At 68.3% G+C, this 40427-nt stretch carries 37 protein-coding genes and 1 rRNA gene (1 of these 38 only partly in view); 24 read left to right on the top strand and 14 right to left on the bottom strand.

The features are described 5' to 3' along the window. The 4 genes from gpmI to FBZ87_RS25065 form a co-directional block, all read left to right on the top strand. A protein-coding gene (gene gpmI, locus FBZ87_RS25050; protein ID WP_145613318.1) for a 2,3-bisphosphoglycerate-independent phosphoglycerate mutase crosses the window boundary here: on the top strand, nt 1-202 show its 3' portion. It extends 1376 nt beyond the left edge of the window; 202 of the gene's 1578 nt are visible here — the last part of the coding sequence; its start codon lies beyond the left edge, outside the window; the stop codon is at nt 200-202. 29 nt (nt 203-231) lie between these two features. Beyond that, nucleotides 232-1536 (top strand): murein hydrolase activator EnvC family protein, encoded by a 1305-nt coding sequence (locus FBZ87_RS25055; RefSeq protein WP_145613319.1) that lies wholly within the window; start codon nt 232-234, stop codon nt 1534-1536. 1 nt (nt 1537) lies between these two features. After that, complete coding sequence (locus FBZ87_RS25060) at nt 1538-3007, top strand: S41 family peptidase (RefSeq protein WP_145613320.1); 1470 nt, start codon at nt 1538-1540, stop codon at nt 3005-3007. Nucleotides 3008-3137: 130 nt separating this feature from the next. Then, entirely contained in the window at nt 3138-4454 is a 1317-nt protein-coding gene (locus FBZ87_RS25065; protein WP_145613321.1) for a divergent polysaccharide deacetylase family protein, read from the top strand. Here FBZ87_RS25065 and FBZ87_RS25070 read toward each other — a convergent pair. Both FBZ87_RS25070 and FBZ87_RS25075 read right to left on the bottom strand, forming a co-directional pair. Further along, entirely contained in the window at nt 4420-4758 is a 339-nt protein-coding gene (locus tag FBZ87_RS25070) for a type II toxin-antitoxin system RelE/ParE family toxin (protein ID WP_145613322.1), read from the bottom strand. The genes FBZ87_RS25065 and FBZ87_RS25070 overlap by 35 nt on opposite strands. Then, a complete protein-coding gene (locus tag FBZ87_RS25075) occupies nt 4755-5030 on the bottom strand; it encodes a ribbon-helix-helix domain-containing protein (protein ID WP_145613323.1) in 276 nt (91 codons plus the stop codon). Before FBZ87_RS25075 ends, FBZ87_RS25070 begins: the two co-directional genes overlap by 4 nt. A 216-nt stretch (nt 5031-5246) precedes the next feature. On the opposite strand from FBZ87_RS25075, the gene FBZ87_RS25080 reads away from it, so the two are divergent. Then, nucleotides 5247-5828: a DJ-1/PfpI family protein gene (locus tag FBZ87_RS25080; protein WP_145613324.1), complete on the top strand. Its 582-nt coding sequence runs from the start codon at nt 5247-5249 to the stop codon at nt 5826-5828. Between the two features lie 70 nt (nt 5829-5898). Here FBZ87_RS25080 and FBZ87_RS25085 read toward each other — a convergent pair whose 3' ends face one another. Together FBZ87_RS25085 and phaR are read right to left on the bottom strand one after the other, a co-directional pair. Continuing rightward, nucleotides 5899-6909, bottom strand: a complete 1011-nt coding sequence (locus tag FBZ87_RS25085) for an NADP-dependent oxidoreductase (RefSeq protein WP_145613325.1) — start codon at nt 6907-6909, stop codon at nt 5899-5901. A gap of 312 nt (nt 6910-7221) precedes the next feature. Beyond that, nucleotides 7222-7836 carry a polyhydroxyalkanoate synthesis repressor PhaR gene (gene phaR, locus FBZ87_RS25090; protein ID WP_145613326.1) on the bottom strand — a complete coding sequence of 205 codons (615 nt, stop codon included), beginning with the start codon at nt 7834-7836 and terminating at the stop codon, nt 7222-7224. A gap of 163 nt (nt 7837-7999) precedes the next feature. Here phaR and FBZ87_RS29905 point away from each other — a divergent pair, with 163 nt between their 5' ends. Then, on the top strand, nt 8000-8581 hold the full coding sequence (locus FBZ87_RS29905; protein ID WP_246134588.1) for a hypothetical protein: 582 nt from the start codon (nt 8000-8002) through the stop codon (nt 8579-8581). After that, nucleotides 8475-9611: an alpha/beta fold hydrolase gene (locus FBZ87_RS25095; RefSeq protein WP_246134589.1), complete on the top strand. Its 1137-nt coding sequence runs from the start codon at nt 8475-8477 to the stop codon at nt 9609-9611. Before FBZ87_RS29905 ends, FBZ87_RS25095 begins: the two co-directional genes overlap by 107 nt. Here FBZ87_RS25095 and FBZ87_RS25100 read toward each other — a convergent pair. Together FBZ87_RS25100 and FBZ87_RS25105 are read right to left on the bottom strand one after the other, a co-directional pair. Next, on the bottom strand, nt 9596-10231 hold the full coding sequence (locus tag FBZ87_RS25100; RefSeq protein WP_145613328.1) for a glutathione S-transferase family protein: 636 nt from the start codon (nt 10229-10231) through the stop codon (nt 9596-9598). The genes FBZ87_RS25095 and FBZ87_RS25100 overlap by 16 nt on opposite strands. A 48-nt stretch (nt 10232-10279) precedes the next feature. Beyond that, entirely contained in the window at nt 10280-10699 is a 420-nt protein-coding gene (locus tag FBZ87_RS25105; protein ID WP_145613329.1) for an HIT domain-containing protein, read from the bottom strand. A 405-nt stretch (nt 10700-11104) separates the two neighbouring features. Between FBZ87_RS25105 and FBZ87_RS25110 the strand changes: the two genes are divergently transcribed. From FBZ87_RS25110 to FBZ87_RS25120, 3 genes are all read left to right on the top strand, one after another. After that, entirely contained in the window at nt 11105-13693 is a 2589-nt protein-coding gene (locus FBZ87_RS25110; RefSeq protein WP_246134590.1) for a glycosyltransferase, read from the top strand. A gap of 195 nt (nt 13694-13888) precedes the next feature. Next, nucleotides 13889-14395 carry a nuclear transport factor 2 family protein gene (locus FBZ87_RS25115; RefSeq protein ID WP_145613331.1) on the top strand — a complete coding sequence of 169 codons (507 nt, stop codon included), beginning with the start codon at nt 13889-13891 and terminating at the stop codon, nt 14393-14395. Nucleotides 14396-14480: 85 nt separating this feature from the next. Further along, complete coding sequence (locus FBZ87_RS25120) at nt 14481-15851, top strand: glycoside hydrolase family 27 protein (protein ID WP_246134591.1); 1371 nt, start codon at nt 14481-14483, stop codon at nt 15849-15851. 126 nt (nt 15852-15977) lie between these two features. On the opposite strand, the gene FBZ87_RS25125 is transcribed toward FBZ87_RS25120, so the two are convergent. Next, the gene (locus tag FBZ87_RS25125) at nt 15978-16760 is read right to left on the bottom strand and encodes a protein tyrosine phosphatase family protein (protein WP_246134592.1); all 783 of its coding nucleotides are present in this window, start codon (nt 16758-16760) and stop codon (nt 15978-15980) included. A gap of 203 nt (nt 16761-16963) precedes the next feature. Next, nucleotides 16964-17452, bottom strand: a complete 489-nt coding sequence (locus FBZ87_RS25130) for a hypothetical protein (RefSeq protein WP_145613332.1) — start codon at nt 17450-17452, stop codon at nt 16964-16966. A gap of 268 nt (nt 17453-17720) precedes the next feature. Here FBZ87_RS25130 and FBZ87_RS25135 point away from each other — a divergent pair, with 268 nt between their 5' ends. Next, nucleotides 17721-19100 (top strand): hypothetical protein, encoded by a 1380-nt coding sequence (locus FBZ87_RS25135; RefSeq protein WP_145613333.1) that lies wholly within the window; start codon nt 17721-17723, stop codon nt 19098-19100. 96 nt (nt 19101-19196) lie between these two features. Here the strand turns inward: FBZ87_RS25135 and FBZ87_RS25140 are convergent, their stop codons facing one another. Next, nucleotides 19197-19895 carry a DUF1194 domain-containing protein gene (locus tag FBZ87_RS25140; RefSeq protein ID WP_186454967.1) on the bottom strand — a complete coding sequence of 233 codons (699 nt, stop codon included), beginning with the start codon at nt 19893-19895 and terminating at the stop codon, nt 19197-19199. 77 nt (nt 19896-19972) lie between these two features. Beyond that, nucleotides 19973-21070 (bottom strand): A/G-specific adenine glycosylase, encoded by a 1098-nt coding sequence (mutY, locus tag FBZ87_RS25145; RefSeq protein WP_145613335.1) that lies wholly within the window; start codon nt 21068-21070, stop codon nt 19973-19975. 118 nt (nt 21071-21188) lie between these two features. Between mutY and FBZ87_RS25150 the strand changes: the two genes are divergently transcribed. The 12 genes from FBZ87_RS25150 (at nt 21189) to FBZ87_RS25205 (ending at nt 36915) form a co-directional block, all read left to right on the top strand. Next, nucleotides 21189-21680 carry a DUF721 domain-containing protein gene (locus FBZ87_RS25150; protein ID WP_145613336.1) on the top strand — a complete coding sequence of 164 codons (492 nt, stop codon included), beginning with the start codon at nt 21189-21191 and terminating at the stop codon, nt 21678-21680. A 73-nt stretch (nt 21681-21753) separates the two neighbouring features. Beyond that, nucleotides 21754-22620, top strand: a complete 867-nt coding sequence (locus FBZ87_RS25155) for a thioredoxin domain-containing protein (protein WP_145613337.1) — start codon at nt 21754-21756, stop codon at nt 22618-22620. A gap of 128 nt (nt 22621-22748) precedes the next feature. Continuing rightward, nucleotides 22749-23435: a thioredoxin domain-containing protein gene (locus FBZ87_RS25160; protein ID WP_186454968.1), complete on the top strand. Its 687-nt coding sequence runs from the start codon at nt 22749-22751 to the stop codon at nt 23433-23435. 6 nt (nt 23436-23441) lie between these two features. Beyond that, a complete protein-coding gene (smc, locus tag FBZ87_RS25165) occupies nt 23442-26981 on the top strand; it encodes a chromosome segregation protein SMC (RefSeq protein ID WP_145613339.1) in 3540 nt (1179 codons plus the stop codon). A 199-nt stretch (nt 26982-27180) separates the two neighbouring features. Then, nucleotides 27181-27681, top strand: coding sequence for a hypothetical protein (locus tag FBZ87_RS25170; protein WP_145613340.1), 501 nt, complete (start codon nt 27181-27183; stop codon nt 27679-27681). A 359-nt stretch (nt 27682-28040) separates the two neighbouring features. Then, entirely contained in the window at nt 28041-28478 is a 438-nt protein-coding gene (locus FBZ87_RS25175; protein ID WP_145613341.1) for a CBS domain-containing protein, read from the top strand. A gap of 194 nt (nt 28479-28672) precedes the next feature. Next, the gene (locus FBZ87_RS25180; protein ID WP_145613342.1) at nt 28673-29380 is read left to right on the top strand and encodes a glutathione S-transferase N-terminal domain-containing protein; all 708 of its coding nucleotides are present in this window, start codon (nt 28673-28675) and stop codon (nt 29378-29380) included. 234 nt (nt 29381-29614) lie between these two features. Then, nucleotides 29615-30481, top strand: a complete 867-nt coding sequence (locus tag FBZ87_RS25185) for a DUF3034 family protein (RefSeq protein WP_211107178.1) — start codon at nt 29615-29617, stop codon at nt 30479-30481. Nucleotides 30482-30484: 3 nt separating this feature from the next. Further along, nucleotides 30485-31021, top strand: a complete 537-nt coding sequence (locus FBZ87_RS25190) for a group I truncated hemoglobin (RefSeq protein WP_145613344.1) — start codon at nt 30485-30487, stop codon at nt 31019-31021. 812 nt (nt 31022-31833) lie between these two features. Next, complete coding sequence (locus FBZ87_RS25195; RefSeq protein ID WP_145613345.1) at nt 31834-33780, top strand: PrkA family serine protein kinase; 1947 nt, start codon at nt 31834-31836, stop codon at nt 33778-33780. Nucleotides 33781-33991: 211 nt separating this feature from the next. Further along, nucleotides 33992-35317 (top strand): YeaH/YhbH family protein, encoded by a 1326-nt coding sequence (locus FBZ87_RS25200; protein ID WP_145613359.1) that lies wholly within the window; start codon nt 33992-33994, stop codon nt 35315-35317. A gap of 80 nt (nt 35318-35397) precedes the next feature. Beyond that, the gene (locus FBZ87_RS25205; RefSeq protein WP_088872438.1) at nt 35398-36915 is read left to right on the top strand and encodes a SpoVR family protein; all 1518 of its coding nucleotides are present in this window, start codon (nt 35398-35400) and stop codon (nt 36913-36915) included. Between the two features lie 24 nt (nt 36916-36939). On the opposite strand, the gene FBZ87_RS25210 is transcribed toward FBZ87_RS25205, so the two are convergent. Next, entirely contained in the window at nt 36940-37455 is a 516-nt protein-coding gene (locus tag FBZ87_RS25210) for a hypothetical protein (protein WP_145613346.1), read from the bottom strand. A 159-nt stretch (nt 37456-37614) separates the two neighbouring features. Here FBZ87_RS25210 and FBZ87_RS25215 point away from each other — a divergent pair, with 159 nt between their 5' ends. Continuing rightward, on the top strand, nt 37615-37809 hold the full coding sequence (locus FBZ87_RS25215; RefSeq protein WP_040842430.1) for a hypothetical protein: 195 nt from the start codon (nt 37615-37617) through the stop codon (nt 37807-37809). Between the two features lie 101 nt (nt 37810-37910). On the opposite strand, the gene FBZ87_RS25220 is transcribed toward FBZ87_RS25215, so the two are convergent. The 3 genes from FBZ87_RS25220 to FBZ87_RS25230 form a co-directional block, all read right to left on the bottom strand. Next, nucleotides 37911-39605, bottom strand: coding sequence for a tetratricopeptide repeat protein (locus FBZ87_RS25220; RefSeq protein ID WP_145613347.1), 1695 nt, complete (start codon nt 39603-39605; stop codon nt 37911-37913). A 58-nt stretch (nt 39606-39663) separates the two neighbouring features. After that, on the bottom strand, nt 39664-40101 hold the full coding sequence (locus FBZ87_RS25225) for a VOC family protein (RefSeq protein WP_145613348.1): 438 nt from the start codon (nt 40099-40101) through the stop codon (nt 39664-39666). Between the two features lie 227 nt (nt 40102-40328). Then, nucleotides 40329-40427, bottom strand: a 23S ribosomal RNA gene (locus FBZ87_RS25230); the annotation flags it as partial.

The raw sequence follows: 40427 nt of genomic DNA on the forward strand, positions 1-40427 counted from the left end.
GGGCGGCCCGCACACCGCCCATACCCTGGACCTGGTGCCCGCCATCCTGGTGAACGCCCCGGCGGACGTGGTGCGGCTGGAGCGGGGCAAGCTGGCCGACGTGGCCCCCACCCTGCTAGAGCTGATGGGCCTGCCCCAGCCGGAGGAGATGACGGGCCATTCCCTGCTGGTCCGCGACGCGGCGCGCGCGGCGGCCGAGTAAGCCCACACCCGAGTGAGCGCAGCCCCGGCGTGATCCCGCACAAGGCCCCGTTCCGACTGTTCCCCCTGGCGCTGGCCCTGCTGGCACCGGGATCGGTGTGGGCTGAGCACGCCCCGCCGGTGGTGCTGACGCCCGTCGCGCAGACGACGGCCTCGCAAGGCGTCCCCCGCGACGCCCAGCGCCAGCTGGACAAGGTGGAAAAGGACCTGAAGGCCGACCAGGCCCGCAAGGCCGAGTTGGACGCCAAGAACGACGCCCTGGAACGCGAGTTGGCCGACCTGCGCGCCAAGTCCGTGGCCGTGGCGGAGGACCAGCGCCGCCAGGACGACGCCCTGCGCGCGGTGGAGCAGTCGCTGGCCGGACTGGCGGCCAACGAGCAGGAGCAGGTGGCCCGCATCGACGCCGACCGCGCCGCCCTGGCCGAGCTGCTGGGCGCCCTGCAGCGCCTGTCCCGCCTGCCGCCGGAGGCCATGGTGGCCCGGCCGGAGGCACCGGGCGAGATGGTGAAGAGCGCCCTGCTGCTGCGCGAGGCCATTCCCCAGCTGAAGAAACGGGCCGACGCCCTGGCCGTGCAGTTGCGCGACCTGGCCGCCCTGCGCCAGAAGCTGGCGGACAAGCGCGCCCAGGCCCTGGCGGCGAAGAAGGACCTGGAAAAGCGCGAGGGGGAGTTGCGCGACCTGGTGTCGCGCCGCGAGGCCCTGTCGCAGGCCAACGACGCCGAGCTGCAGGACGTGGCCGGCCACATGGCGGTGTTGACTGCCCAGGCCGGCGACCTGCGCGACCTGGTGGAAAAGCTGGAGGCGGAGCGCAAGGCCGCCGCCGAACGCGCCCGCCAGGCGGAGGCGCAGAAGCGCCAGCTGGCCGAGGAGGCGCGGCAGAAAAAGGCGCAGGAGCGGCTGGCCGCCATGGGCCGCACGCCCAAGGACGTGCCGGGCGGTACGGCGCTGGGTGGCATGACCCTGCCGGTGGCGGGCCCCGTGGCCCAGCGCTATGGCGAGCAGGACGCCGTGGGTACCACCAGCCGCGGTGTCCGCATCAGCGCCCGCGCCGGGTCGCCGGTGGTGGCGCCGTATGAGGGGTCGGTGGTCTTCGCCGGACCCTTCAAGGGATATGGCCTTATCTTGATCGTCGAGCACCCCAATGGCTATCATAGCCTGATCGCGGGATTGGGTCGGATCGATACGCGGGTGGGACAACGTGTGTTGACCGGCGAGCCCATGGGCGCCATGGCCAGCGACGGAACCCCCACATTGTATTTCGAGTTGCGGCGGGGTGGTCAGCCGATCAATCCCCTGCGCGGCTTCGCGGGCACCGAGGGTAAAGGACAAGGGTGAGATGAAGAAACTGCTGACCTCCGTGGCCGTCGTGGCCCTGGTCTATCTGGCAAGCCCCCTGTCCCGGCCGCTGGACGCCAAGCCGCCGATCAAGGCGGAAACCTATAAGCAGCTGGAACTGTTCACCGAAGCGTTCGAGCGGGTGAAGTCCGACTATGTCGAGGAGGTGCCGGACGACCAGCTGGTCGAGGCCGCCATCAACGGCATGCTGGCCTCTCTCGACCCGCACTCGAACTTCATGAACAAGAAGAATTGGGAGGACATGCAGGTCCAGACCAAGGGCGAGTTCGGCGGCTTGGGCCTGGAGGTCACGGAAGAAAACGGCGTGGTCAAGGTGATCTCGCCCATCGACGACACCCCCGCCTCCCGCGCCGGCGTGCAGCCTGGCGACTACATCACCCACCTGAACGACGAAGCCATCGTGGGCCTGGGCCTGAACGAGGCGGTGGAGAAGATGCGCGGCGCCCCGGGCACCGACATCAAGGTGACCATCCACCGCAACAATGTGCCCCAGCCGCTGAACTTCACCCTGACCCGCGCGGTCATCAAGGTGCAGTCGGTGCGGTGGCGGGTGGAAGGCAATGTCGGCTACATCCGCCTGTCCGGCTTCACCGAGCAGACCCAGGTGGGCCTGGACAAGGCCCTGGCCGGCATCCAGAAGGAGCTGGGCGACAAGGTCGTGGGCTATGTGCTGGATCTGCGCAACAACCCCGGCGGCCTGCTGGACCAGGCCATCTCGGTCAGCGACACCTTCCTGGAGCGGGGCGAGATCGTCTCCACCCGCGGCCGCCGCCCGGACCAGGGCGAGCGCTACAACGCCAAGCCGGGCGACGCCATCCACGGCCTGCCCTTGGTGGTGCTGATCAACGGCGGCTCCGCCTCCGCCTCGGAAATCGTGGCCGGCGCGCTGCAGGACCACAAGCGCGCGATCCTCATGGGCACGCAGAGCTTCGGCAAGGGCTCGGTCCAGACCCTCATGCCCATGCCGGGCGGCAACGCCATGAAGCTGACCACGGCGCGCTACTACACGCCCTCCGGCCGGTCCATCCAGCAGCTGGGCATCACCCCGGACATCGAGGTCCAGCAGGCCAAGGTGGAAGAGGTGGGCGCGCCCGCCGGTGTCATCCGCCGGCGCGAGGCCGACCTACCGCACGCCCTGCGCAACACCGATCCGGGTGCCAAGCAGCCGGCCAAGCCGGACGACGCCAAGGACAAGACTTCGGAAAAGGCCCCGGACGCGAAGGCGCCCGACGGCAAGACCCCCGACAACAAGGGGGTTGGCGCCGACAAGGCCAAGGTCGATTCCAAGACCCAGGATCCGAAGGCGGGCACCAAGGGCCAGGACGCGCCTGGCACGCCGGTGCCGCCGGCCGCCACCGGCGACGCCACACCCCAGGATTACCAGCTGACCCGCGCCCTGGACCTGCTGCGTGGCCTGTCGCTGTTGCAGCAGTCCAAGGCCACGAACTGACGACGCCCTCGAGCGGATCGCGGAAAAGCGGAAGCGCTTTGCGGCGTGAATCCGCTCCTTGAACAAGCATTTAGGGCCGAGTGTGTTTCTGATTGAACGCACCCGGCACTAGCCAACCGACGGGGACCCCTTGGCCGCCCTACCCACCCGCCTGAAGGCCTTGGTCTCGCGCCCGAGCACGCCGCGCAAGACCAAGCCCGCCAAGGCGGCAAAGACAACAAAACGCAAGAAGGGCGGCGATGACGACGCCTTCGAGGCGCTGCTGGCTGGCGCGGACGAGGACGCGTCCGCCGATGTGCTGGCGGCGCGCCTGGGCGTGCCCAAGCGCGCCGGTCGTGTCGGGGCGGCCGCCACTGGACCAGCCGGGGACGACCCTGAAAAGCCCCGCCGCCGGCTGAACCTGTTCGCCGTGGCCGTGGCCCTGACGGTATTGGCCGTGGCGGGCACGGTCGCCTGGCTGGCCGCCACGGCGGAGGAGACGGCCGCCGCGCGGCGCAAAGCCACCATGCTGGCCGACATCCCCGTCACCCTGCCCCAGGGCGGCGCGCGGCCGGTGGAGGCCCCGCACCCGGCCGCCCCGGCGGAGGGCACCGCCAAGCCCGCGGCCCCGCACGACCCCGACCCCATGGACGTGGCCGTCAAGCTGGCGCCCAGCCGCAACGACGACCTGTTGGAAAAGACCCGCGCCGGCTATCTGCCGCGTATGCCTGCCAAGGGCCCCGCCCCCTGGCAGGCCTACAGCCGCCCCTTCCCCCAGGATGACAAGCGCCCGCGCATCGCCCTGGTGATGGCCGACCTGGGCTGGTCGCCCAGCGCCCTGGAGAAGGTGCTGGCCCGCATGCCGGCCGCCGTCACCCTGGCCTTCGCCGCCGGCGCCCCCAACCTGCAGAAGGCGGTGGACCAGGCGCGCGGCGACGGGCACGAGGTGCTGTTGCAGGTGCCGATGGAGCCGCAGGGCTTCCCTCAGAACGATCCCGGCCCCGGCACCTTGCTGACCAGCCTGCCGGACGAGAAGAACGTGGACCGGCTGGAAACGGCCATGGCCAGCGCCACCGGCTATGTCGGCCTGACCAATCTGACCGGCACCAAGTTCCTGGCCAGCCACGACAGCCTGCAGACCGTGCTGCGCCAGGTGCAGCGGCGCGGCCTGATCTATGTCGACAGCTGGCCCACCACCGCCAGCCAGGCCACCCGCATCGCCACCCAGCTGGGCCTGCCCCGGGCCGTGTCGGACGTGCAGGTGGACCGTGCGCCGTCCGACGCCGGCGTCGCCGCCCAATTGGCGGAACTGGAACGGCTGGCCAAGCTTAACGGCGTCGCCGTGGGTTATGCCCAGCCCTATCCCGTGACGCTCGAAGGCATCGCCCGCTGGGCCGTGGGCCTGCGCGATCGGGGCATCGTGCTGGCACCGGTCACGGCGGTGGTGAACCGCCAGGCGGATCGGTAAGCAGGGCGGGCAAATCCCGGCGGCCATCAATGACACGGACGATATCCACACGTTCGACAGGCCCGTCGTTCGTGTCGGGATAAGTCTCGAAAAGAATCAGATAAGCCCCTTCAACAAGCACGCGCGCGCTCGGGCGGATATCAGGGCGGCGCACCCCCATGCGAGGAAATGTCGCCAGCCGGCCGATGCGGACGCCAATGGCACGGAGAACCCGGGTTGCCGCCGCAGTATTATCGATCGCGATCGATAACCAAATCTCTTCCAGGTCGCGTGCAACGGCAGGCGATTGGTAGATAGGAATCATTCGGCGTGGGTCTTGCCCAAGCGTGCCTGAGCGGCGGCAATCGATCGCTCAATATCAAAGGGTTCCGCAGCGCCGCTGGCCTTGCCTTCATCCCAAAGCTGACGCAAACGTCGAACGTCCTGCTGCCGAAGTTCACGTTTGAATTGCCAATCGCGAACCGCTTCCCGGATGATTTCGCTGGTTGTCGCGTATTCGCCAGCTTCGACGGCCATCCGCAGGGCGGCGACTTGTTCCACCGTGAGGGCGACGCTGACTTTCTGGACCTCGGCCATCGTATATCTCCTTCCCACAGGCGCAGATTATCGTACTTGGTAGCAAGACTGTCTACCAAGGCTAAAGGATTCGCCGCCATTCTCAGGGCACCTTCTAAGCGCCTTGACCTTCCGGCTAAAGATCATCCCACGCCTACCCCCTTATGGCCCATAGGCCTGCGAGACCGTGCACGGCATCCTGGGGAGACATCCCCCCGCCCACCAGGAGGAACCCGCATGCCCCCCAAACGCATCCTGATGATCGTCGGCGATTTCGCCGAGGACTATGAGACCATGGTGCCCTTCCAGGCCCTGTCCATGGTGGGCTACCAGGTGGACGCGGTGGCGCCGGGCAAGCGGCCGGGCGACAAGATCGCCACCGCCATCCATGATTTCGAGGGCCACCAGACTTATACCGAGAAGCGCGGCCACGACTTCACGCTGAACGCCGATTTCGAGAGCGTGAAGGCCGACGATTACGTGGCCTTGGTTATCCCCGGTGGCCGCGCGCCGGAGTTCCTGCGCCTGGACAGCCGCGTGCTGGCTCTGGTGAAGGCCTTCGCCGCCCAGGACAAGGCCATCGCCGCCGTCTGCCACGGCCCCCAGATCCTGGCCGCTGCCGGCGTGCTGTCCGGCCGCAAGGTCTCCGCCTACCCTGCCTGCCGGCCGGAGGTGACCCTGGCCGGCGGCGAGTACGCCGACATCCCGGTGGATGGCGCCGTCACCGACGGCAAGCTGGTGACCGCCCCCGCCTGGCCCGCCCACGCCGCCTGGCTGGCCCAATTGCTGAAGGTGCTGGGCGCCGAAATCAGGGTGTAAGAAAAACGAAGCCCCCGCGCCGGGGTCACCGAGGCGGGGGCTTGACCTTCAGGAGTGTGCTGGAACCGGCTTACAGCTTGACCAGCGCCTTGCCCAGGTTCTTGCCCTGCAGCAGGCCCAGGAAGGCCGGCACGGCGTTTTCCAGGCCCTCGGTCACATCCTCGCGATAGCGCAGCTGGCCACTCTTCACCAGGGCGCCGACCTCTTCCAGGAAGGCGTCGTTGCGGTGCCAGTGGTCGGAAACGATGAAGCCCTGCACATGCAGCCGGCGGGTCAGGATGGCCGACAGCAGGGCCGGCGTCCGGTCCGGGCCGGCCGGCAGGGCGGTGTCGTTCAGGTTGCCGATACGGCCGCACAGCGGCACGCGGGCGAAGGTGTTCAGCAGATCGAACACCGCGTCCGTCACCCGGCCGCCGACATTGTCGAAATAGACGTCGACGCCGTTGGGGCAGGCGGCGGCCAGCGCTTCCTTGAAATTCTCCGCCTTGTAGTCGACGCAGGCGTCGAAGCCCAGCTCCTCCACCACGAAGGCGCACTTCTCCGGCCCGCCGGCGATGCCGACGACGCGGGCCCCCTTCAGCTTGGCCAGCTGGCCGACAACGGAGCCGACGGCACCGGCGGCGGCGGACACCACCACCGTCTCGCCCGCCTTGGGCTGGCCGATGTCGTAGAGGCCGACATAGGCGGTCAGGCCCGGCATGCCCAGCACGCCCAGGGCCGTCGTCACCGGCAGGCCATCGGTGTCCAGCTTATGCACCGACTTCGGTCCTGCGACGGCGTACTCTTGCCAGCCGGAATTGGACAGCACCAGATCACCCGCCTGGAAGCCAGGGACGTTGCTTTCCACCACCTCGCCGATGGTGCCGCCCACCATCAGGCCACCCACCTCGATGGGCGGGGTGTAGGACTTGGCGGCGCTCATGCGGGCGCGCATGTAGGGGTCGAGGGAGAGCCACCGCGTCTTCAGCAGCATCTGGCCGGGGCCCGCCACGGGGATGGACGCTTGCTCCATCCCGAAGTTCTGTTCCGTCGGGAGCCCTTCGGGGCGCGAGGCCAGAACAATCCTGCGGTTCAGCGGCATGTCTTTCCTCTTTTTCCTTCAGAAGGGGCGTCACCCTCTGCCGGGTGGTCCCCGTTTATTCGCTTGGAACCGGGCCTGTCGTCCGGGGCGCAAACCTTAGCCCAGGGTCCGGCACCCCGTGAAATGCCGTTGGCGCAACCCCCAGCCCCACCACCGGGGCCGGGCGGCGCACCACCTGTGGCTGTCTTTCCTCGGGCGAATGCTGAAGCCGGCTTTATCGCAGGCGCACAAAAAATCCCGGCCGCGACGGGGCGGACCGGGACTTCCTTTGGCAAGCGCCTGGGCTTTGAGTCGCCGCAAGCCGGATCAGGATCAGTCCGGCTTGCGGGTCAGGCTGGTGAGGGAAACCAGCTGCTGCTGCAACTCGTCCAGCCGCTTCTGCAGTTCATCGAACTGCCCGCCGCCGCTGGCAGACTTGGCCTTGGGCGCCTCGGCCGCTTCCGGCTTGCCGCCTTCAGCCCCGGCCAGGGGAGAGAACATGCGCATGGCCCGTTCGAACATGGCCATGTTCTGCTTGCCCACTTCCTCGAAAGAGCCGAAGGGGAACATGCCGCCCAGCGTGCCCTGGAAGTAATCCCGCATCTTTTCATGATTACGGGTGAAGGACTGCATGCTGTATTCCAGGTACTTCGGCACCATCCACTGCATGTTGTCGCCATAGAGGCTGATCAACTGCCGCAGGAAGCCGATGGGCAGCAGGTTCTGCCCGCCCTTGGATTCCTCTTCCACGATGATCTGGGTCAGCACCGAGCGCGTGATGTCGTCACCCGTCTTGGCGTCGTAGACGACGAAGTCGGTGCCGTCCTTCACCATCTGGCACAGATGGTCCAGGGTCACGTAGGAGCTGGTGGCCGTATTGTAGAGGCGCCGGTTGGCGTACTTCTTGATGGTGATCGGCGCGGGCTTGGGATCTTCTTTGTCGACCATAGGCGGCGTTTCCCGGCGATGTTTATCACCCGCACAACGGGTGCACTGCACATAGCTAATCCATGCAGTGCGGAACGTGCAAGCATCCTGCCAAGAACCAATGCGCGTATGTCGTTCCGCCACCGCTTTGCCAGGCGGCGGCGGGGGGTGTAGATTGAAGCCCATGCCCCGCGAAACCGACGCCCCACCACCGCCGTCCGGCGCCCCGGAAGACGAGGCCGCCCCCACCCCCGGCGAGCCGCCGAGCGTGGAGTCGCTGGCCCGCCGCTACCTGGACTTGTGGCAGGACCAGTGGGCCGCCGTGGCCGCCGACCCCGACATGACCGGCGCCTTCGCCCGCCTGGTGCGCGCGTTGGGCCAAGCCACCGCCTGGCCGACGGGAGGGGGCCAAACCGGCTGGCCGGGCGGCAATCCCTTCGCCGCCAGCGGCACGAATCCTGGGGCCGGCGCCTGGATGGGCGTGCCCTTCTTCACCCCCGCCGCCTTCCCCTGGGGGCCCCATGCCAGCACACCAAGCACCACCGACCGGACCGGCCACGACAGCCCCGCCGAAGCCCCGCCAGGGCCCTCGGCCGTTGGCGACGCATCTGACGGCGGCGATGGCCGTCTTGCTGAACTCGCAGGCCGGATTGCCGCTCTTGAACGGCAGCTCGCCGATCTGGCGCAAGGAGCTGGAACCGAGGTGCCGCCAACTGCGCGCCGATCTCGCCGGCGCCGACCCGGAAGCGGTGAAAGCGGCGGTTGAGCGTGAGACCCGGCGCCGACTCGACACACTGCTGGCCGGGCTGGAACGCTACCGCCGCAATCCCTACCAGCGCGACGTCACCGACCCGCCGCCGGTGTGGACGGAGGGCAACAGCCGCCTGCTGGATTACAGCCTGCCCGGTGCCAAGGGCCCCGTGCTGCTGTTCGTGCCTTCGCTGGTCAACCGCGGCTATGTGCTGGACCTGTCGGCGCGCAAGAGCCTGGTGCGCTGGCTGGCCGCCCAGAACTTCCGCCCCCTGCTGCTGGACTGGGGCACGGTGGGGGCGGTGGAGCGGGGGTTCGATCTCACCGACTATGTCGCCGGCCGCCTGGCCCGCGCGGTGGATGCCACGCGCGACCTGATGGGCCAGGCACCGGCCCTGGTGGGCTATTGCATGGGCGGCACGCTGGCCGCCGCCGCCGCCGTACTGCGGCCCGAAGCGATCTCATCCCTGGTGCTGCTGGCCGCCCCCTGGGACTTCCACGCCGACGACCCCGCCGCCGCCCTGCGCACGGCCGCCGTCCTGCCCCTGGTGGAGCCGGCGCTGACCTGGCTGGGCGAACTGCCGGTGGACATGATCCAGTTCCTGTTCGCCGGGCTGGATCCGCTGCTGGCCCTGCGCAAGTTCAGCCGCTACGCCACCCTGGACCCGGACAGCCAGGACGCTCAGGACTTCGTCGCGCTGGAGGATTGGCTGAACGATGGCGTGCCGCTGGCGGCGGCCGTGGCCCGGGAATGCCTGGGCGGCTGGTACGGCCGCAATGACCCGGCGGAGGGCACCTGGCGGGTGGGCGGCCAGGCCATCGACGCCCGCGCCATCCGCCTGCCCACCCTGGCCATCATCCCAGCCCGCGACCGCATCGTGCCACCGGGCGCCGCCCGCGCCCTGATCGACGCCATCCCCGGCGGCGACCGGCTGGAGCCCCACCTGGGCCATATCGGCATGGTGGTCAGCGCCGGCGCACCGGACCAAGTGTGGGCGCCCCTGGCCGATTGGCTAAGGGCGCGCCTCGATCACCCTCGGTCATAGCGGTAGGGCCCGCCCTTCTTCACGGCCGCGCGATAGGCCGGGCGCGTCTGGATGCGGGTCACGAAGGCGGCCAGGTGGGCGAAGTGTTGGCCGGTGCCGGGCATCATCATGGCCGCCTCGATGGGGAAGCTCATCTGGATGTCGGCGGCGGTGAACTGGTCGCCCATGAACCAGGGCCCTTGGGCCAGTTCAGCGTTCATGTAGCCCAGGTGGTTGGCGGTTTCGCTGGCGATGCGGGGCTGCAGGGGCGCGGCCGCCTCGCCCAGGCGGCTGGTGTAGAGATGCAGCAGCAGGGGCAGCATGGCCGACCCCTCGGCGAAGTGCATCCAGTGCAGGTAGCGCGCCTGGGCGGCCCGGTCGCCCGGCGCCGGGGCCAGGCGGCCCTCGCCATAGGTGCGCACCAGGTACTCGATGATGGCGCCCGATTCCGCCAGCACCAGGCCGTCATCCTCGATCACCGGCGACTTGCCCAGCGGATGGACGGCCTTAAGCGCCGGCGGCGCCAGCTGGGTGGCGGGATCGCGCTCATAGCGGACCACCTGGTAGGGCAGCTCCAGCTCCTCCAGCGCCCACAGCACACGCTGGGAGCGGGAGTTGTTCAGGTGATGGACGATGATCATGGAAGCGCCCTCCGGCTTTCTGGTTATGGAATACCCTTTACGGCCCGCTTACAGGCCCAGATCAACCGCCAGCCGCCGGGCCAGCGCCTCGGCCTCGCCGGCGGCATAGGCCCGCTCATGGCCCGAACCCCAGATGGGGCCCGGCCAGGCGGCGTCCCCGCGCGTGCGGGCCACCACGTGGACGTGCAGCTGCGGCACCATGTTGCCGATGGCGGCCACGTTCAGCTTGTCGGGCGCGAACGCCGCCTCCATGACCTGCGAGGCCTGGGTGATCTCAGCCATCAGCTGGATCTGGTCGGCCGTGGCCAGCCTATGGATCTCGACGGCGCCGACACGGCGCGGCACCAGGATCAGCCAGGGCCAGCAGGCGTTGCGGGACAGCAGCGCGCGGCAGAGGGCCAGGTCGCCCAGCGCCACGGTGTCGGCGGCCAGGCGGGGGTGCAGCGTGAAGTCGTCGGCGCTTGTCATTTCAGGGAAATCCGTTCCTGGACCGGTGGCTAGGGCCCGGCGTCGCGATGCGGACGACGGTGTCCGCAATACCGCTGGACGCCGCCGCCGGGATGGCTATGTACTACTGCCCGACGCCGCCCGTCCAAAGGGTTTGGCTGTGGGGTGGATGACTGGGCCTGACCTGGTAGCCTGGCTTGCTGACCTGGCTTGAGGGCCGGAGGGCGGCCCTTCGTCCACAAAATTGCCCCATAGTCATGCCAATGGAAGGGATGGTTCGCACGCGGCCGGTGCCCTGGGGCAGGGAACCGTCCCGTTTGTTCATATGTTTCGGGTCCGCCGTTCTGCTATTCCGTCGCCGTCATCCCGTTCATCGTTCTCCCGTTCCTGGGGCAGGGGTCGTTCACAATGCGTAAGATTTTGAGGATGCAGAAATCCGCCTGGGCGGTCCTGCTTCTTCTGGTGCTGGGCAACATCGGCGCGTGGGCGATCGTCAATCGCCCGGCCGTGGAGCGCCCCTGGGCCGGCACCATCGCCGGCGTGGCCTTCGTGCCCTTCCAGGCCAACCAGACCCCGCAGAACGGCGACAGTCCCACCGCCGACGACATCAAGCGCGACCTGGACGTGGTGGCGCCGCATGTGCAGTCCATCCGCACCTATCAGGTGGGCAACGGCATCGACCAGGTGGCGCCCATCGCCCTGGAGCGCTACCCCAACCTGACCATCACCCAGGGCGCCTGGCTGTCCAAGGACATGGCCGCCAACGAGGCGGAACTGGCGGGCCTGGTGCGCGTCGCGCGCGCCAACGCCAACGTGAAGCGGGTCATGGTCGGCAACGAGGTGCTGTTCCGCGACGACTTCAGCGTCGCCCAACTGATCGACTACATCCAGCGCGTGAAGCGCCAGGTCAACGTGCCGGTGTCCACGGCCGAGCCGTCCTACGTCTGGCTGGACCATCCGGAACTGGCCGACGCCTGCGACTTCATCACCATCCACCTGCTGCCCTACTGGAACAAGGTGTCGGTGGACCGCGCGGTGGAGGACGCCATGGCGGCCTACCGCCAGGTGCAGGAACGCTTCCCCAACAAACACATCCTGATCGGCGAGACCGGCTGGCCGTCCGACGGCGCCTATCGCGGGGCGGCCGAGGCCGGCCTGGTGAACGAGGCCAAGTACATCCGCAGCTTCCTGAACATCGCCGGACAGCAGCGCCTGGATTTCTACATCATGGAGGCCTTCGACCAGCCCTGGAAACGGACGCTGGGCGGCACGGCGGAGACGGCCTGGGGCATCTGGGACGCCCACCGCCACCAGAAGTTCCCCATGGTGGGCGGCATCCTGGAGGTGCCGTCGTGGCGGGTGTTGTGCGCCATCGCCACCGCCCTGGCCTTCCTGCCCATGTTCTTCTTCGTGCTGGCCCGCGACGACCTGAAATGGCGCGGCCAGCTGTTCTACGGCTTCCTGATCCAGACGGTGGCCTCGGTCCTGGTATGGACGGGCACCCAGGCCCTGACCGTGGGCATGGGCACCCTGTCCTTCACCGCCTTCATGGTGCTGATCCTCGCCCAGCTGATCCTGTTCGCCGTCATGCTGATCGACGGCCTGGAATTGACGGAGGTGGTGTGGACCCAGCGATGGAAACGGCGCTACACGCCCGTGCGGGAGCCGCTGGGCGACTACACGCCCAAGGTTTCCATCCACGTGCCCTGCTATAATGAGCCGGCGCACATGGTGATCGAGACCCTCGACGCCCTGGCGGCCATGGACTACCCCAACTTCGAAGTCCTGGTGATCGACAACAACACCAAGGACGAGGCGGTGTGGCGCCCGCTGGAGGAATACTGCGCCAAGCTGGGGCCGCGCTTCCGCTTCTTCCATCTGCCGCGCTGGCCGGGCTTCAAGGGCGGCGCCCTGAACTTCGGCCTGTCCGTCACCGCCCCGGACGTGGAGGTGGTGGGCGTCATCGACAGCGACTACCAGGTCACGCCCGACTGGCTATCGGCCACCATTCCCTATTTCAAGCGGCCGGAGGTGGGCTTCGTCCAGTCGCCGCAGGACTACCGCGACTGGTCCGACGACGCCTTCAAGTCGATGATCAACTGGGAATACCAGGGCTTTTTCCACATCGGCATGATCCAGCGGAATGAGCGCAACGCCATCATCCAGCACGGCACCATGACCCTGGTGCGCAAAAGCGCCCTGGACGGCGTGGGCCGCTGGGCCGAATGGTGCATCTGCGAGGATTCGGAACTGGGCCTGCGCCTGTTCGAGGAGAAGCTGGAAGCGGTCTACATGCCCGACAGCTTCGGCCAGGGCCTGGTCCCCGATAGTTTCGCCGGCTACAAGACCCAACGCTTCCGTTGGGCCTACGGCGCCGTGCAGATCCTGAAGCGCCACTGGCGCGAGATGATGCCGGGCGGCACCAAGCTGACCGCCGGCCAGAAGTATCACTTCATCACCGGCTGGCTGCCCTGGTTCGCCGACGCCGCCCACATGGGCTTCGTCATCGGCGGCATCATCTGGTCGCTGGGCCTGCTGCTGCTGCCGCAGTGGATCGAGTTCCCACCCACCGTCTTCATCCTGCCCACCCTCAGCGTCTTCTTCTTCAAGGTGCTGTGCGGCCTGTGGCTGTATGGGGAGCGGGTGAAGTGCCGCTTCATCGACAAGCTGGGCGCCGCCATCGCCGGCATGGCGCTGACCCACACCGTGGGCCGCGCCGTCTGGGTGGGCCTGTTCACCAGCGGCCGCCCCTTCGTGCGCACGCCCAAGTGCGAGGATCAGCCCGCCCTGATCCAGGGCTTCCTGCACGCGCGGGAAGAGGTGGGGCTGATGCTGGGCCTGTGGCTGGCCGCCGCCGCCATCGCCCTGCTGAAGGGCAGCGACAACCGCGATGCCTACGTCTGGGCCACCATGCTGGTCGTCCAGTCCTTCCCCTACATCGCGGCCCTGTTCCTCAGCACCCTGAACGCGCTGCCCAAGGGCGGCGGGGCCGAAGCCACCGCCCCGGCGGAATGAGGCGGTCGCCAAGCACTGGTATCCAAGCGCTGGTACAAGGCCGGGGCGGCGGGGCAACCCGCCGCCCCCTTCCTTTTCGGGCACAATTCCGTGACCAAGGACCCCGAGTCGGGGACACGCGGCGCGCGCCCACGCTAAGCTGACGGTGGATCGGCGCTGAGAGAGCCGGCCGGAATGCCGTCAACAGGGGACGCAATGGTGAAGACCCACGCGCTTTCATGCCAGGCACCGGAAACCGAAACGGCGGAGGGTGACACCCATCAACATGAACACGGCGACACGGATGTCCAGGATGTGCTGGCCGCCAATCGCCGCTTCTACCAGGCCTTCGCGGACCGCGACGTGGCCGGCATGGAGGCCCTGTGGGCGCAGGACCGCGACGTGCGCTGCGTCCATCCCGGCTGGCCGGCGTTGTCGGGCCGCGAGCCCGTGATGCGCAGCTGGCGCGAGTTGCTGGGCAACCCCCGGTCGCCGGGCGTGCGTCACCAGAGCGAACAGGCCACGGTGTGCGGCGACATCGGCTGGGTGGTGTGCGAGGAGTTCGTGGCCAACACGGCGCTGGTGGTCACCAACCTGTTCGCTCGTTCCGGCGGCGGCTGGCAGATGATCCATCACCAGGCCACGCCCATCTCCTCCATCGCCGCGTTCGAGGACGCCAGCGGCTATGAGGATCTGAACGGCCGGCCGCCAACGCTGCATTAGTACGACTAATCCGATCTCCGTCCTTGCGGCCGCCCCGCTTTTCCGTACTGTTATCGCTAACAATATGGAAGAGGGAGAGGACCCCATGCGGCGTTGGCTGCGCATCGCGAGCTTGTTACCGTCCTTACTGGCCGCCGGCACGGCGTTGGCCGCGCCGGCCAAGTCGCCCGCCCCCACGCCCCCAATGGGGTGGAACAGCTGGGACGCCTACGGCTTCACCATCGACGAGGCCGACTTCAAGGCCAACGCGGGCGTCCTGGCGACGCTGAAACCCTATGGCTGGACCTACGCCGTGGTGGATGAAGGCTGGTACATGGCCGACCCCTTCGGCAAGTCGCTGGCGGAGCGGCAATACCTGCTGGACGGCAACGGCCTGCTGGTTCCCGTACCCGCCCGCTTCCCCTCCGCCGCCGGTGGTCAGGGTTTCAAGCCGCTGGCCGATTGGCTGCATGCCCAGGGCCTGAAGTTCGGTCTGCACATCGTGCGCGGCATCCCCAAGCAGGCCGTGGAGCGGAACACGCCGGTGGCGGGATCGTCCTTCCACGCCGCCGACGCGGCGGACACCGCCGACACCTGCCCCTGGGACGATGGCAACTACGGGGTGCGCGACACCCCTGCCGGCCAAGCCTATTATGATTCGATGATGGCTCAGTACGCCCGGTGGGGGCTGGATTTCCTGAAGGTCGACTGCATCGCCGACCATCCCTACAAGGTCAGTGAAATCCGGCAGATCAGCAGCGCCATCGCCAAGACGGGCCGGCCCATCGTGCTGAGTCTTTCCCCCGGTCCCACCAACCTGTCCCACGCGGATGAAATCAGCCGTTATGGCCAGATGTGGCGGATCACCAACGACGTCTGGGACGGCTGGACCTTCCCGCATGACAAGCCCACGGACGGCTTCCCCTATGGCCTGCGCGACCTGTTCGACGTCCTGCCGGGCTGGGCGCCCCATGCCAAGCATGGCCGCTGGCCCGACGCCGACATGCTGCCCATAGGCGTGCTGGAACCCAATCCCGGCTGGGGCGACCCGCGCACGTCGCGACTGACGGCCGATGAGCAGCGCACCCAGGTGACCCTGTGGGCCATCGCCCGGTCGCCGCTGATCCTGGGCGCCAACCTCACCAAGCTGGACGAGGCCACGCGCGCCCTGATCACCAATCGCGCCGTCATTCAGGTGGACCAGACGGCCACGGAAAGCCACCCGGTGACGGACCTGCCCGCCGGCTTCGAGAACGCGCGCGTCTGGCTAGCCACGGGCGCCAAGGGCCAACGCTACCTGGCCCTGTTCAACCTGGACGACAAGCCGTCGACGCTGTCGGCGTCCTGGGGAAAGCTGGGCCTGGCCGGCGGCAACCTCACCGCCCACGACCTGTGGACGGACAAGGCCCTGCCGGCGGCGGACAGCCTGAGCGTCACGCTACCTGCGCACGGCAGCGCGCTTTATGAAGTGAAGTAACGCCAGCGGCACGAGGTAGCGACTCGTGCCGCTGTAGCCCGCGACTGCGGGTGCCTGAGGAAGCATTTGAGCGGTCACGATCAAATGCCGCGCGTATATGCCGGAAAGGCTGGGCTGGCGCCGGGGTCACTCCCGGCGCAGCACCTTGTCAGCCAGCACGCTGGCCCACCAGCGCGTCATGAAGGTCTTCTTGAATTCGGGCGGGTCATAGACGTCATCCACCCAGGTGTAGAAGGCGTCGACGCTAGGCTCGATCCCCTGGGCCTGGGCATAGGCCAGGAAGGTCTCGAAGAAGTGGTCCAGGATGCCGGTCTTGGCATGGCGCAGGTGGCCATACTTGGGGCTGAGCTGACCCAGCGCCATTTTCAGCGGTACCCCCTCATGCACGAACTGGTATAGCACGCTCATGAAGCCGACGCGGTCGGACCCGGCCTTGCAGTGCATCAGCACGGGGTACTGGGCGTCGCGCCAAATCTGCCGCGCCTGGTGCAGGATGTGCTTCTTGGGCGCGTCGCGGGAATTGACGGCGAAGTTCACCAGGGTCAGACCGTGGCGGGTACAGGCCTCATCCTCCAGCACCCAGGACCCGCAATTGTCGCGGCGGCCGCGCAGGTTGATGACGGTGCGCACGCCCAGGCGGGCGGCCTGGGCGATGTGGCGCGGCGTCGGCTGGCTGGATCGGTACAGCCGCGGCGAAATCTTGAACATGTTCTTGTAGATCATGCGGATGAACGCGTGATCCTTGAAGAAGCTGTTCAGATAGCGCTTGAAACCGCGGATCTGGTTCGGCGGCACGGCGGCGTGGGAGGGGGTAGGCTGCCCCCCGGGCGCGGTGTGGGAGGGCGGCGCCCCGGGGCCGGCCGCCGGCATCTTGTCCACCGTCGCGGCCTGCAGCCGATAGTCCGTCATCGCGTGCACTTATCCTAAAGCAAAGGCAGGAAACCACCGGCCCGCCATCCAGGGGGAGGGATCCGTCAGGCTCACGGCCCCTATATAGGATGTTTGCCCGCCGGGGGCGAGGGGCCTCGCGCGCATGGGCGCATCAACCGCAGGCCCGCGCGGGTGGATATAGGGGTTAAGCGCGCCGGATATGGCCAGTTAGTCCACCCCGGTCAGCGCCCCATGGGACGGACATGGCTGGCGTCCAGCCTATCCAGCCGCTCGAAGAAGGGGGCCATCACCGACCGGTCCTGCTTGGTTTCCTGTTCCAGGGCGGCGCGGTCATGCTCCGTCCAGCGGACCAGGGCGGCCATCTCCTGCCGGTCGAAGGCGCTGAGACTGGAGGCGGACGCCAGCTTCTGCGCCGCCGCCCCCTTTTCCACCGGCTCCTCCGCCGCGCGGGCCGCCTGCCGGGCGGCCAGCACGCGCTGGGTCACCTGGCGCCAGCGCCGCTCATCAAAGCCATAACTGGCCAGCAGGGATTTCGCCTCCGGCCCCGGGTGGGCCAGCAGGACGAAAGCGGGCTGTCCATCGTCCGGCGCGGACGCGACCAGGGCCTCCGCCGCGCTGACGTAGCGGCCGACCTCGGCGGCGTCCAGACGCTCATGCGCCAACATCGGCGCGGATACCATCAGAACCACTAACGCGGCTGCGAAACGCATCGTTTGCCCCCAAACGTTCGCGCGCCAAATGTGATCGTTTCTTATATCGGGCACGCAACGACATTTCCAGCGGAAAGCCTGTAAGTGGAGAGTAGAATTGAAGAATTATGGCGGGGGTATGGCCGCCGCAGCGCTTGGCGCAAACTCTTCCGGAGAGCGCGCAAGGACAGGCCTGCGGCGCGATCGCGCATGCCCCTTGAATGATGCCATGACGTGCCCTAGGGTCCCGTCGCACCCATGGGTTTCATTTAGGATAAGACGTAGCCCCGTGTCCCGCTTCACCGCCCGTCTTCTTGCCGCCGGCACCGCTCTGGTCCTGGCCGGTTCCGCCCTTGCCCAGACCACGCCCCAGCCGGATCAAGCCTCGGGGGGCCAAGCGCCGGCCGGCGGTGGCGACAACGGCGGCCTGATCCTGCCGGGCGCCATCTCCTCCGGTTCCAGCGTGGCAGCCCCCCAGCAGGCCCCCATGCCGTCCGGCCCGGCCGCCGGCCCCGCAGTGGGTCCGGCAGCGGGCCCGGCACTGGGCCCCAGCGCCGGCCCGCGCCAGGCCCCGGCCGCGCAGGCCCCGATCGCCGGCCCCGCCACCGGCCCGGCGGCGCCCTCCGGCGCGCCGGCCGCCTCCAAGGTCGGCACCGTCACCGGCAACTGGCAGGTGGGTCCGCAGGTCTATACCGACGGCAGCTTCAAGCTGTGCGAGGCGCAGGCCAGCTTCGACAACGGCCTGGCGCTAGTCTTCCTGGCCCTGCCCGTGCCTCAGGCCGAGCAGCAGGCGAAGAAGCTGCCGCCCAAGATCATCAACCTGGTGATCGGCGTGCCCGGCGCCAACATGCCGCCGGGCCAGGGCCCGGCCATCAAGCTGAAGCTCGACGGCAAGCTGGAGCAGACGCGCGGTTCGCAGGTCATCCAGCCGAACGCCATCATGACCGGCTTCGACCCGATGGACGCCAACTTCATGAAGGCGCTGCCGGCGGCCAACAAGCTGGAGATCACCAGCCCCAACGACACGGCCACCTTCGTGCTGAAGGGCGGCACCAAGGCGTTCAAGGACCTGAACGCCTGCTTCGACCAGGCCATGGCCGGGAAGCTGCAGCTTCCCGCCCCGCCGCCCGCCATCCCGCCGGCCTTCGCCGCCCTGCTGATGGATGCCGGCCTGAAGGACGCCCACCCCCTGCCCGTCGACAAGATGTCGCCGCAGGAGCGGCCGGGCGACTTCGCCTGGGCCATCCAGAAGGACGTTATCGGTTCCTTACGGTCCGTCGGACTGAAGCCTGAGGCCGGCGATCTGGAAAAGATCATGCAGAACTACCTGGACAGCCTGTCCAAGGGCTGCCAGGGCACCTACACCCCGACCAAGGGCAAGCTGGAAAAGCTGCTGCAGATCGACATGCAGACCGGTTCCGCCAGCTGCAAGACGGACAAGGGCGAGTTCTACGCCAACCTGATCCTGTACCTGACCAAGGACCGGCAGCTGTTCATCATCTCGCATGAGGCGCCGGTGGCGTCCAAGGCGGTGGCCGACAACGCCGGCAACGCCATCGCCGGCGTGCTGCGCAAGAAGGCCAACGAGCCGCCGCCCGCCCAGGGCGCGCAGCAGCAGCAGCCCGCCCAGGGCCCCCGCCCGGCCGCTGGCCCCCGCAAGCAGCAGTAAAGACCAGCGATCTGGCTGAAATAAGAACGGGAGGGGCAAACACCCCTCCCGTTTTCTTTTGGGCCCCGGCCCTTCGCCTGGGCGGCCGCCCAAAAACTACACCACTTCCCGCACCAGCTTGGACAGGAAGGCATCGGCGAAGGCGTGACGGTTGGCGGCGGTTATGACGAAGGCATCCTCCCCCGCGACCACGTTCTCGCGGTAGTAGGGTTCCAGCCAATCGTACTCGTCCAGGATGACCAGGCCGTTCACGCCCACGCCGGCGGCCTGGGCGTGCGCCCGAGCGGAGCGGGGATCGATGCCGCCGTTGTTGAAGCCGTTGCTGACCAGGTCGATGGTCCGCCGGTCGGCGCTGTAGGGGCAGGCGTCCAGCTGGCGCACGGCCTGGACGATGCAATCGCCCAGCGCCGTGTTGCCGCCCATGGCGACACCGGGCGCCTCATCGATGCGGTCGGCCAGGGCCAGCGCGTCCTGGGTCCCGGCCAGCAGGGTCCAGGGCACCAGGGTGGTCAGGGTGCCGGGGCCGGAGAACAGGGCCAGTTGCACCGCCACCTTGCCCTTCGGCCCGCCGGTCAGGGCCTGGTGCACCGTCTTGTCGCGGAAGGCGGCGGCGTGGCCGCGCAGCTGGAAGTCCAGCATCACCTTGGAAATGCTGGCGGAGCTGTCGACCGCCATCACCAGGGCGAGGTCCACGGGCGTACCGCCGGCCCGCGCCCAGGCCCGCCCCGGCAAGGTGGGAGCCGCCAGTGCCGCCCCCATGCCGGCCAGCAGCGCGCGCCGCGTCGGCTTGGCCATTCCTTGACCACCCTCACTCACGTCTCGTCCCATCTACCCGTAGTCCTATGGAGAAACGCGGCGGCACCTGGGTGGGATCAGTCCTTGCCGCCGCCGCGCGCCCAGGCGACGACCTTGCGCATGACGGTGGGCAGGGCCTGGTCATGGAAGTCGGCGGGGGCGCACCACACGCCCTCCACCGCCGCCCCATCGTCATCCAGGTGGCCGCGAACGACGGTAAGTTCCAGGTGAAAATGGGTGAATGTATGGCGGACGACACCGGGCAGGCGCTGCCAGTCGGCCGCCGCCGGCGCCCAGCCCAGGGCGCGGGTGTAGGCGAGGTCCACGCCAGGTTCCCACGCGCTGGATGGCACCTCCATCATCCCGCCTAGCAGGCCCGATTCGGGGCGGCGGCGCAGCAGCACCTGCCCCCGGGCGTTGGTCAACCAGAAGGCCACCCCCCGGCGGGTCGGCTTGGCGGCCTTCTCCGCCTTCAGCGGCAGCAGTTCCGCCAGGCCGTCGCGCCGGCCCCGGCAGGCCGCCATCCACGGGCACAGCACGCAGCGGGGGCTGCGGGGGCTGCACAGCGTGGCGCCCAGGTCGAACAGGGCCTGGGTGTAGTCGCCCGGCCGCTTTTCCGGCACCAGGGCGGCGGCCAGCGCCTTCAGCTTGGGCTTCGAGCCTGGCAGCGGATCGGTCACGGCATAGATGCGGGACATCACCCGTTCGACATTGCCGTCCATGGCCGTGGCGGGCCGGTCGAAGGCGATGGCCGCGATGGCGGCGGCGGTGTAGGCGCCGATGCCGGGCAGATCCAGCAACGCCGCCTCGTCCGCCGGGAAGCGGCCGCCGTGCCGCGCCACCACCGCCTTGGCGCAGGCGTGCAGGTTGCGGGCACGGGCGTAATAGCCAAGACCGGCCCATTCCTTCAGCACCTCGTCCAGGTCCACCGCCGCCAGATCCGCCACCGTGGGCCAGCGGGTCAGGAAGCGCTGGAAATAGGGGCCGACCGTCGCCACCGTCGTCTGCTGCAGCATGATCTCCGACAACCAGACATGGTAGGGGTTGGCCTTGGCACCGGGGGCGGAGCGCCATGGCAGCACCCGGCGGTGGGCGTCGTACCAGGCCAGCAGGTCGGCGGGCCGGGGGGCGGGCAAATCGTTGCCGGGGGGAAGGGAGTCGCCTGCGACGATCATTGTGTGGTCAAAGCCCCTTGCGCCATGGTTCAACTGCCCCCAAACACTGTCCCAGACAAAGGGGTCGGCGTTAGCGGATACGCCGCCCCCGCAACCGTTTCAAGGTCCACCACCACCCATGCCCGGCCCCCGCCCCATTGGCCGCCACCTGAACGCCATCGCCGGCAAGGCGCTGGGCCCCCATGGCCCGGCCTTCGCCACCCTGCTGGCCGAGTGGGACGCCATCGTGGGTCCCCGCCTGGCCAGCGTGGCCCTGCCGCTGAAGCTGCAGTTCCCCAAGGGCCGGCAGGATGATGCCGTGCTGCACCTGGGCGTGGCCGGACCCGCCGCTTTGTTCATCCAGCATGAGGAGCCGCAGATCCTGCAGCGGTTGAACGGCTTCTTCGGTTTCCGCGCCGTGGCGCGGCTGAAGCTGCTGCAGGCGCCCCCCGCCACCAACCGGCGGCGCGACCGGCCGGCGCCGATTCCCCGCCGCCTGTCGGCGGGCGAGGCGGCGGCGCTGGAAACCCAGACGGCGGCCGTGGAAGACGGGGATTTGCGGGAGGCGCTGACCAGCCTGGGTCGCGCCATCCTGGCCACCGAAAAGCCGGTCGGGTCCCCGAAGCGATAGCCCCTCGGACGCGGCTTGCCGGCCCCCGGCGCCGCCCCCTATAGTCACTACAGTTGGTATCGGAGGAACTAAGGTGAACCTACATCTGCGTAATTCGCTGGCCGCCGCCCTGGTGGCCGCCGGTGCCCTGGCCGGTGTCCTGGCGGCCGGTGCGGCCCACGCCCAAGCGGCGGACGCCCCGGTCACCATCGACGTCGCCAGCGCCACCAGCCCGCGCGTGCTGGGCGATGTCAAGGCGCCCGTGGTGCTGGAGGAATACGCCTCGTTCACCTGCCCGCACTGCGCCCATTTCGAGGAAGCGTTCCTGCCGCAGCTGAAGGCCGACTTCATCGACACCGGCCAGGTGCAGCTGGTGTTCCACGACTTCCCGCTGGACCAGCTGGCCTTCGCCGCCGAAATGGCCGCCCGCTGCCTGCCGCCCGACCGCTACACCGCCGCCAAGGGCCTGATCTTCAAGACGCAAGCGCAGTGGGAACACGCCGACGACCCGCTGAAGGCCTTGCAGCAGACGCTGCGCCTGGGCGGCATGTCCGACGCTACCTTCACCGCCTGCCTGAGCAACAAGCCGCTGCAGGACTTCATCACCCAGAGCCGGCTGGACGCGTCGGAAAAGCTGGGGGTAGACGGCACCCCGACCTTCTTCATCAAGAAGGGCGACGCCATGGTGGAGAAGATCGACAACCTGCGTGAATACAGCCAGCTGTCGGAAGCGCTGGTGAAGGCGGGCGCTAAGGCCCCGGCCAACCCGGCCCCGGCGCCGGCGCCGGCCGCAGCCACCCCCGCAGACCAGGCCGCGACCACGCCGGCCAGCACCCCGGCGGCCTCCGCCGCCGCGCCGGCCGCGTCCACCGGCCCCAACACCGGCCTGATCGTGGGTGGCATCATCGCCGCCCTAGTCGTGCTGGGCGGCATCTTCATGCTGACCCGCCGCAAGAAGTGAGACCAGCGGCGCCCTGGGGACGGGGATCCCAAGGGCGCCGTCTTCGTGCCCGTCGCGTTTGGACCGGTCGCGTTTTGAACCAGTCGCGTTTTGGAGTCGGGATGGAGGGGGATATGGCAGGGCGTTGGATGCGTGATCGAGCCGGCATGGCCCAGGGCCTGGTCATGGGGATGGCGGCGCTGGCCGCCCCGCTGGCCCTGCCCGCGCCCGCCGTGGCCCAGGCAGCGGTTGCCCCCGCCCCGTCCACGGGTGGCGGCATCGACATCGCGGCCGCCACCAGCACCCGCGCCCTGGGCAGCGGCAACGCCCCGGTGGTGATCGAGGAATACGCCTCCCTCTCCTGCCCGCACTGCGCCCATTTCGAGGAGACGATGCTGCCCCGCCTTAAAGCGGACTTCATCAATCCCGGGCAGGTGCGCTTCATCTTCCACGACACGCCCACCAACCGTGTCGGCTTTCTGGCCCACATGGCCACGCGCTGCCTGCCCGTCGGCAGCTATAATGACGCCCGCAGCCTGCTATTCAGCACCCAGGACCAATGGCTGGGCGCCAAGGACCCGGAGGCGGGCCTCAAGGAGATGATGGGCATGGCTGGCCTGCCGGCGCCGGCCTATGACGCCTGCGTCGCCAGCAAGCCCATCCAGGACTACATCGCCGCCAGCAGCCAGGAGGCCACCGAGGCGAAGGTCGAACAGACGCCCACGCTGATCATCCGCAAGGGTGGCAAGGAAGTGGACCGCATCGCCGGCCCCAACGACTATGACAAGCTGGCCGCCGCCCTGATCAAGGCGGGCGCCAAGGCACCGAAGAAGTAAGACCCCGTGCAATTCACCAAGCTTCGCATCTCCGGCTTCAAGTCCTTCGTGGACCACACCGAGCTTCTGATCGAGCCCGGGATGACCGGCATCGTCGGCCCCAACGGTTGCGGCAAATCCAACCTGGTGGAGGCGTTGCGCTGGGCCATGGGCGAGACCTCGGCCAAAAAGATGCGTGGCGAGGACATGGACGACGTCATCTTCGGCGGCACGGCCACGCGGCCGGCGCGCAATTTGTGCGAAGTCGTCCTGCACCTGGACAGCCCCAACCTGACCGCTGGCACGCCGGGCGTCAAAGCGGACGCCGTCCAGACGGAAATGGAGATCAGCCGCAAGCTGGAGCGCGGCGCCGGTTCCGACTACCGCATCAACGGCCGGCCCGCCCGCGCCCGCGACGTGCAGCTGCTGCTGGCCGACAACGCCTCGGGCGCCCATTCCCCGGCGCTGGTCAGCCAGGGCCGGGTGGGTGCCCTGATCAACGCCAAGCCCGGCGATCGCCGCCAGTTGCTGGAGGAGGCGGCCGGCATCACCGGCCTGCATTCCCGCCGGCATGAGGCGGAATTGAAGCTGAAGGCGGCGGAAACCAACCTGACGCGCCTGGACGACGTGGTCGTCACCATGGACGCACAGCTGCAGAACCTGCGCAAGCAGGCCCGCCAGGCCGCCCGCTACCGCAACATCTCAGACCACATCCGCCGGGCGGAGGCGCTGCTGCTGCACCTGCGCTGGACCACCGCAACCGCCCAGGTCATGCAGGCCCGCGCCGGCTTCCACAAGGCGGAGGAGGCAGTGCGCGGCCTGATGCTGGCCGTCACGCAGGCCACCACCAAGCGCACGGATCTCGCCGCCAGCCTGCCGCCCAAGCGCCAGGCGGAAGCCGAGGCCGCCGCCGCCCTGCAGCGCCTGCTGGTGGCGCGGGAGCAGCTGGACGCGGAGGAGCGGCGCGCGACCGAGGCGCTGGCCACCCTGCAGCGCCGTCTGGCCCAGATCGAGGGCGACCTGGCGCGCGAAAAGGATCTGGCCGCCGACGCCGACCGCGCGCTGGCCCGCCTGGCGGAGGAACGCCAAGCCATCGTCGACGCGCAAGGGGACGAGGCCGAAAGCCAGGAACTGGCCAAGGCCCGCCTGGAAGAAATCCGCGACACGGTGGCAACCCTGGACGCCGAGCTGGCGGCCGCCACCGAGCGCCTGGCCGCGGACGAGGCCAAGCGCGCGCAGATCCAGCGCCAGGCGCAGGACCTGGAGCAGCGCGTCGCCACCCTGCGCCGCCGTGTCGAGGAGACGCAGGCGCAGAAGGCCGAGCTGGAGCGCCAGCAGGCCGCCCGCGACGACGTAGCCGAGGCGGAAGAGGCCATCCACCTGGCCGAGGAACGGCTGGAACTGGCCAAGGGCACGGCGGAGGAGGCGGAGGCCGCCAAGGCCGGGGCCGAGCAGGCCGCCAATGCCGCCCGCGCCCTGGGCACGCAGGAACAGGCCACCGCCCGCGACGCCCTGCAGCGGGCCGAGGGTGACCGCGCCCGCCTGACGGCGGAGGCCGACGCCATCACCCGCCTGCTGAAGGCCGGGGCCGGTGACCTGTTCCCGCCGCTGGTGGACGCGCTGACCGTGGCCAAGGGCTATGAGCAGGCCCTGGCCGCCGCCCTGGGCGACGCGCTGACCGCCCCGCTGGATGAGGCGGCGCCGGTGCACTGGCGCGCCCTGCCCGCCCTGGGCACCATTGTCCCCCTGCCCGCCGGGGCGGAGCCGCTGGCCGCCAAGGTCAAGGCCCCGGGCGCGCTGGACCGCTGCCTGGCCCATATCGGCATCGTCGCCGACACCGCCACCGGCACGCGCCTGGCACCCGACTTGGCGCCTGGCCAGATCCTGGTGACCCGCGACGGCGCTGCCTGGCGCTGGGACGGGCACTGCATCGCCGCCGGCGCCCCCACCGCCGCCGCCGAGCGCCTGCGCCAGCGCAACCGCCTGACCGAGCTGACGCAGGAGATCGCGGAGGCCGACACCCTGGTGGCCGAGGCCCGCGCCGCCTATGAAGCGGTGAAGGACGCGGCGGAGGAGCGCGTGGCCCTGGCGCTGCGCGCTGTGGACCAGGCCTCCGCCAAGGACCGCGTGGCCCGCGACGCCGTCAGCGCCGCCTTCCGCGCCGTGGCCGACGCCCGCGCCACCCACGCCCGTGTGGCCCAAGCCGCCGCCGCCCTGGCCAGCCGCCTGGCCGCCCTGTCCGAAACCCTGGACCAGATGACGGCGGATGAGGAGGACCTGCGGGAACGCTGGGCCGAGGCCCGCGCCACGCTGGAGGAGCTGCCGCCCCCGGGCGAGGGCCGCGAGCAGATCGCGGAGGCCCGCCTGCGCCTGACCGAGGCGCGCGGCACCCAGGCGGAGACGCAGAACGCCCTGGACCGCTTGCTGCGCGAGGCGGAGGACCGCCGCCGCCGGCTGGATGCCATCGCCGCCGAGGAAACATCGTGGCGCCAGCGCCGCGACGGCACCGGCGGCCGCCTGGCCGAGCTGACCGAACGCGCCGAAGAGACACGTGAGGAGCAGGAGCGCCTGGCCGAACGCCCGGCCCAGATCGAGGAAGAGCGCCTGACCCTGGCCGACCTGATCCATGAGGCGGAGCGGGTGCGTAGCCGTGCCGGCGACGACCTGGCGGAAGCCGAGGGCGCGCTCACCACGGCCGAGCGCACCCTGAAGGAGGCAGAGAACGGCCTGGCCGACGCGCGCGAGGCCCGCGCCCATGCCGAGGCGGCCGTCGGCTCCGCCCACCAGCATCTGGACACGGTCAAGGAGCGCATCGCCGAACGGCTGGATTGCCCGCCGGAACAGGTGCTGGCCCTGGCCGGCCTGGACGAGGGCGAGCCCCTGCCCGAGGCCCATGCCGTGGAGCAGCGCCTGGGTCGTCTGGAGGCCGAGCGCGATAACATGGGCCCCGTCAACCTGCGCGCCGAGCAGGAGGTGCAGGAGCTGGACGAGCAGATCGGCGTCATGAAGACGGAGAGGGAGGACCTGGTGTCCGCCATCGCCCGCCTGCGCCAGGGTATCTCGGGCCTGAACAAGGAGGCGCGCGAGCGGCTGCTGGCCGCCTTCCACAAGGTGGATGCCCATTTCCAGGAGATGTTCACCCAGCTGTTCGGCGGCGGCCGCGCCCAGCTGAAGCTGACCGACACCGAGGATCCGCTGGACGCCGGCCTGGAGATTTACGCCAGCCCGCCAGGCAAGAAGCTGCAGATCCTGTCGCTGCTGTCGGGCGGCGAGCAGGCCTTGACCGCCATCGCCCTGCTGTTCGCTGTCTTCCTGTGCAACCCGGCGCCCATCTGCGTGCTGGACGAGGTGGACGCCCCCCTGGACGAGGCCAACGTGGGCCGCTTCTGCGACCTGGTGGAGGAGATGGCGCGGGCGGGCCATACCCGCTTCCTCATCATCAGCCATCACCGCCTGACCATGTCGCGCATGGATCGCCTGTTCGGCGTCACCATGGCAGAGCGGGGGGTGTCGCAACTGGTGTCCGTCGACCTGGCTACCGCCGAGGAACTCCAGGCCGCCGAATAGGCGTAAAAATGGAGCTGCGGTAGGGTGTTAACCCCGTTACCCGCGACAACTGGCGCGCTGGCCCGCAACAGTCCGGCCCTGGCGGGAAAGCGCGCGCTGCACTATCTTAACAGGCAAGGGCCCTGGGGCAGGGTCCGGGCGGTTGGGGCTTGTTTCATCCGGCGGCAGCGGCCGAACCGGACGTGTGAGGGAGACTGAAATGCGGTACCGTTCCTTGGCACTCGCGGCGGTGGGCCTGTTGGCCGTTGCCGGTTGCGCCACCAACCCCGACGCCGACCAGGCGGCGTACGCCCAGCGCGCGCTGATCGGCATGCCGAAGCAGACCCTGCTGTCCTGCGCCGGCGTGCCCACCCGCCAGACGGCGGTCGACAATGTGGAATACTTCACCTACTCCAGCGACAGTCTGCAGACCCGCGTCGGCCCGTCCTACTGGGGTGGTTTCGGCGGCGGCCCGTGGCATCGTGGGTATTGGGGTGGCGCCGATTTCGGCCCCACCGAGGTGTCGGCCCGCAACTGCAACGCCACCTTCACCCTGAAGAACGGCGCCGTGCAGCAGCTGGTCTACGGCAGCTCCACCGACAGTCCCGCTGGCCGCCTGTCCCAATGCTACGCCATCGTGCAGAACTGCTTGCCGCTGGTGCCGCAGCAGTCGGGTCCGGCGGCCTCCGCCGCGACCGGCGCCGGCAGCCGCGCCCGTTAAGGGACCGAATATTGCCTTGCCGAAACAATCCCTGGGTCGCCAGGGGTTGTTGGGCACGGCGCGATGCATTGGGCGCCCATATCCCTCGACCTATGCTTAAGGCCCGGCCCTCGGCCGGGCCTGTCGCCGTTTGGCCCATTGCGGACGCGGCGCAACATGACGTTTCATAGTCCCCTGGAAGGAGGGGCCGCCGGTTGCGGCCCGCTTCCGGAGGGGGCCGTTACCGGTCGACAGAAACCGGCGCTGGTTTCCTTGGCATGAATCCACTGGGCACGCGGAAGACCGGCCCTTGGGAAGGCCGGACCAGGGCGCGAGACCGCCCCCGCCCGCGTTCCCCGTGTTGAACGGGAGAAGCGCCTATGCATGTTTCCGGTATCCTGAAGCACAAGGACAGCAGCACCATCATCAGCGCCAAGCCGGGCGACACCATAGAAACGGTGGCGGCCCTGCTGGCGGCCCATCGCATCGGCGCCGTGCTGGTGCTGGACCCCGGCGGCAGCGTGGCCGGCATCATTTCGGAACGCGACATCGTGCGCGGTCTGGCGACCCACGGTCCCGCCGTACTGAACCAGAGCGTGTCGGAACTGATGACCCGCAAGGTCGTGGCCTGCGCTCCCGGCGACAGCGTCTCCTCCATCATGACCCGCATGACGGAAGGCCGCTTCCGCCACATGCCGGTGATGGACGGCGGCCGGCTGGTGGGCTTCATCAGCATTGGCGACGTGGTGAAGCATCGCCTTGCCGAGGCCACCAGCGAGGTGGAGAGCATGCGCGTCTACGTGGCCGGCGGTTTCTGAGCGGCGCATCCTCCGCCCCGCGCCACCCCGGTGCCACGCGCCGGGGAAGGGAGTTGGCTGCACCGGGTGAAGGCATCACCCGCAAGGGATGGACAGGCAAGGGATGGACGGGCCGCTGTGATGACCATCGCAGCGGCCCGTCACCCGTTCCGGGAGGCTGCCGTCCCCGCCCCTTCAGCGAAAGCCGCCGCCCCATGGTGACCGACCCCAAAGCCATCGCGCTATACGCCTGGCCCACGCCTAACGGCCACAAGATCTCCATCGCTCTGGAGGAAATGGGCCTGCCCTATGCCGTGCACCCCGTGGACATCGGTGCCGGCGACCAGTTCAAGCCGGACTTCCTGGCCATCTCACCGAACAACCGCATGCCAGCCATTGTCGATCCCGACGGGCCCAACGGCCAGCCGCTGTCGCTGTTCGAGTCCGGCGCCATCCTGATCTATTTGGCGGAGAAGACCGGCCAGTTCCGCCCTGCGGACGCCGCGGTGTGGTATGGCCATGTGCAATGGCTGATGTGGCAGATGGGCGGCGTCGGCCCCATGTTCGGCCAGGCCGGCCATTTCCGTAACTACGCGCCCGAGCGCATCCAATACGGCATCGACCGCTACACCAATGAGGCCCGCCGATTGATCCGTGTCGCCAACACCCAGTTGGCCAAGACGGAATTCCTGGCCGGTGACTACGGCATCGCCGACATGGCGACCTTCCCCTGGCTGCGCCTGCATGAACGCTACGACATCGATCTGGCCGACTTCCCCCATGTGAAACGCTGGATCGACACCGTGGCCGCCCGCCCCGCCGTGCAGCGCGGGCTGGAGCTGCTGAAGGACAAGAGCCGCCCCGCCGGCCAGGCCCTGGATGATAAGACGCGGGAGAACCTGTTCGGCGCCCGGCAACGCTGAAACCCGGCACCGGCGGCCCCCCTATTCCGGCCCATCTTCCGGATAGTGGCGCCTTGACCACGCCGCCGCCGCCGCCATCTACCCCCGCGCCACCGCCCGTGCGGCGGGGCGCGGCCTGGGGATGGTCCCCGGCACGGATATGGTCAAGGGATGGGCATGCTGGGGCGGTTTTCGGATGTGCGGCGTCAGCGCCGAGTCGCGGCGTGGGCCGGCTCATTCTTGCTGGTCGCGGGGTTGCCCCTCGCCCCGCCGGCCGCCGGCGCCACCGTCAGCCGGCCGGAAGACATGACCGTCAGCGGCAAGCTGATCGCCACCGGCGGCGTCACCCAGGTGGAGGGGGCGGCCGGCGGCGGCCTGACGCCCTGGGCCGTCATCGGCGGCGGCGGGACGCGGGAGGAGGTGGGTGCCACCGCCTTCTTCACCGCCGTGCGCACCCATGATTACGGCATGAACGCCTATGGCGCCCTGATCGGCCTGTGGGACCGGGTGGAGCTGTCGGTGGCCCAGGACAGGTTCGACACCCAGGCCATCGGCGGCGCCCTGGGGCTGGGCGACGGCTACGCCTTCACCAACACCATCGCCGGCGTCAAGGTGCGGGTGGCGGGCGACGCTGTCTATGACCAGGACAGCTGGCTGCCCCAGCTGTCCTTGGGCGCGCAGTACAAGTCCAACGACCGCGGCAGCCTGGTGAAGGCGCTGGGTGCGCGCAGCGGCGACGGCGTCGACCTCTACGCCAGCGCCACCAAGGTTCTGCTGGCGCAAAGCCTGCTGCTGAGCGGCACGGTGCGTCTGACCAAGGCCAACCAGACCGGCCTGCTCGGCTTCGGCGGCGCCGACGACGACTACCATGCGGAACTGGAGGGCAGCGCCGCGCTGCTGCTGGACCGCAACCTTGTCGCTGGCGTGGAATACCGCATGAAACCCAACACCCTGGCCCACGCCAACCCCGGCCTGGCGCCGGAAGACGACTGGTACGACGCCTTCGTCGCCTGGCTGCCCGGCAAGAACCTGGCCTTCACCCTGGCCTATGTGAATTTGGGGCGGGTGGTGACGCCCACGCGGCAGAACGCCGTCTATCTGTCCTTGCAAGCGGGGTTCTGAGCCATGACGCGCCGCACCGCCGCCGCCCTGCTGACAATCACCCTGGCCGGCGCGATCGCCGGATGCGCCTCCGGCCCCTCGCCCGACCTTTACCAGACCTTCGGCGGCCAGCCGGGTCTGATCTCCCTGGTGGACGACTTCATGGACGGCATGATGCGCGACCCCGACCTGCGCCCCTATTTCGTCAACGCCAACCGTCCCCACATCAAGGCGGAACTGGTGGCGCAGTTCTGCGCCACCCTGGGCGGCCCCTGTGAATACAAGGGCATGGACATGAAAATGGCACACGCCCGTTATGGCATCGGCGACCATGAGTTCAACGCCCTGGTTCAGGATCTGCAGGACGCCATGGACCTGCATCGCATTCCCTACCGCGCGCAAAACCGTTTCCTGGCCATGCTGGCGCCCTATCGCGACGACGTCGTCCACCCGGCCCCGCCGCCCCGCGCCCGCCCACCCCTGACCATCGCGCCCGACGCCGTGGTCGTGCCGGAGACGGTGCCGGCCGGTGGGCTGCCCAACAAGCCGCCGGCACGCTGACGCTGCCCCTTTGTGGGGCAGATGCCCAAGCGACGGGCAGCCGCCGTCCTTTGGACAGCACGGCCCGAAATCCTCCGCCATATGGATAGAGGGACTAGCGCTAGGCCTGGATCGTGGTTTAGCATCTACCTATAGCTGGGCCATCCACCCCGCCACTGGATTGTGGGGGTTTTCAGGGCCGGCCAGAACCTGCCAAGCGATCCCCGCAGATGGAGCGCAGCGGCCAAAAACATGTATCCCAGGGCACATCGTTAACATTTTGGTGAGGCCTTGGAGCTCACCCTGCCTATAGGGAATACGCATGAAATGCCGCCGGCGCGGTGGTCGCGGGAACAGCCCGGGCCTAGGCCATTTGGCGGAGGGACGCGTGGCAAAGGGCGCCGCTGCATGGGCCCGGTTATAAACGGACAAGGTTGACCGGATCGCTGATCCGGCGCCCCGGGGATAGGCCGGGGGATAGGTGGAATGGACGAGGCCGGCGACCGGCTGGTCGGCACAACGTTTGGTTTTCGCTGAAAAATTCCCCGATCTGCCTCTACTCCGTCGCAATCATCCACCAATATCTAAATCAAGACCCAAGGCATCCGGGTACAGGGAGAACGAAGGACGGCAGGTGAGTGTTCAACAAGTGGAGTCCAAGGGTCTGGTCCACCGGGACGGACCATCTGGTACGGAACTTGCCTCTCCTGAAACGTCAGTCACGAGGTTGGTACCCCGCTGGAACGGGGGAGAGTGGAGCCGTCGCGGTCTCGCGTGTTGGGACCGCCCGTCGAGTTGCCTGATAGGCGTGATCCTTCTGAAAGGGTGAACCCATGCCGAAGTCGACCGATTTATTCACAACCTTCGCCCAAAGCTATGAGGCGCGCCGCGAAGTGGCGATGTCGTTGCAGGAATACCTGGAAGGGTGCCGCGACGATCCGATGATGTACGCCAGCGCGCCGGAGCGTCTGCTGGCCGCCATCGGCGAGCCGGAGGTGGTGGACACCGCCAAGGACAGCCGCCTGTCCCGCGTTTTCATGAACCGTACCATCAAGATCTATCCCGCCTTCGCCGAGTTCTACGGCATGGAGGAGACGATAGAGCGCATCGTGGGCTTCTTCCGCCACGCCGCCCAAGGCCTGGAGGAGCGCAAGCAAATCCTCTACCTGCTGGGCCCGGTGGGCGGCGGCAAATCCTCGCTGGCCGAGCGTCTGAAGGCGCTCATGGAAGAGCAGCCCATCTACGTCCTGAAGGCTGGCGATCAGCTGAGCCCGGTGTTCGAAAGTCCGCTTGGCCTGTTCGACCCCGGCACCATGGGCGAGGCGCTGGAGGAACGCTACGGCATTCCCCGCCGCCGCCTGACCGGCCTGGTCAGTCCCTGGGCCATCAAGCGCCTGGATGAGTTCGGCGGCGACATCACCCGCTTCAGGGTGGTGAAGCTGCGACCGTCGCGCCTGCGCCAGATCGCCGTGTCCAAGACAGAGCCGGGCGACGAGAACAACCAGGACATCTCTTCCCTGGTGGGCAAGGTCGACATCCGCAAGCTGGAGATGTTCCAGCAGAACGATCCCGACGCCTACAGCTATTCCGGCGGCCTGAACCGGGCGAACCAGGGCCTGCTGGAATTCGTCGAGATGTTCAAGGCGCCCATCAAGATGCTGCACCCCCTGCTGACCGCCACGCAGGAAGGCAACTACATCGGCACGGAGAACATCGGCGCCCTGCCCTTCACCGGCGTCATCATGGCGCACTCCAACGAGGCGGAGTGGCAGAGCTTCAAGAACAACAAGAACAACGAGGCCTTCATCGACCGCATCTGCGTGGTCAAGGTCCCGTACAGCCTGCGCGTCACCGAGGAACAGCGCATCTATGAGAAGCTGATCGGCGGGTCGGAGCTGGCCAAATCCCCCTGCGCCCCCGGCACCATGGAGATGCTGGCCCGGTTCACCGTGCTGTCCCGCCTGCGGGAGCACGAGAACTCCAACCTCTTCTCCAAGATGCGCGTCTATGACGGCGAAAGCCTGAAGGAGACGGACCCCAAGGCCCGCACCCTGCAGGAATACAAGGACGCCGCCGGCGTGGACGAGGGCATGAACGGCATTTCCACCCGTTTCGCCTTCAAGGTGCTGGCCAGCACCTTCAACTATGACACGGTGGAGGTGGCGGCCGACCCGGTGCACCTCATGTATGTGCTGGAACAGGCCATCCGCCGCGAGCAGTTCCCGGATGAGACGGAGAAGCGCTACCTGGAATTCATCAAGGCCGAGCTGGCGCCGCGCTATGCGGAGTTCATCGGCTATGAAATCCAGAAGGCCTACCTCGAGTCCTACCACGATTACGGCCAAAACCTGTTCGACCGGTATGTCGACTACGCCGACGCCTGGATCGAGGATCAGGACTTCAAGGATCCCGACACCGGCCAGTTGATGAACCGGGATCTGCTGAACCAGGAGCTGACCAAGATCGAGAAGCCGGCGGGCATCGCCAACCCGAAGGACTTCCGCAACGAGGTCGTGAAGTTCGTGCTGCGGGCGCGGGCGGCCAACGCCGGCCGCAACCCCAGCTGGACCTCTTATGAGAAGCTGCGGTTGGTCATAGAACGGCGTATGTTCAGCCAGGTGGAAGAGCTGCTGCCGGTCATCAGCTTCGGCAGCAAGAAGGATGGCGAGACGGAGAAGAAGCACCACGAGTTCGTCGAGCGCATGGTGGATCGCGGCTATACCGAGCGCCAGGTGCGCCGGCTGGTCGAGTGGTACATGCGGGTGAAGCAGGCGGGCTGATCCGGGACCTTCGGACAGGAAGGGGCCCGGCTTCACCGGCCGGGCCCGGTCTCCGCAATCCCCTGCGTTCAAACGCGAAATGGACACCACCCCCGCCCGGCTGACCGCCGGTGGCGCTCTCCCGCCCGGCCCGTTCGAAGGCGCCGGGACGCCGGCGCCGCCGGTACGGTTCCCGGGGGACGGGGTACCGGGGAGTAATGCCTTGTCGTCGATGATCATTGTCGATCGCCGCAGCAATCCCAAGGGCAAGAGCCTGGCCAACCGCCAGCGCTTCATACGGCGTGCCAAGGAACAGATCCTGCGCGCCGTGAATGGCGCCTCGAGCAACCGCCGCATCAAGGACGTGGAGAGCGGCGCCGACATTTCCATCCCTACCGGCGGCATCTCCGAACCCACCTTCCACCGCTCCAGCCAGGGTGGCATCCGCGACCACGTGGTGCCCGGCAACAAGGAGTTCATGGAGGGGGACACCATCGCCAAGCCGCCCGGCGGCCAGAGCGGCGGCCGTGGCACGGATGGCAGCCCCGACGGCGGCGGCGAGGACGAGTTCCGCTTCGTCCTGACGCGGGAGGAGTTCATGGACCTCTTCATGGAGGACCTGGAACTGCCCGACCTCGCCAAGCGCAAGCTGAAGGCGGCCGACGCCGTGCTGTGGCAGCGCGCGGGCTATTCCGTTTCAGGATCGCCCACCAACCTCAACCTGGTGCGCACCATGCGCAACAGCCTGTCGCGGCGCATCGCGCTGAAGCGCCCCAAGTCGGAGGAGATGCTGGCGCTGGAGGCGGAGATCGCGGAACTGGAGGCCCAGCCGGGCAAGGACCCGGACCGGCTGATGGAACTGCGCGGCCTGCTGGAACGCCAGGTTATGCGGTCCAAGCGCATCCCCTACATCGACCCCATCGACGTCCGCTACAACCGCTTCACGCCCATTCCCAAGCCGGCGGCCCAGGCGGTGATGTTCTGCCTGATGGACGTCTCGGGCTCCATGACCGAGCATATGAAGGACCTGGCCAAGCGCTTCTTCATGCTGCTCTACCTCTTCCTCACCCGCCGGTACAAGCAGGTGGAGGTGGTCTTCATCCGCCACACGCATGAGGCGGAGGAGGTGGACGAGGACACCTTCTTCCACTCCACCGAGACCGGCGGCACCATGGTGTCGACGGCGCTGGAGGAGATGAAGCGCATCATCAAGGAGCGCTATCCCGTCGCCGACTGGAACATCTACGGCGCCCAGGCCTCGGACGGCGACAACACCACCAGCGACGGCGGCCGCACGGCGGCCCTGCTGGAGCATGACCTGCTGCCCGCCTGCCAGTACTACGCCTATGTCGAGGTCGGGTCCGACCCCGACGCCATGCCGGCGGGCTTCGCCACCCACGCCCGCGAAACCGACCTGTGGCGCACCTACAAGCAGGTCACCGGCACCGAGACGCCCTTCGTCATGAAGAAGGTCCGTCATCGGCGGGAAATCTACCCGGTATTTCGTGAGCTGTTCGCCCGCGACGGCGCGAAACAGTCGGAGGAGGCGACACCTTGACCTTAGCCCCCGTTGAACGCCTGAAGCCTGTCAAGAGATCGGAACCGGGGGAGAAGGCGCCGCCGCCGGACGATGCCAACCTGCTCTACACCGGTGCCGACTGGGACTACGACACCATTAAGCGCTGCCACGACGCCATCCAGGAGATCGCGCTGGGCGAGTTGGGACTGGACGTCTACCCCAACCAGATCGAGGTCATCACGTCCGAGCAGATGCTGGACGCCTATGCCTCCATCGGCATGCCCCTGCTGTACCGCCACTGGTCCTTCGGCAAGCATTTCGCCCGGGACGAGGCCATGTACCGCCGTGGCATGCGTGGCCTGGCCTATGAGATCGTCATCAACTCCAGCCCCTGCATCAGCTACATCATGGAGGAGAACTCCATCACCATGCAGGCGCTGGTCATCGCCCATGCGGCGTTCGGCCACAACCACTTCTTCAAGAACAACTACCTGTTCCAGCAGTGGACGGATGCCGAGGGCATCCTGGGCTATCTGGACTTCGCCAAGGCCTACATCGCCCGCTGCGAGGAGCGCTATGGCCAGCAGCTGGTGGAACGCACCCTGGATGCCGCCCACGCCCTGATGAACCAGGGCATCCACCGCTACCCCCGCCGCCGCCTGGACCTGCAGTCCGAAGCGCGGCGGGAGCAGGAGCGGCAGGAGATGCAGCGCCAGCTGTACAACGACCTGTGGCGCACGGTGCCCACCAAGAAGGGCCAGAAGGCGCCATCGGACGAGGAGCGGCGCCGGGCCCTGCTGGACCTGCCGGAGGAGAACATCCTCTATTTCCTGGAGAAGAAGGCGCCGCGCCTGGCCAACTGGCAGCGCGAGGTGCTGCGCATCGTCCGCCATGTAGCGCAGTACTTCTCCCCCCAGCGGCAGACCAAGGTGATGAACGAGGGGTGCGCCACCTACACGCACTACCGCATCATGACTCGCCTGCACGAAACGGGGCGCATCAGCGACGGCGCCTATATGGAGTTCTTGCACTCCCACACCGCCGTGGTGTTCCAGCCGGCCTTCGACGACCCGCGCTATTCCGGCATCAACCCCTACGCCCTGGGGTTCGCCATGATGCAGGACATCGAGCGCATCGCGACCAACCCCACGGAGGAAGATCGCGCCTGGTTCCCCGGCTATGCCGGCAGCGGCGACGCCATGGCGGCGCTTCGCGACGCCTGGGCCAACTATCGCGACGAGAGTTTCATCCTGCAGTACCTGAGCCCGCACCTGATGCGCAAGATGCGGATGTTCCACCTGCACGACAACAGTGATGAGAACGTCTACCGCGTCGCCGCCATCCATGACGAACGCGGCTATCGCCGGGTGCGCCAGCAGCTGGCGGCGCAGTACGACTTCTCCTCCCTGGACCCGGACATCCAGATCACCGACGTGGACCTGGCTGGCGACCGCCGGCTGATCCTGGAGCACAAGGTGCAGAACGGGGTGCTGCTGGCGGAGGAGGACGCCAAGTCCGTGCTGCAGCACGTCGCCAATCTCTGGGGCTACGACGTGCTGCTGTTCGAGAACGACGATGCAGGCAACACGCTGCGCAAGCTGACCGTGCCCGCCCGCACGATCCTGCTGGCAGAGTGATCAAGGCCCCCAAGGAGGCCAGCGTCAGAGGCAGCCTTCGATATAGTCAACGGCCGGGGGCAAGCCCGCGCGGAAGCGGGTGACCCGGCCGTCGGCTGTCTCGAACAGCAGGACCCGCCCCCGCTCCTCGATACGGAGATAGTGCCCGTCCTCATAGGCGTGGGGCTGCACCGCCACCGTGGGGCCATAGGCCTTCAGTACTGCCGCCTCCGTGGCGCCCACACCGATCCCCTGGGCCGTCCGGATGGTCGCCTCCCCACCCGGTGGGGCGAAGACGTCGATGCGGGTGATCCGGCCCTTTTCCACCATGTAGCTGATCTGCTTGTCCTTGCCGTCGCTGCGGCCGGTCAGCCAGCAGTCCGCCGACTGGGCCTGGCCCATGGGACGAAAGGAAACGTTCAGCGCCGACTCCGCCTGGACGACCGTCATGCCCAGGCGGACGGGGCCCAGACCGTCGAAGGTCAAGGGCGGCGGTGACGGCTGGCAGGCGGCGGGTAGGACGGCCATCCCGGCCAGGAAGGGGTAGACCCAGGACCTCATCGGAACCTTCTCCCGAACGGCGGCTTGTTCCTGCGTGCCGGCCACCGATTTGTCATGCCGCAGATGCGAAATCGCCCTAGTTAAGCCATGTTGCATCGCGATATTATGAGCGTACCCCAAGCGGGTACCCAACCGCCAACCTCCTAGAGAGCAATTCCGATGTCCACCCTGGAACTGGATCCCGCCTTCGTCGCCGCTTGCGAAGCGCACGGGCTGGACCCGCAGAAGACCAACATGTTCCTGCTGGAATGCGCCGTTCAGGGCCGCGAGCCGTCCAAGGTTTCCATGTTCGAGCTGGACCGCCAGCCGTCCGACCTGTGGGCCAAGGTGCGCAAGCTGAACCGCGCCGCGTGATCCCGGGCCCTACTGGCCAAGCCTTGCTGAATTGGCTCTGCTGAATTGGCCCTGCTGAATTGAACGAAGCCGCCGGGCCGTTGAGGCCCGGGCGGCTTTTTTCATGCCCTCGGGTTCCATTTGTCCAGGGATGCCGCCACCCTGGCCAGCACGCCATACCAGTCGCCGGCCACCTCCTGCCGGAACTGGCGCAGGGTGGGATACCAGGGGCTGTCGTCACGGTCGCGCAACCAGCGCCAGTCGGAATCGAAGCGGTTCAGCAGCCACACCGGCCGGCCCAAGGCCCCCGCCAGATGGACGACGGAGGTATCGACGCTGATCACCAGGTCCATCGCCTGGACCAGCGCCGCGGTGTCGGCGAAGTCGGCCACACCAGCCATACCGTCGATGACACCGCCGGGCAGACCACCCGCCGCGTCCGGATCCTTCTGCAGGCTGTGGAATTCCACTTCCGGGCAGGCGGCCACCAGGGACTCGACCTGGGCCCGTGTCAGGGAACGGCGGCGGTCCACCTTGTAGGTCGGGTTGCCGGCCCAGGCGATGCCGACGCGGGGACGATCCCCGGCTGCAAGTAGGGTGGCCACCGCCGTCAGGTAAGGCGTGGCAGCCGGCACCGTCTCCAGCCGCGTGTCCAGCGCTAACGGCAGGCTCATCAGGGGGCAGTGCAGATCAAAATCCGGCAGGGGCGTGCCCCGGGCGACGAAGTGTACGTCCCCCACCGCCACCAGAGTGGGGGAGGCGCGCAACAGGCGCAGCAGGGGCTGCGGTACCTCCACCACCAGCCGGCGGCAGCGGGCGGCCACCAGGGGAATGTAGCGGCAGAACTGCAGGGTATCGCCATAGCCCTGCTCGGCATGCAGCAGCAGCGTCCCCCCGGCCATGTCCTCGCCCCGCCAGGTCTTCTGGGCGAAGGGGCGGCGGTGGGGGCGAAAATCGGGACTGGCCCACCGCCATTCATATGCCGCCCAGCCCCGCGGGTAGTCGCCCAGGCCAAGCCAGGCGAGGCCCAGGTTGTAGCGGGCCTCGGCATAACGGGGATCGACCGCCAGGGCTGCCTGGTAGCAGGCGATGGCGCCGTCCATGTCGCCCAGCGCCTTCAACGCGCTGCCCAGGTTGTTGTGCGCCTCCACCAGATGGGGATTGAAGGCCAAGGCGGCGCGGTAGCACGCAATGGCCTCCGCGGTCCGGCCCCGTTCCAGCAGCACGTTGCCCAGATTGTAGTGGCCCTCCGGATAGGCGGGGCGCAGGGCCAGTGCCTGGCGGTAGGCGGCCTCCGCCCCGTCCAGGTCTTCGCGCTGGCGCAGGGCATTGCCCAGGTTGCTGTGCGCCTCGGCGAAGGTCGGCCTCAAGGACAGCGCCTGCCGGTACTCGGCCTCCGCTTCGTCCCAGCGGCCATGGTGGCGCAGGATGTTGCCCAGATTGCTGTGGGCGTCGGCATTGTCGGGCCGCAGGGCGATCGCCCGCCGGTAGGCGCCCTCGGCGGCATCCAGCCGGCCCAGCTTGGCGAGCGCGATACCGAGGTTGCCGTGCATGGCGCTGTCGTCCGGCCGCAACGCCACGGCCTCGGCGATCAGTTCGGCGGCGACGGCGGACTGGCCGCGCGCCTGGGCCACCAGGCCCAGCACGTGCAGGAAGGCCGGCTGGTGCGGGTTCTGGGCCAAGACGCGCCGACAGGCGCTTTCCACCCCGGTCAGGTCGCCGGCATGGAAGCGGGCGACCACCTGGTTGTAATCGGCCTGGTTGGGGCTGGCCGGAGCGTGCGCGGTCGCGGTGATTTTGAAAGCCCTCTTTCCCACTGTCCCTCAGCTTTACACGGGAGGGGCGGGGAAAGCGGGCGGTCAAAAGGGCGGGCCTTCAGGGCTCACCCCAATAATCGCCGAAGATCCAGACGTGGCCCTCCAGGTCGCGGGCCACATACTCGCGGGTGCCATGGCCGGTGTCGTGCGGGTCGGTCAGGATGTCGGCACCGGCGGCGCGCGCCCGGGCATGGTGGGCATCGACACCATCCAGCGCCACCCACACCCCCTGGTTCAGACCGTTCAGCACCCGGGGGCTATGCATGCCGTAACGGTCGACCGGGTTGTCAGGCCCCAGCATCAGCAAGGCGTGCCCCAGCTTCAGCTGGGCGTGGACCACCCGTCCGCGCTCATCCGTGATCACGTGGTGACGGGTGAGGCCGAAGGCGGCGCACAGCCAGTCAACGGCGGCGGCGGGGTCTTCATAACGCAGCAGGGGAAAGAATTTCGGGCTCCGCGGGCCAGTATCGGGCCCGCCGTCAGGCGCCAGGGTCATGTAACCGTCCTTGCAGTGGCAGGACGGATACCGGTCCCGCGACAAGGACCATGGTAGCCCGGCTTCAAGGCCGCCGGAACAGGACCAAGGTTCATCATACCATAGCAATAAGGCCGCTCCCTAACGGGAACGGCCTTACTTGCATTTGTGATGAGGTCTTGAATAACCCGTGTATCGCACCGGGCGTCAGCGCACGGGATTACCGTTGCGCGCGGCGCCGTTAAGGAGTGATCAAGCCGGACGAGCGATTAGTATGGCTTAGCTTCACGCGTTGCCGCGCTTCCACATGCCACCTATTGACGTGCTGGTCTAGCACGGCTCTTCAG

This window comes from Nitrospirillum amazonense, assembly GCF_007828035.1.
GTDB lineage: Bacteria > Pseudomonadota > Alphaproteobacteria > Azospirillales > Azospirillaceae > Nitrospirillum > Nitrospirillum amazonense.

What these genes read in the sequence shown, in the direction of transcription:
- FBZ87_RS25160 (WP_186454968.1), top strand. Translation starts at nt 22,749, where the DNA reads ATGCGTGATCGAGCCGGCATGGCCCAGGGCCTGGTCATGGGGATGGCG.
- FBZ87_RS25125 (WP_246134592.1), bottom strand. Translation starts at nt 16,760, where the DNA reads ATGACGGACTATCGGCTGCAGGCCGCGACGGTGGACAAGATGCCGGCG.
- FBZ87_RS25110 (WP_246134590.1), top strand. Translation starts at nt 11,105, where the DNA reads ATGCAGAAATCCGCCTGGGCGGTCCTGCTTCTTCTGGTGCTGGGCAAC.
- FBZ87_RS25215 (WP_040842430.1), top strand. Translation starts at nt 37,615, where the DNA reads ATGTCCACCCTGGAACTGGATCCCGCCTTCGTCGCCGCTTGCGAAGCG.
- FBZ87_RS25130 (WP_145613332.1), bottom strand. Translation starts at nt 17,452, where the DNA reads ATGCGTTTCGCAGCCGCGTTAGTGGTTCTGATGGTATCCGCGCCGATG.
- FBZ87_RS25175 (WP_145613341.1), top strand. Translation starts at nt 28,041, where the DNA reads ATGCATGTTTCCGGTATCCTGAAGCACAAGGACAGCAGCACCATCATC.
- FBZ87_RS25100 (WP_145613328.1), bottom strand. Translation starts at nt 10,231, where the DNA reads ATGATCATCGTCCATCACCTGAACAACTCCCGCTCCCAGCGTGTGCTG.
- FBZ87_RS25075 (WP_145613323.1), bottom strand. Translation starts at nt 5,030, where the DNA reads ATGGCCGAGGTCCAGAAAGTCAGCGTCGCCCTCACGGTGGAACAAGTC.
- FBZ87_RS25105 (WP_145613329.1), bottom strand. Translation starts at nt 10,699, where the DNA reads ATGACAAGCGCCGACGACTTCACGCTGCACCCCCGCCTGGCCGCCGAC.
- FBZ87_RS25140 (WP_186454967.1), bottom strand. Translation starts at nt 19,895, where the DNA reads ATGGCCAAGCCGACGCGGCGCGCGCTGCTGGCCGGCATGGGGGCGGCA.
- FBZ87_RS25085 (WP_145613325.1), bottom strand. Translation starts at nt 6,909, where the DNA reads ATGCCGCTGAACCGCAGGATTGTTCTGGCCTCGCGCCCCGAAGGGCTC.
- FBZ87_RS25150 (WP_145613336.1), top strand. Translation starts at nt 21,189, where the DNA reads ATGCCCGGCCCCCGCCCCATTGGCCGCCACCTGAACGCCATCGCCGGC.
- FBZ87_RS25080 (WP_145613324.1), top strand. Translation starts at nt 5,247, where the DNA reads ATGCCCCCCAAACGCATCCTGATGATCGTCGGCGATTTCGCCGAGGAC.
- FBZ87_RS25190 (WP_145613344.1), top strand. Translation starts at nt 30,485, where the DNA reads ATGACGCGCCGCACCGCCGCCGCCCTGCTGACAATCACCCTGGCCGGC.
- phaR (WP_145613326.1), bottom strand. Translation starts at nt 7,836, where the DNA reads ATGGTCGACAAAGAAGATCCCAAGCCCGCGCCGATCACCATCAAGAAG.
- FBZ87_RS25225 (WP_145613348.1), bottom strand. Translation starts at nt 40,101, where the DNA reads ATGACCCTGGCGCCTGACGGCGGGCCCGATACTGGCCCGCGGAGCCCG.
- FBZ87_RS25170 (WP_145613340.1), top strand. Translation starts at nt 27,181, where the DNA reads ATGCGGTACCGTTCCTTGGCACTCGCGGCGGTGGGCCTGTTGGCCGTT.
- FBZ87_RS25210 (WP_145613346.1), bottom strand. Translation starts at nt 37,455, where the DNA reads ATGAGGTCCTGGGTCTACCCCTTCCTGGCCGGGATGGCCGTCCTACCC.
- FBZ87_RS29905 (WP_246134588.1), top strand. Translation starts at nt 8,000, where the DNA reads ATGCCCCGCGAAACCGACGCCCCACCACCGCCGTCCGGCGCCCCGGAA.
- FBZ87_RS25120 (WP_246134591.1), top strand. Translation starts at nt 14,481, where the DNA reads ATGCGGCGTTGGCTGCGCATCGCGAGCTTGTTACCGTCCTTACTGGCC.
- FBZ87_RS25115 (WP_145613331.1), top strand. Translation starts at nt 13,889, where the DNA reads ATGGTGAAGACCCACGCGCTTTCATGCCAGGCACCGGAAACCGAAACG.
- FBZ87_RS25070 (WP_145613322.1), bottom strand. Translation starts at nt 4,758, where the DNA reads ATGATTCCTATCTACCAATCGCCTGCCGTTGCACGCGACCTGGAAGAG.
- FBZ87_RS25060 (WP_145613320.1), top strand. Translation starts at nt 1,538, where the DNA reads ATGAAGAAACTGCTGACCTCCGTGGCCGTCGTGGCCCTGGTCTATCTG.
- FBZ87_RS25200 (WP_145613359.1), top strand. Translation starts at nt 33,992, where the DNA reads ATGATCATTGTCGATCGCCGCAGCAATCCCAAGGGCAAGAGCCTGGCC.
- FBZ87_RS25180 (WP_145613342.1), top strand. Translation starts at nt 28,673, where the DNA reads ATGGTGACCGACCCCAAAGCCATCGCGCTATACGCCTGGCCCACGCCT.
- mutY (WP_145613335.1), bottom strand. Translation starts at nt 21,070, where the DNA reads ATGATCGTCGCAGGCGACTCCCTTCCCCCCGGCAACGATTTGCCCGCC.
- FBZ87_RS25195 (WP_145613345.1), top strand. Translation starts at nt 31,834, where the DNA reads ATGCCGAAGTCGACCGATTTATTCACAACCTTCGCCCAAAGCTATGAG.